This is a genomic window from Clostridium tepidiprofundi DSM 19306, from assembly GCF_001594005.1.
In the GTDB taxonomy this organism is placed as follows: domain Bacteria; phylum Bacillota; class Clostridia; order Clostridiales; family Clostridiaceae; genus Clostridium_AC; species Clostridium_AC tepidiprofundi.
In genome coordinates, this window is sequence record NZ_LTBA01000013.1 from 1 (window position 1) to 57,671 (window position 57,671).

43 protein-coding genes and 2 riboswitches (1 of these 45 running past the window's edge) are annotated in these 57,671 nt (G+C 31.4%); of the genes, 8 read left to right on the forward strand and 35 right to left on the reverse strand.

Features of this window, described 5'->3' with window-relative positions:
* The 3 genes from CLTEP_RS06945 to groES form a co-directional block, all read right to left on the reverse strand.
* On the reverse strand, positions 1-255 hold a 255-nt coding region (locus CLTEP_RS06945; protein ID WP_201786600.1), incomplete at its 3' end, for a transposase.
* 499 nt (positions 256-754) lie between these two features.
* On the reverse strand, positions 755-2,380 hold the full coding sequence (groL, locus tag CLTEP_RS06950; protein ID WP_066824600.1) for a chaperonin GroEL: 1,626 nt from the start codon (positions 2,378-2,380) through the stop codon (positions 755-757).
* A gap of 85 nt (positions 2,381-2,465) precedes the next feature.
* Entirely contained in the window at positions 2,466-2,753 is a 288-nt protein-coding gene (gene groES, locus CLTEP_RS06955; protein ID WP_066824602.1) for a co-chaperone GroES, read from the reverse strand.
* 686 nt (positions 2,754-3,439) lie between these two features.
* Between groES and CLTEP_RS06960 the strand changes: the two genes are divergently transcribed.
* Positions 3,440-4,159, forward strand: coding sequence for a TIGR01906 family membrane protein (locus CLTEP_RS06960; protein WP_066824605.1), 720 nt, complete (start codon positions 3,440-3,442; stop codon positions 4,157-4,159).
* A gap of 238 nt (positions 4,160-4,397) precedes the next feature.
* Here the strand turns inward: CLTEP_RS06960 and CLTEP_RS06965 are convergent, their stop codons facing one another.
* From CLTEP_RS06965 to CLTEP_RS07040, 16 genes are all read right to left on the reverse strand, one after another.
* Entirely contained in the window at positions 4,398-5,120 is a 723-nt protein-coding gene (locus CLTEP_RS06965) for a TVP38/TMEM64 family protein (RefSeq protein WP_066824608.1), read from the reverse strand.
* Positions 5,121-5,162: 42 nt separating this feature from the next.
* Positions 5,163-6,047 carry a DNA-3-methyladenine glycosylase family protein gene (locus CLTEP_RS06970; protein ID WP_066824611.1) on the reverse strand — a complete coding sequence of 295 codons (885 nt, stop codon included), beginning with the start codon at positions 6,045-6,047 and terminating at the stop codon, positions 5,163-5,165.
* 1,533 nt (positions 6,048-7,580) lie between these two features.
* Positions 7,581-8,219, reverse strand: coding sequence for a GntR family transcriptional regulator (locus CLTEP_RS06975; RefSeq protein WP_066824614.1), 639 nt, complete (start codon positions 8,217-8,219; stop codon positions 7,581-7,583).
* A 14-nt stretch (positions 8,220-8,233) separates the two neighbouring features.
* Entirely contained in the window at positions 8,234-9,142 is a 909-nt protein-coding gene (locus CLTEP_RS06980; protein WP_066824617.1) for a thiamine pyrophosphate-dependent enzyme, read from the reverse strand.
* 1 nt (position 9,143) lies between these two features.
* Positions 9,144-10,325: a pyruvate ferredoxin oxidoreductase gene (gene porA / locus CLTEP_RS06985; RefSeq protein ID WP_066824628.1), complete on the reverse strand. Its 1,182-nt coding sequence runs from the start codon at positions 10,323-10,325 to the stop codon at positions 9,144-9,146.
* A gap of 3 nt (positions 10,326-10,328) precedes the next feature.
* Positions 10,329-10,625 carry a 4Fe-4S dicluster domain-containing protein gene (locus CLTEP_RS06990; RefSeq protein WP_066824631.1) on the reverse strand — a complete coding sequence of 99 codons (297 nt, stop codon included), beginning with the start codon at positions 10,623-10,625 and terminating at the stop codon, positions 10,329-10,331.
* Complete coding sequence (locus CLTEP_RS06995) at positions 10,618-11,169, reverse strand: 2-oxoacid:acceptor oxidoreductase family protein (protein ID WP_066824634.1); 552 nt, start codon at positions 11,167-11,169, stop codon at positions 10,618-10,620. The genes CLTEP_RS06990 and CLTEP_RS06995 overlap by 8 nt, the downstream gene beginning before the upstream one ends.
* 1,562 nt (positions 11,170-12,731) lie before the next feature.
* On the reverse strand, positions 12,732-14,117 hold the full coding sequence (gltA, locus tag CLTEP_RS07000) for an NADPH-dependent glutamate synthase (RefSeq protein WP_153016292.1): 1,386 nt from the start codon (positions 14,115-14,117) through the stop codon (positions 12,732-12,734).
* Positions 14,118-14,148: 31 nt separating this feature from the next.
* The gene (locus tag CLTEP_RS07005) at positions 14,149-14,985 is read right to left on the reverse strand and encodes a sulfide/dihydroorotate dehydrogenase-like FAD/NAD-binding protein (RefSeq protein ID WP_066824644.1); all 837 of its coding nucleotides are present in this window, start codon (positions 14,983-14,985) and stop codon (positions 14,149-14,151) included.
* Between the two features lie 1,767 nt (positions 14,986-16,752).
* Positions 16,753-16,857: riboswitch (glycine riboswitch) on the reverse strand.
* 210 nt (positions 16,858-17,067) lie between these two features.
* A complete protein-coding gene (locus CLTEP_RS07010; RefSeq protein WP_066824645.1) occupies positions 17,068-18,234 on the reverse strand; it encodes an iron-containing alcohol dehydrogenase in 1,167 nt (388 codons plus the stop codon).
* A 403-nt stretch (positions 18,235-18,637) separates the two neighbouring features.
* Complete coding sequence (locus CLTEP_RS07015) at positions 18,638-20,821, reverse strand: sigma-54-dependent Fis family transcriptional regulator (protein WP_066824649.1); 2,184 nt, start codon at positions 20,819-20,821, stop codon at positions 18,638-18,640.
* A 610-nt stretch (positions 20,822-21,431) separates the two neighbouring features.
* The gene (locus tag CLTEP_RS07020) at positions 21,432-22,280 is read right to left on the reverse strand and encodes a 3-hydroxybutyryl-CoA dehydrogenase (protein ID WP_066824652.1); all 849 of its coding nucleotides are present in this window, start codon (positions 22,278-22,280) and stop codon (positions 21,432-21,434) included.
* Between the two features lie 296 nt (positions 22,281-22,576).
* Positions 22,577-23,578 (reverse strand): electron transfer flavoprotein subunit alpha/FixB family protein, encoded by a 1,002-nt coding sequence (locus tag CLTEP_RS07025; RefSeq protein ID WP_066824656.1) that lies wholly within the window; start codon positions 23,576-23,578, stop codon positions 22,577-22,579.
* Positions 23,579-23,600: 22 nt separating this feature from the next.
* Positions 23,601-24,380, reverse strand: a complete 780-nt coding sequence (locus tag CLTEP_RS07030; RefSeq protein WP_066824659.1) for an electron transfer flavoprotein subunit beta/FixA family protein — start codon at positions 24,378-24,380, stop codon at positions 23,601-23,603.
* A 12-nt stretch (positions 24,381-24,392) separates the two neighbouring features.
* Positions 24,393-25,532, reverse strand: coding sequence for an acyl-CoA dehydrogenase (locus tag CLTEP_RS07035; protein ID WP_066824661.1), 1,140 nt, complete (start codon positions 25,530-25,532; stop codon positions 24,393-24,395).
* 193 nt (positions 25,533-25,725) lie between these two features.
* Entirely contained in the window at positions 25,726-26,364 is a 639-nt protein-coding gene (locus CLTEP_RS07040) for a redox-sensing transcriptional repressor Rex (RefSeq protein WP_066824662.1), read from the reverse strand.
* Between the two features lie 132 nt (positions 26,365-26,496).
* On the opposite strand from CLTEP_RS07040, the gene CLTEP_RS07045 reads away from it, so the two are divergent.
* Positions 26,497-28,410, forward strand: a complete 1,914-nt coding sequence (locus CLTEP_RS07045; protein WP_066824663.1) for an ABC-F family ATP-binding cassette domain-containing protein — start codon at positions 26,497-26,499, stop codon at positions 28,408-28,410.
* Positions 28,411-28,568: 158 nt separating this feature from the next.
* On the opposite strand, the gene CLTEP_RS07050 is transcribed toward CLTEP_RS07045, so the two are convergent.
* The 9 genes from CLTEP_RS07050 to kal form a co-directional block, all read right to left on the reverse strand.
* Positions 28,569-29,711, reverse strand: coding sequence for a M14 family zinc carboxypeptidase (locus CLTEP_RS07050; RefSeq protein ID WP_066824728.1), 1,143 nt, complete (start codon positions 29,709-29,711; stop codon positions 28,569-28,571).
* 508 nt (positions 29,712-30,219) lie between these two features.
* The gene (gene kamE / locus CLTEP_RS07055) at positions 30,220-31,032 is read right to left on the reverse strand and encodes a lysine 5,6-aminomutase subunit beta (RefSeq protein WP_066824664.1); all 813 of its coding nucleotides are present in this window, start codon (positions 31,030-31,032) and stop codon (positions 30,220-30,222) included.
* Entirely contained in the window at positions 31,032-32,588 is a 1,557-nt protein-coding gene (gene kamD, locus CLTEP_RS07060; RefSeq protein WP_066824667.1) for a lysine 5,6-aminomutase subunit alpha, read from the reverse strand. Before kamD ends, kamE begins: the two co-directional genes overlap by 1 nt.
* The gene (gene kamC / locus CLTEP_RS07065) at positions 32,578-34,059 is read right to left on the reverse strand and encodes a lysine 5,6-aminomutase reactivase ATPase KamC (RefSeq protein ID WP_066824670.1); all 1,482 of its coding nucleotides are present in this window, start codon (positions 34,057-34,059) and stop codon (positions 32,578-32,580) included. The genes kamD and kamC overlap by 11 nt, the downstream gene beginning before the upstream one ends.
* Before the next feature lie 2 nt (positions 34,060-34,061).
* Entirely contained in the window at positions 34,062-35,123 is a 1,062-nt protein-coding gene (kamB, locus tag CLTEP_RS07070; RefSeq protein ID WP_084364736.1) for a lysine 5,6-aminomutase reactivase subunit KamB, read from the reverse strand.
* Positions 35,116-36,366, reverse strand: a complete 1,251-nt coding sequence (gene kamA, locus CLTEP_RS07075; RefSeq protein ID WP_066824672.1) for a lysine 2,3-aminomutase — start codon at positions 36,364-36,366, stop codon at positions 35,116-35,118. Before kamA ends, kamB begins: the two co-directional genes overlap by 8 nt.
* A 984-nt stretch (positions 36,367-37,350) precedes the next feature.
* Positions 37,351-38,388 (reverse strand): L-erythro-3,5-diaminohexanoate dehydrogenase, encoded by a 1,038-nt coding sequence (gene kdd / locus CLTEP_RS07080; RefSeq protein ID WP_066824677.1) that lies wholly within the window; start codon positions 38,386-38,388, stop codon positions 37,351-37,353.
* Between the two features lie 1,123 nt (positions 38,389-39,511).
* Complete coding sequence (kce, locus tag CLTEP_RS07085; RefSeq protein WP_066824680.1) at positions 39,512-40,330, reverse strand: 3-keto-5-aminohexanoate cleavage enzyme; 819 nt, start codon at positions 40,328-40,330, stop codon at positions 39,512-39,514.
* A 42-nt stretch (positions 40,331-40,372) separates the two neighbouring features.
* A complete protein-coding gene (gene kal, locus CLTEP_RS07090) occupies positions 40,373-40,765 on the reverse strand; it encodes a 3-aminobutyryl-CoA ammonia lyase (protein ID WP_066824733.1) in 393 nt (130 codons plus the stop codon).
* A 158-nt stretch (positions 40,766-40,923) separates the two neighbouring features.
* Positions 40,924-41,110: riboswitch (Lysine riboswitch) on the reverse strand.
* A gap of 199 nt (positions 41,111-41,309) precedes the next feature.
* Between kal and CLTEP_RS15585 the strand changes: the two genes are divergently transcribed.
* Positions 41,310-41,489: an aspartyl-phosphate phosphatase Spo0E family protein gene (locus CLTEP_RS15585; RefSeq protein ID WP_084364738.1), complete on the forward strand. Its 180-nt coding sequence runs from the start codon at positions 41,310-41,312 to the stop codon at positions 41,487-41,489.
* Between the two features lie 53 nt (positions 41,490-41,542).
* On the opposite strand, the gene CLTEP_RS07095 is transcribed toward CLTEP_RS15585, so the two are convergent.
* From CLTEP_RS07095 to CLTEP_RS07110, 5 genes are all read right to left on the reverse strand, one after another.
* Positions 41,543-43,621 (reverse strand): methyl-accepting chemotaxis protein, encoded by a 2,079-nt coding sequence (locus tag CLTEP_RS07095; RefSeq protein WP_066824683.1) that lies wholly within the window; start codon positions 43,619-43,621, stop codon positions 41,543-41,545.
* A gap of 173 nt (positions 43,622-43,794) precedes the next feature.
* Complete coding sequence (locus CLTEP_RS07100) at positions 43,795-45,792, reverse strand: urocanate hydratase (protein ID WP_066824686.1); 1,998 nt, start codon at positions 45,790-45,792, stop codon at positions 43,795-43,797.
* A gap of 590 nt (positions 45,793-46,382) precedes the next feature.
* A complete protein-coding gene (locus CLTEP_RS07105) occupies positions 46,383-47,117 on the reverse strand; it encodes an MBL fold metallo-hydrolase (protein WP_242863884.1) in 735 nt (244 codons plus the stop codon).
* Between the two features lie 243 nt (positions 47,118-47,360).
* Positions 47,361-47,519: a hypothetical protein gene (locus CLTEP_RS14860; protein ID WP_161938356.1), complete on the reverse strand. Its 159-nt coding sequence runs from the start codon at positions 47,517-47,519 to the stop codon at positions 47,361-47,363.
* A 214-nt stretch (positions 47,520-47,733) separates the two neighbouring features.
* Positions 47,734-48,354 carry a TetR/AcrR family transcriptional regulator gene (locus CLTEP_RS07110; protein ID WP_066824689.1) on the reverse strand — a complete coding sequence of 207 codons (621 nt, stop codon included), beginning with the start codon at positions 48,352-48,354 and terminating at the stop codon, positions 47,734-47,736.
* Between the two features lie 798 nt (positions 48,355-49,152).
* Between CLTEP_RS07110 and CLTEP_RS07115 the strand changes: the two genes are divergently transcribed.
* Positions 49,153-50,271 carry an AI-2E family transporter gene (locus tag CLTEP_RS07115; RefSeq protein WP_242863885.1) on the forward strand — a complete coding sequence of 373 codons (1,119 nt, stop codon included), beginning with the start codon at positions 49,153-49,155 and terminating at the stop codon, positions 50,269-50,271.
* A 61-nt stretch (positions 50,272-50,332) separates the two neighbouring features.
* Here the strand turns inward: CLTEP_RS07115 and tsaD are convergent, their stop codons facing one another.
* The gene (tsaD, locus tag CLTEP_RS07120) at positions 50,333-51,355 is read right to left on the reverse strand and encodes a tRNA (adenosine(37)-N6)-threonylcarbamoyltransferase complex transferase subunit TsaD (RefSeq protein WP_066824738.1); all 1,023 of its coding nucleotides are present in this window, start codon (positions 51,353-51,355) and stop codon (positions 50,333-50,335) included.
* A 1,404-nt stretch (positions 51,356-52,759) separates the two neighbouring features.
* Between tsaD and CLTEP_RS07125 the strand changes: the two genes are divergently transcribed.
* The 4 genes from CLTEP_RS07125 (at position 52,760) to CLTEP_RS07140 (ending at position 57,172) form a co-directional block, all read left to right on the forward strand.
* Entirely contained in the window at positions 52,760-53,407 is a 648-nt protein-coding gene (locus CLTEP_RS07125) for a RusA family crossover junction endodeoxyribonuclease (protein ID WP_066824693.1), read from the forward strand.
* A 17-nt stretch (positions 53,408-53,424) separates the two neighbouring features.
* On the forward strand, positions 53,425-54,219 hold the full coding sequence (locus CLTEP_RS07130; protein ID WP_066824696.1) for a TIGR00266 family protein: 795 nt from the start codon (positions 53,425-53,427) through the stop codon (positions 54,217-54,219).
* 1,027 nt (positions 54,220-55,246) lie between these two features.
* Entirely contained in the window at positions 55,247-55,831 is a 585-nt protein-coding gene (locus tag CLTEP_RS07135; RefSeq protein WP_084364740.1) for a type II toxin-antitoxin system VapC family toxin, read from the forward strand.
* Positions 55,832-55,939: 108 nt separating this feature from the next.
* Positions 55,940-57,172, forward strand: coding sequence for a S1C family serine protease (locus tag CLTEP_RS07140; protein WP_066824706.1), 1,233 nt, complete (start codon positions 55,940-55,942; stop codon positions 57,170-57,172).
* 74 nt (positions 57,173-57,246) lie between these two features.
* Here CLTEP_RS07140 and pepT read toward each other — a convergent pair whose 3' ends face one another.
* Positions 57,247-57,671 carry the 3' end of a peptidase T gene (gene pepT, locus CLTEP_RS07145; RefSeq protein ID WP_066824709.1) on the reverse strand. The gene runs 805 nt beyond the window's last position, so only the last 425 of its 1,230 coding nucleotides appear in the window; its start codon lies off the right edge, out of view; the stop codon is at positions 57,247-57,249.

A 57,671-nucleotide genomic window follows, 5' to 3' on the forward strand; every position in this document is an offset into this window, starting at 1 on the left:
TTGAGCATATGATTGATTTATGCTATGCATGAATTGACTTATATCTGCTCCATTTGAATCGATCAATAAATGGACATGTGTGGTCATTATACAATAACCATAGAGTTTAAAGCGATATTTAATTTTATATTTTTTCACAATATTTAAGAAAACATTTTTATCTTCATTTTTCTTAAATAGGGGGAAATCGCTTATGCTTCTGAGCATAACATGATAAATTCCATTTTCAATTTTAAATCTAGCTTTTCTAGGCATAATAACATCTCCTCCAATAATAATTAATATTTAACTTTGAATTATTTATATAAATATTGAGGTTTTATCAATATCTATTTTAGATTATTGACAAGAGTAGTAACATTTAATCAATTGTTTAATCAATTGAAATTTGTATAATTTATGAGAAAACTGGTGAGGGGTCTTAATTTTTCTTATTTACATCTATTGGAATGAAAGTTAGTAAAAATGAACCGTCCCTAATACTTTCTTTTGAAATTTGTATAATTTAAGATGAGAAAGATGATAAATAAGAAAAGAGTGAACCGTCCCTATTGGCTCCAGCTATTAAATCTAATAATAAAATCTAATCTAATAAAATCTAAAGAATCTAATAATAATAAAAATGAACCGTCCCCAATACTCCTAAAAAAAAGGACTACCCATCAACAGGTAATCCTTTTTTCAAATACGTTTGTTTATTGTTTATTATTTATTATTTGTTTATTATTTATTATTTGTTTATTATTAGCGTTTATTAGTACATTCCGCCCATATCCATTCCAGGTGCACCTGGCATTGGTTTTTCTTTTTCTGGAATATCAACTACTGCAGCTTCAGTTGTTAAGAATGTAGAAGCAACAGATGCTGCATTTTGAAGAGCTGATCTAGTAACTTTAGTTGGGTCAACTATACCAGTTTCAATCATGTTAACATATTTTTCATTTAAAGCATCGAAGCCTATACCAACTTCGCTATTTTTAACTTTTTCAATTATTACTGAACCTTCAAGACCAGCATTCTTAGCAATTTGTCTAACTGGTTCTTCAAGAGCTCTTCTTATGATATTTATTCCAAGCTGAACATCTGGATTTTCATTAGTTAATTTTTCGATTTCAGGAATACAATTTACATATGCTGTTCCACCACCAGCTACTATACCTTCTTCAACAGCAGCCTTAGTAGCAGCAAGTGCATCTTCAATTCTTAATTTCTTTTCTTTCATTTCAGTTTCAGTTGCAGCACCTACTTTAATAACAGCAACTCCACCTGCAAGTTTTGCAAGTCTTTCTTGAAGTTTTTCTCTATCAAAATCAGATGTAGTTTCTTCTATTTGTGCTCTTATTTGAGCAACTCTCTCATGTAAAGCAGCCTTGTCTCCTCTACCATTTACAATAGTAGTATTTTCTTTAGAAACTTTGATGCTTTCTGCTCTACCAAGCATATCTATTGTTACGTCTTTCAATTCTCTTCCTAATTCTTCAGAAATAACTTCTCCACCAGTTAATATTGCAATATCTTGAAGCATTTCTTTTCTTCTATCACCGAATCCAGGAGCTTTTACAGCAACGCATGTAAATGTTCCTCTTAATTTGTTAACAACTAATGTAGCTAATGCTTCTCCTTCAACATCTTCTGCGATTATGAATAATTTTTTACCTTGTTGAACTATTTGCTCTAATACTGGTAAAATATCTTGAATGTTTGTAATCTTTTTGTCTGTGATTAAGATGTATGGCTCATCAAGTAAAGCTTCCATCTTCTCTGTATCTGTTACCATGTATGGACTTAAGTATCCTCTATCGAACTGCATACCTTCAACAACGTCTAATTCTGTTCCCATTGTCTTTGACTCTTCAACTGTTATAACGCCTTCATTTCCTACTTTATCCATAGCATCTGCGATTAGCTTACCTATTTCTTCATCAGCAGCTGATATTGCAGCAACTCTTGCAATATCTTCTTTACCGTTCACATGTTTAGATGCTTCTTTGATTTTTTCAACTGCTTTATCAACAGCTATTCTAATACCATTTCTGATTAACATTGGATTAGCACCAGCTGTTACATTTTTTAATCCTTCCCTTATGATAGCCTGTGCCAACAATGTAGCTGTTGTAGTACCGTCCCCTGCAACATCATTTGTCTTTGTTGCAACTTCTTTAACTAATTGAGCACCCATATTTTCATATGGATCTTCTAATTCTATTTCTCTTGCAATAGTAACACCATCGTTAGTTATTAATGGTGAACCGAATTTTTTATCAAGAACAACATTTCTTCCTTTTGGTCCAAGCGTAACTTTTACAGTATCTGCAAGTTTATCTACACCTTTTTGCATAGTTCTTCTTGCTTCTTCATCAAATAAAATACTTTTAGCCATCTTTTAACCCTCCTATATCCTAAAGTTTTATTATTATCACGAGTTACATACTATTTATTCTCACACTATTTATTTTATTCTCAATTTACTTTTCAATAACCGCTAATATATCGTTTTGTCTTAGTATAATTAATTCTTCACCTTCAAATTTGATTTCATTTCCTGAATACTTAGAAAATAATACTCTATCTCCTACTTTAACTTCCATTTTAATTTCTTTACCATCTACAACTCCACCAGGTCCAACAGCTATTACTTCTGCTTCCTGTGGTTTTTCTTTTGATGCACCAGGTAATACAATACCGCTCTTAGTAGTTTCTTCAGCTTCTACTCTTTTAATTACAACTCTATCACCAAGTGGTCTGATATTCATAAAAATACCTCCTCTTAAATTTAGTGTTTTGTGTTTTGCAAGAAAAATAATAAACTAAGCAGCTGCTACATTATTATTTTTCAAAAATATATTTTAATTGAATTAATGAACCTAAATATATTAAATTAAATAGATCAAATGTATAAGTATAAGTATAAGCGTATATAAGTGTATAAGTATAAGTATAAGTGTGTAAGTACAAGTACAAGTGTATAAGTATAAGTGTATAAGTATAAGTATAAGTGTATAAGTGTACAAGTACATATTATATTAAATGTATAAGTATATATCTTGTTAGCACTCATTGTTATAGAGTGCTAATACAATTATTATAGTAATTAATACTTCCATAAATATCAAATACCGCTAATCGACATTTAGGTTAATTATACTTAAATAACTATACTTAGATTAATATTGGTCTTATTTTCTTATGTTTACTCAATATATCATTATTTTTCATAATTATCTTTCATAATTATTAACCTTACGCTCAATAATTATTCAGAAAAAAATAATTTTTTTGAAAAAGTATATTTATTATCAATTATGTCGAGAATCTAAACTGGTATTCATCTATCTAAGCCTCTATCTAAACAAGTGAAGAATTGCACACAGTTCGCTTGTATATCATCTAAAGACTAGAGTATTCATCTATCTAAGGAAGTAAGGAAGTGAACAATTAAATGTCTCGTAATATTTTAAATATTATTTTAAATGGTATTTTTAATTTTGTTTTTATAATAGCATTCTGTTTGTTAATAATTATTTTATCAGTAAAATTTACGGTTCATTTTAAGCCATTATATTATCATGACATCAATAAACTAAATATAGAAAGCGTTTCAGATTTAAGTAGAAATGAAATAATAAATAATTATAACTATTTAGTTAACTTTATTTCATCACCTGAAAATAATATAAACTTTAAAATTCCGTCATTTTCTGATTCTACCGAAGGTATAATACATTTTTATGAAGTTAAATCAATATTCAATAAATTAAACTATATATTTTATTCTTGTTTGCTTATATCTGTAATTGGAATTTTGTTAAAAATAAAAAGACACGATTATGTTTTCTTAAAATTGTGTTCAATAATTTTAATATCATCTCAAATCATTATACTGCTGCCAATTATTATTGACTTTAATAAAAGTTTTACTTACTTTCATAAAATATTGTTCAATAATGATTATTGGCTCTTTAACGAAAAAACAGACCCAGTGATTAAAATACTTCCTGAGCCATTTTTCTTCCATTGTGTGCTACTTTTTATAGGTATTATTACTACAATGAGCTGCATATTAGCAATTGTATTTTTAAAACTCAACTCCCCTAAGAATAAGACAAATACTGCATTAAGAAAAAAAATATTAATAAAAAGATTATTGAACACTAAGTAATCTACTAAGTAATTTATAATTTATATTGAACATTAAGTTTATATTGAACATTAAGTAATTTATGCGTTAAGTAATTTATGCGCATTTTGGATATTATTTTTATCTTGGATATTATTTTTAAAATAGATTTCCTTAAAATTAATTATGATTATGTACATTGCTGTGATTATGTGATTATGATTATGTGTGATTATGTACATTGCTGTAACAGATAACAATATACCTAATTAGGGTATATTCAATATTTTCGATTTTTTCTTCTTTTATCAATTTGATTAATTATTTTATCTTTGTTAACTATAGCAATTATAAAAACGACAGATATCGCAACTGCTATAGTTACTAGAGTTTCCTTGTCTCCTATGTTTATTTTGTCTCCAAAATATGCAGAAAGTAGTATAGCAGGAATCCTTCCTAATGTTGAATAAACAATAAAATTCTTAAAGCAAATATTAGTAATTCCACAGATATACGCTAAAGCATCCTTTGGTATGCCCGGAATTAAATACAAAATGAATATCATAACATTAAACCTTGGTGTACTTAGCTTTTTTTCATAGAATTCAACTTTTTCCGATGATATTATCTTTTTGACAAAAAACCGTCCCAACTTTTTTGAAATAAAAAATGCTATGCTACTCCCAATAGTAATACCAATTACTGACAATACCGTTCCCAGTACTGTACCAAATACGTAACCGCCAGCTATCTGTACTATTTCGCCAGGAATCGCAAAAATTACAACTTGAAGTATTTGAATAACTATAAATACTAACCCTGCTTTATCCTTATATTTTAATATGTAATTTTGAATACTTTTAGGACTTTTAAAAATATAATAATAGTTCTTAAATAAAAAATATATTAACAATGCAATTGAAATAGAAAATATTGAAATAATTATATACGTTTTGTATTCTTTTACACTATTTTTTATGAAACTCTTAATTTTACTTAACAACTCGATAACTCCTTTGATATTTTCTTTCAAATGCCTTATTCTCTAGTTTGTTATTTGAATATTGTTTTCTCTAGCATAGTAAAACAAATACTGCTGAGCAAATCCAGATAACTTACCAAATTTTTCCCTAGCAAATTGTCTTATTTTAGGCAATGAAACATCAGGTGCTAAATAAAAATATTGCATTGCCCTTTTAACCCAAATATCAACTGGAAAAGCTGAGTATTTTGCCATAGAAAACAACATTATGCAGTCGGCAACCTTTGGTCCAACACCACTAAATTTCTTTAGTTCATTGTGACAAGCATCATCGTCTAAATTTGCTATATAGCTTAAATCAATTTCACCATTATTCAATTGATGTATGGTTTCAATAATATATTTTGCCCTAAACCCAGCTCCACATTCTTTAATATCATCTAAAGTAGCACACTTTAAATTCTCAAGACTTGGAAAAGCATAATAAACCTGATTTTTATAATGTATTTCTTTTCCCCATCTTTTACTTATATTCTGTATGGTTCTTTTGATCATTGGTATCCTGTTATTTGCTGATATAATAAATGAAATTAGCAACTCAAATGGTTCCTGTTTAAGCAATCTTATACCATGTCCGAATTCTACAGCATTTTTTAATATTGTATCCTTGCTAAGTTCTTTTTTTATTTTAGAGTAATCTCTTTTTAAATCAAAATAATCACTCCATATTTCTTCAAATTGTTTTATATTAGTATTATATAGTATTACATTTTTCCCTTGTTTTTCAACTTCTATTACATTTTCAAAAGCTACTCCAACATAATTTCCTTCTTCATTTTTATGCCATCTAAAACATTGTCCACACTCGAATATATGCTCTAATTCAAAATTTTTTACTCCTTTTAACATTACTCCATTATCAATTTCTTCTACGCTTTTGTAGTCCACTTTTTTACTCTCTCCCCTTTTTTGTTTTAGTATCCAGTCACCAATCTCTAGTCTCCAGTGCAGATTTGTAGCTTGACAGCTAGCAACTATTTAAGAACAAAATTTAAATATTAATATCCATCAAAGCCACAATCTGTTTTGGGGATTGGCGATTGGTGATTAGTGACTTTTGTTTTAGTCTCCACTCTCTAGTCGTAGTCTCCAACTTCCAGCTTCCAACACAAATTTGGCAGCCAGCATATTATTAGGTGCTAGGAATTTAAACAAGGTACTAGGATATAAATCAAGGCTACTAGTTTGCCAGACGGCTAGAGGGCTAGTATCCAGTCACCAATCTCTAGTCTCCAGTGCAGATTTGTAGCTTGACAGCTAGCAACTATTTAAGAACAAAATTTAAATATTAATATCCATCAAAGCCACAATCTGTTTTGGGGATTGGCGATTGGTGATTAGTGACTTTTGTTTTAGTCTCCACTCTCTAGTTGTAGTCTCCAACTTCCAGCTTCCAACACAAATTTGGCAGCCAGCATATTATTAGGTGCTAGGAGTTTAAACAAGGTGCTAAGTACTAGGATAAATCAAGGCTACTAGTTTGCCAGACGGCTAGAGGGCTAGTATCTAGTCTCCAATCTCTAATCTCCAGTGCAGATTTGTAGCTTGACAGCTAGCAACTATTTAAGAACAAAATTTAAATATTAATATCCATCAAAGCCACAATCTATTTTGGGGATTGGCGATTGGTGATTAGTGACTTTTGTTTTAGTCTCCACTCTCTAGTCGTAGTCTCCAACTTCCAGCTTCCAATACAGATTTGGCAGCCAGCATATTATCAGGTACTAGGAGTTTAAACAAGGTGCTAGGATAAATCAAGGCTACTAGTTTGCCAGACGGCTAGAGGGCTAGTATCCAGTCTCCAATCTCTAGTCTCCAGTGCAGATTTGTAGCTTGACAGCTAGCAACTATTTAAGAATAAAATTTAAATATTAATATCCATCAAATTCACTATTTGCTTTAGTAACTGGCGATTGGTGATTAGTGACTTTTGTTTTAGTCTCTAGTACAGATTTGCCATCTGTATACCAGTATCTATTTTAGGTACTAGGCACCGGTTACTAGGAAATAAAATCTAGTATGATAGTCTGCCAGAGTATTAGGCTGCTAGTGCAGATTTACAACTTGATTGCTATATACTTACAACCAGCAAATGTTTTTATATTGCATTTAGGAAGTTACGAAGCAATCTACACCTTTACTAGTAAACTAGCCGACTGACAATCTATCATTAAAGAAATCGTGTAGCGATTTCTTCATCAACTGGTAATTAGCCCACTGGCAACTAGAAATCTTGTTTTAAAAGGTCGTGTAACGATTTCAACATTAACTAGCACCTAGCACACTAGTAACTAACAATCTTTATTAAAGAAATTGAGTAGCAATTTCAACCTTTACTATTCCCTATTCTCCATTCACTATTTTCTATTTAAGGTTCACTATTCTCTATTTAAAGGTTTTCTTCTTCTCATAAGTTTTTGTCTAGCGAAAAAAGTTTCTCGACATTTGCTCTAAGAATTTTTGAGTATGTTTTTCAGCGGCTATTCTAGCCGCTTTTGGATTTCTGTCTTTAATAGCTTCTGCAATCTCTTTTAATGATTCATGGAACCAGTTATAGTCATCTAGTACATACTGAATATATTGAAGAAATCTAGCTGTTTTAGTATTTAATTCCTCAAGAGTTTGAATCAGTATTGGATTCCTAGATGCTTTTCTAGTAATCTGATGAAATTTTTGGTCATCTTTGATACACTTCTTATAGTCCTTAACCAAATCATATTGAGGAAATCTCATTATTATCTCATATAACTCTTCAATATCGTCTTCTCCGGCCCTTTGTGCTGCTAGTTCTGCTGCAAGCCCTTCCAAATTCCTTTTAACTTCATAGGCATATTTTACTTCATTCAAATCAACCTGTGTTACATACGTACCTACTCTTGGAATCATATCAACAAGTCCATTCTGAGATAATTTAAGGAGTGCTTCTCTAACTGGAGTTCTACTAACACCAAATTCCTCAATTAACTGCTTCTCACTTATAAGCTGACCTGGCTTATACTCTATTTCAACTATTCTTCTTTTTAATTCATTATAAATTTCTATATTAGCTGGTTTATCCATGAAATCATTCCTTTTTACCAATTATTCATTCTTTCCCACTTGTAATCTCTGTATTTTACTATAACTTCTATATCTTCATCTTTTAAATGTTTAAATCTTCCTTGTCTCTTTAAATAATGCTCAACAGGTTTAAATTCTTTTGGTCTTCTATTGAGTTTGAATTCTCCATTTTCATATTCTGCTAAATACCATAATCCACAGTCAACTGCTTCTTTTGCAATTTCAACAGTTTTATCTGCCGTATAACCCCATCCAGTTGGACATGGTGCCATTACATGAATGTAAGATGTTCCATCATTTTCTGATGCTTTTTTTATTTTCATTAAGAAATCTTCTGGATACCCAATACTTGCAGTTGCAGCATATGGAATGTCATGAGCTGCTGCAATTTCGAACATATTCTTTTTCATAGTTGTTGCACCTGGAAAATTCTTGCCCGCTGGAGAAGTGGTTGTTTTCGTTCCATAAGGCGTAAGACCACTTTTTTGAATTCCAGTATTCATATACGCTTCATTGTCATAACAAATATATATTACTTTTTCATTTCTGTCAATTGCACCTGACAATGCTTGCATACCTATATCTGCTGTTCCACCATCACCAGCAAATCCAACAACATTACAATCTTTTAACCCCAAAGCTTTTATTCCTGCTCTAATTCCTGAAAGCACAGCTCCAGTTGCTGCAAATGGAGTGATTATAGCGTTATTTCTGAATGCCATCTGTGGATATATAAATCCTACTGCTGACATACATCCTGCTGGAAGTGCTGCAAATGTTCTTTCTCCTAAAACCTTCATTGCTAATCTTACTGCAAGACTTCCTCCACATCCACCGCAAGCTTTATGACCATAGAAAAATTCTTCATTAGTTAACGTTTTTGCATTAAGGGGTTTTACACTATTATTAGCTACATTAGTCATATTATTCACACCTCACATTCACGAATTGGATTCTATCATGTTCTTTACCATCAACTATTTCCATAAGTTTTATGAACATATTTTCAACATTTTCCTTTGTGATATCTCTTCCACCAAGTCCGGCTATAAAGTTCATTGTTTTAGGAAGTTCTTTCAATTCAACCAATGCTGAATTCACATTTGTAAATATGGTTCCCTCATATCCATAAGATATATCTTTATCTATAACACCAATTGCTTTTACTTCTGAACCTACTTCAGCAACAACTTCTCTTGGGAAAGGTCTTAGGTATCTTAATTTCAATACCCCTACTTTATGCCCCATATCTCTCATCTTATCAACAACTATCCTAGCAGTTCCAGTAACACTACCAACAGTTACCAAAACATATTCTGCATCATCACATCTATATTTATCAACCATTCCTCCGTAATATCTTCCAAACATGTCTCCGTACTCTTTATCTACTCTTTCAATTACTTCAACAGATTTTCTCATATCCAATTCTTGTTTTATTTTGAATTCCAAATTCCAATTATTTCCCGCTGTTATGCATAAACTTTTGGGATTATCTAAATCCATTTTATTATCTGTTTTGAAAGGAGGTAAGAATTCATCAACTTTTTCCTGTTCAGGTATTTCAACTAATTCATATGTATGTGTTAAAACAAATCCGTCCAAATTAACCATCATAGGCATTAACACATTTTCATCTTCAGCTATTTTGTATGCTTGTATTATCATATCAAGTGCTTCTTGAGCATCTTCAACATAAACTTGAATCCATCCGCTGTTTAACAACATTAATGAGTCAGTTTGATCTCCATAAATGTTCCAAGGTGTTGCTAAAGCTCTGTTTGCATTCATCATTACTACTGGCAATCTTGCACCACTTGTATAAGGTAAAACCTCTGCCATATAAAGAAGTCCTTGAGAAGATGTTGCTGTAAATGCTCTTGCACCTACTGAACTAGCTCCCATTGCTGCTGATAATGCACTATGTTCTGATTCAACATGAATATATTCTGCATCTAATGAACCATCTTCAACAAATTCAGATAATCTCTCAACCACCACTGTCTGAGGTGTAATAGGATATGCTGAAATAACATGTGGTCTTGCCAATCTAGCACCTTCTGCAACAGCGTCATCTCCACTTATAAACAACTTTTTATTTGCCATAACTTACGCCTCCTTCTCCATTGTAATAGCACCAAGTTTGCATTCATTTGCACATACTCCACAGCCCTTACAGAAATCATAATCTATCACTGGTTTTCCTTCTGATTTATCTATAACTCCATCTGGACAAAGTAAAAAGCATCTAAAACAGTTCACACACTTTTCGTAATTAATAACAGGTTTAAATGTTCTCCAACCAGCATTTTTATCTACAAGATGTCCAGCTTTGCATGTAGAACCAATTGGATATTCATCAATAGTTTTAGGTTGTTGAAATTTTACCACTCCAGGTCTATTCATTTTCAAGCACTCCCTTCGTAATTTCATATGCTTTTTCTATAAGAATTTTATTTTTTTCGGCTATAGAAGGTCTCATATTGCTTTCAATAGCTTTTTTAGCAGCTTCAATGTCCACAACACCTGATACTGCAATTAAAGCTCCCATCATGGCTGTATTAGTTATTGGTCTTCCCAATATTTCAAGAGCAAGTGATGTAGCATCAATAGCTATTATTCTATTATTTGTCATTTGTTTATATTTCTCTGCATTTTGGGTATTGATAAGAATTACAGAATCTTTCTTTAAACCATTAGTCACAGCTTGTCCCATTAATGTTTCATCGAGCACAATTGCATAATCACAATTATAAACTTCACTTCTGTCAGTAATCTTTTTGTCATCTATTCTAGTGAATCCTAATACTGGTGCTCCTCTTCTTTCTGGTCCAAACGATGGAAATGCCTGGGCGTATTTGCCATTATATACTGCTGCAGCTGTGCCTAATATTCTTGCGGCGGTAAATCCACCTTGTCCTCCCCTTCCATGCCATCTTATTTCTACCATTTTAATTCCCCTTTCTATTAAATTTATTTTAATTTTATAATCATTAATCTTTTTTCGCTAGCTCCAAACAGGTAATATGAATCAGGGACTAGGCTTTAATCTCCAGTCTCCAGCTTATCTAATCCCAAATCCCTAGTCTCCAATCTCTAGTCAATTATACAGATTTGTAACTTGAAAACTAGCATCTATTTAAGAATAAGATTCTAGACACTAATATCTATCAAAGTCACAATTTGCTTTGGCGACTGGTGATTGGCGATTAGTGACTTTTGTTTAGTCTCCAATCTCCAATCCCTAATCTCCAGCACAGATTTACCATTTGTATACCAGTATCTGTTTTAGGTGCTAGAAATGAAGTAAGTTTGCTAGTCTGCTAGAGGGCTAGTCTGCTAGTGCAGATTCACAACTTGATTGCTATATACCTGCAATCAGCAAATGTTTTTTATATTGAATTTAATAAATTGCGTAGCAATTTTATCATTAGCTGGTAACTAGCCCACTGATAACTAGAAATCTTGTTTTAAAAGGGTGCTAGGTTAAAGCAAGTTTGCTAGTCGACCAGTCTGCTAGTGCAGATTCACAATTTGATTGCTATATACCTGCAATCAGCAAATGTTTTTTATATTGAATTTAATAAATTGTGTAGCAATTTTATCATTAACTGGTAACTAGCCCACTGATAACTAGAAATCTTGTTTTAAAAGGGTGCTAGGTTAAAGCAAGTTTGCTAGTCTGCTAGTGCAGATTTGGTATTTATACATCAGTATCTTATTAGGCACTAGGTACCATGAGATAAAACACGGTACTAGGTTTTAATCTCTAAACTAAGCCACAATTTGCTTTGGTGACTGGTGATTGGCGATTAGCAACTTTTGTTTAGTCTCTAATCTCCAATCCCTAATCTCCAGCACAGATTTACCATTTGTATACCAGTATCTGTTTTAGGTGCTAGAAATGAAGTAAGTTTGCCAGTCGGCTAGAGTACTAGGCTACTAGTGCAGATTCACAACTTGATTACACATACTTACAACCTGCAAATGCTTTATATTACATCTAAGAAATTGTGAAACAATTTATACCTTTACTAGCAAATTAGCCGACTTACAATCTATCATTTAAGAAATCGTGTAACGATTTCAACATTAACTGGTAACTAGCCCACTGATAACTAGAAATCTTGTTTTAAAAAATTGCGTAGCAATTTCAACCTTAACTTGCCGCTAGCAACTAGTCAACTAACACTCTAGTCTTGAAGAAATTACACAGTAATTTCGAAACTAAAACCAGTAACTAGCCCACTAGAAAACTGACAATCTTGTTTAAAGAAATTGCATAGCAATTTCAACCTTTACTATTCTCCATTCACCATTCTCTATTTACAAGTTTTCTATTCAGATCTTTTCTGATATATCAGTTGTATATCAATACAATATTAATTATATATCTATCCATATATTATTGTCAATCAATTCTGAAAATAATGCGTAACATAAAAGTAAATTTTAAAGAGCATGAATCTTTGCATTGCAAAAATTCATGCTCTTATTTTGTCACTCATTCTATTATTTATTTTTTAACATTTCATCTATTGCTTTTGCAGCTTTTTTACCTGCTCCCATAGCAAGAATAACTGTTGCAGCTCCTGTTACAGCATCTCCTCCAGCATAAACTCTTTCTTTTGAAGTTACTGCTGTTTCTTCATCAGCCAAAATACATTTTCTGTTATTTATTTTAAGTCCTTCTGTTGTTGTATAAATCAATGGATTTGGTGAAGTACCAAGTGACATTATAACAGTATCCACATCAAGTATGAATTCAGAACCTTCTATTGCAACTGGTCTTCTTCTACCAGATTCATCTGCTTCACCAAGTTCCATTTTTACACATTTCATACCTTTTACCCAACCATTTTCATCTCCAATGATTTCAACAGGGTTTGTTAATAAGTCAAATATTACTCCTTCTTCTTTAGCATGATGAACTTCTTCCACTCTTGCAGGTAGTTCTGCTTCTGATCTTCTGTATACTATGTGAACTTCTGCCCCAAGTCTTAAAGCAGTTCTTGCAGCATCCATAGCAACATTTCCACCACCAACAACAGCAACTTTTTTACCAACTTTTATTGGAGTAGCATATTCTTCTTTGAAAGCCTTCATTAGATTATTTCTTGTTAAAAATTCGTTTGCTGAGAATACTCCATTTAGATTTTCACCAGGTATTCCCATGAATTTTGGTAATCCAGCACCAGAACCAATAAATACCGCATCGAAATTTTCTTCTTGAAGCAACTGATCAACTGTAATTGTTCTTCCTATGATTACATTTGTCTCAATTTTTACTCCTAATTTTTTTACATTTTCAATTTCATGCTTTACAACTGTGTCTTTTGGTAATCTAAATTCAGGAATTCCGTAAACCAATACTCCACCAGCTTTATGCAAAGCTTCGAATATAGTTACGTCATATCCTTCTTTAGCTAAATCTCCAGCACAAGTAAGTCCAGCTGGGCCACTTCCTATTACAGCTACTCTTTTACCGTTCTTTGGCTTAGTCTCAGAAAGATTAACATTATGCTCTCTTGACCAATCCGCTACAAATCTTTCAAGCTTACCAATTGCAACTGGTTCACCTTTTATGCCAAGTACACATTTACTTTCACATTGAACTTCTTGTGGACAAACCCTTCCACATACTGCTGGTAATGAACTATATTTTGCTATTACCTTTGCAGCTTCTTCGAATTCTCTATTTTTAACATGTTGAATGAATCCTGGAATATCTATTGATACTGGGCATTTTGTAACACATTGAGGATTTTTACAATTTAAGCATCTTGAAGCTTCCTTAACTGCTTCTTCTTCTGTATATCCTAAACATACTTCTTCAAAATTCTTAGCTCTAACTTCTGGAGCTTGCTCTTTAATTGGAATTCTCTTCATTCTATCCACTGCCATTACTATTCCTCCTTCACTAAATATCTTATTTATTCATGCATTCCTGTTCTTCTTTTTTATACATTGCACTTCTTCTCATTGCTTCATCAAAATCAACTTTATGTCCATCAAATTCAGGACCGTCAACACAAGCAAAATATGTTTTTCCGCCTACAGTAACTCTGCATGCACCACACATACCAGTACCATCAACCATTATAGGATTTAAACTTACTATTGTTTTTATTCCTAATTCCTCTGTAACCTTGCAAACAAATTTCATCATTATCATAGGTCCAATCGCTACAACTAGGTCATATTTTTTGCCTTGCTTGTTAACCAAATCTAAAATCAAATCAGTAACTCTACCATTAAATCCATATGTTCCATCATCTGTTGCTGGATATACATTACCTGCTACTTCTTTCATTTCTTCTTCTAATATCAATAATTCTTTTGTTCTTGCACCAATTATTACGTCTGCTTTAACACCATGTTTGTTTAACCATTTTACCTGTGGATATACTGGTGCTGTACCTACCCCACCTGCAACAAATAGTATATTTTTCTTCTTCAATTCTTCTATTTCTTCATGAATAAATTCTGAAGCTTGTCCTAATGGGCCTACGAAATCATATATGAAATCTCCCTTTTCATAATCCATTAATTTTCTAGTTGAACATCCAATAGCTTGAATAACAATTGTAACAGTTCCTTTTTCAATGTCATAATCACAAATTGTTAATGGTATTCTTTCACCCTCTTCATCTAATCTTATAATTACAAATTGTCCTGGTTTTGCAGATTTAGCTACTCTTGGTGCTTCAATATCCATTAAGAATATCTGAGGAGCTAATTGTCTTTTTTCTACAATCTTAAACATATCTGTTCCTCCTTATATATTATTTTCTTTCAAAATATGTATTTTATTTATATTATAATCACAGTACAAATTTGTTATTTGTATGTCAGTATCTGTTTACAAGTTCTAGCTTTTAATATCTAGCTAAGTCACAATCAGCTTTAGCAACTAGCGATTGGTGATTAGTAACTTTTGTTTAGTCTCCAGTCTCCAATCCCTAATCTCCAATAGAAATTTGTGACTTGACAACCAGCATCTTATTAGGTACTAGGTGCTAGGAATCAGGTTCTAGGTTCTAGGTCAAATCAAGTTTGCTAGGGTGCTAGAGGGCTAGTCGGCTAGTACAGATTCAGCATCTACTCATCAGTATCTGCTTAAAAACAAGGTGCTAGGTTTTAATCTCTAAACTAAGTCACAATTTGCTCTAGCGACTGGTGATTGGTGATTAGTAACTTTTGTTTAGTCTTCAATCCCTAATCTCCAATAGAAATTTGTGACTTGACAACCAGCATCTTATTAGGTACTAGGAGCTAAAACAAGGTACTAGGTGCTAGGTGCTAGGAATCAAGTTCTAGGTTATAGGTCAAATCAAGTTTGCTAGGGTGCTAGAGGGCTAGTCGGCTAATACAGATTCAGCATCTACTCATCAGTATCTGCTTAAAAACAAGGTGCTAGGTTTTAATCTCTAATTAAGTCACAATCAGCTTTAGCAACTAGCGATTGGTGATTAGTAACTTTTGTTTAGTCTCCAGTCTCCAATCCCTAATCTCCAATAGAAATTTGTGACTTGACAACCAGCATCTTATTAGGTACTAGGTGCTAGGAATCAGGTTCTAGGTTCTAGGTTCTAGGTCAAATCAAGTTTGCTAGGGTGCTAGAGGGCTAGTCGGCTAGTACAGATTCAGCATCTACTCATCAGTATCTGCTTAAAAACAAGGTGCTAGGTTTTAATCTCTAAACTAAGTCACAATTTGCTCTAGCGACTGGTGATTGGTGATTAGTAACTTTTGTTTAGTCTTCAATCCCTAATCTCCAATAGAAATTTGTGACTTGACAGCTAGCAACTATTTAAGAACAAAATTTAAATATTAATATCCATCAAAGTCACAATCTGTTTGGGTTACTGGTGACTCGTGATTAGTGACTTTTGTTTAGTCCCCAGTCTCTAATATAAATTTGCAATTTAAAAACTAGTATCTTATTAGGTCAAGTTTGCCAGTTTGCCAGAGTACTAGGCTGCTAGTGCAGATTCACAACTTGATTGCACATACTTACAACCTGCAAATGCTTTATATTACATCTAAGAAATTGTGAAACAATTTATACCTTTACTAGCAAATTAGCCGACTTACAATCTATCATTTAAGAAATCGTGTAACAATTTCATCATTAACTAAAACTAACCCACTGGTAACTAAAAGTTTAATTCTAGCCTCGAAAAAATTACACAGTAATTTCGAAATTAACTCGCCAACTAGTAACTAACAACCTAGCTCGTTTCATTCAAGAAATCGTGTAACGATTTCAAACATTAGCTAGCAACTGGCCCACTAGAAAACTAACAGCCTTGTTTAAAGAAATTGCGCAGCAATTTCAACCTTTACTATTCCTTATTCTCTATTCTCTATATATTGTTTCCAATACCACGTAAACCATTCTTTTTTTCAACAGTATGGTATATCAAAACAGTTATTCTTTTGTTTGTGTTTCTATTTTTTTCATATTTATCAAATCTAATCAATATTCAGCCAAAAAATTACAGGGAGCAAACAGCAATCACAAGTATGCTATTTGCTCCCTGTCCTTTTATCTGAAAGTTTCCTCAGAGGATTATATCCCTACTGAGTTTCTTCTTCGATGCTCAATTTAATGAGTCTCTCCAGGGGTGTGTCAGATTATTGTTTAAAACCTGAAAGCTTCTGAATAAATATATAGCAAATTTATTCTTTTCTTCTTCGGTAATCCTAAAAGGATATCTCCAATAACCCTCATCCACCATTATTAAATTTTATACCATGTTAAAATAATTTTATACTTATATTGCTGTATAGTCAATATCAATTTTGAAAATTCTATAATTTTATTGTTAACAACATTTACTATTTAGAAATCTACTTTTTCACCAGTAAATGTGCAAGTAAATATTTTTTTCATTTCATCTACAGTTACTTTTCTTGGGTTTGAACCTGTACAAGCATCTTTAACTGCATTTTCTGCAATGAAATCAAGTTTTTCATTAAATTGTTCTTCTGTAATACCGTATTCTTTTAAAGTGAAAGGAATATTCATCTTTTTGTTCATTTCTCTTATCATGTCAGTTAAAGAATCTATTAATTCTTCATCATTGTTGCCTTTAAGTCCAAGATTTCTAGCAATTTCTGCATATCTTTCGCCACATGCTTTTTTATTGAAATCGATTACATATGGTAGGAATATAGCATTTGCACATCCATGAGGAATATGGAATACTGCTCCTGTCTTGTGAGCCATACTATGAGTTATTCCAAGCAATGCATTTGAAAATGCCATACCAGCAAGACATTGTGCAATATGCATTTCTGATTTAGCTTCTTTATCGCCTTCAAAAGATTTAATTAAATTTTCTTTTACCATAACTATAGCTTTCATTGCTAGAGGATCTGAGAATGCAGATCTTAATCCTGCTACATAAGCTTCAATGGCATGTGTTAATGCATCCATTCCTGTATGAGCAACTAGTTTAGGTGGCATTGTTGAAGCGATTTCTGGATCAACAATTGCAATATCTGGTGTTAAATTAAAATCAGCTAAAGGATATTTTATTCCTTTTTCATAATCTGTTATTACAGAGAAAGCTGTAACCTCAGTAGCTGTACCACTTGTTGATGGAATAGCTACAAATTTTGCTTTTTGTCTTAATTCAGGAAGTCCAAATGGAACTATCGCCTTTTCAAATGTAAAATCAGGATATTCATAGAAAATCCACATAGCTTTAGCAGCATCAATCGGAGAACCTCCACCTATTGCTATTATCCAATCAGGTTCAAATTCTCTCATCAAAGAAGCACCCTTCATAACTGTTTCAACAGATGGATCTGGTTCAACTCCATCTATTAATTTAGTCTCCATGCCAGCTTCTTTTAAGTAATCCATAACTTTATCTAAAAATCCAAATCTTCTCATAGAGCTTCCACCAGTTACAACTACTGCCTTCTTACCTTTTAATTCCTTTAAAACCTCTAAAGAATTTTCTCCAAAATAAATGTCTCTTGGTAATGTAAATCTGTTCATTTTGTTACCCTCCATAATAAAATATTTTTAACAATTTTCTGTTATTATGATAGCCATAATAATAAGTGAACCCATTTTATTATTCTCCACTAAAATAAGTGTTTAATTTAATATCACTTATTAATACAAGCAATCCTCATGCCAATTTTGATATTAATTTAACAAATTCTATGTTCAACATATGAAATATATATAATATTTGTTCTTACACAAAGTATTTGAAAGGAAATAAGAATTTAAAGATGCTACGTATATTTTGTATTAAACAAAAGAGACAGGTTTAAGACAGGTTTCAAAGATAATAAACTATATAGTTTTGTCCTATTTTATGACACTTGTACAATAGACACTTGTCACAAAATAGGACAGTGTTAAATTTTATGACAGTATAATTGATATATTTTTAACCAGTATTTTCTATGCAATATCTTTTCATTTTTAGATATAATGTATTTCTACTTATTCCTAAGATTTTTGCCGATTTTGATATATTCCATTTATATTTTTTAAGAACAGCATAAATCGCTCTTTTTTCTAGTTCTTCAAGATTACACAAGTATATATCATCTGTATTTACATTTTTAATATAATAACATTTTCCAATATTATTTATATCTTTATTATTTATATCTTTATTATTTATATCTTCATTATTCATATTTTCACTATTTATATTTTCACTATTTATATTTTCACTATTTATATTTTCACTATTTATATTTTCACTATTTATATTCTCATCATAATTTATATTTCCATTACTATTTATGTTTTTACTATTTATACTTCCATTATTATTTATATTTCCATTACTATTTATGTTTTCATGATTGTTTACGCCTTTATAATAACTTCTATTTCGAATATTATTCATATACTTAATGTCAAATTTATTTTCAATATTAAATGTAGTATTTCCTCCAAGATTTACGACATTTTCAATAAAATTTTCTAGTTCTCTTATATTTCCTGGCCAATCATAGTTCATTATTTTATTCATAAGATTTTCAGAAATATTTGGTATGGGCTTGTTTAGCTTTTTTGCTTTTGTTTTTAGAAAATGTTCAATAATCACTTTGATATCTTCTCTTCTTTCTCTTAAAGGAGGTATAGTTATTGGTATTACAATTAATCTATAATATAAATCTTCTCTAAATGTCCCCTTATTTATTTCTTCTTTTAAATCTTTATTTGTAGCAGCAATTATTCTAACATTAACAGGTATTATTTTGCTTCCACCTACTCTTGTTATATATCCTTCCTGAAGCACTCTTAACAAATTTACCTGCATATCTAATGGCATTTCTCCAATTTCGTCTAAAAATAAAGTACCTCCATTTGCTAGTTCGAATTTTCCTGGTCTTCCACCTTTTTTAGCACCAGTAAATGCACCATACTCATATCCAAACAATTCACTTTCTATTAAATTCTTAGGAATAGCACCACAGTTTACAGCAACAAATGGTTTTTCAGCCCTTAAACTGTGATTGTGAATTGATTGTGCTAAAATCTCTTTTCCTGTTCCACTTTCTCCTTGTATTAATACCGTTGAAGGACTATCTGCTATATCTTTTGCAAAGCTTATTATTCTTTTCATACTGTCACATTTATAAATATAATCATCAAAAGTGTATCTTGCTCTCATAGCAGTATATTTATTTACTAGATTTAATATTCTTTGTATTTCATTCATTACTAATACCAATCCAACCAAATTTCCCTCTTCATCTTTTATTGGATTAACACTCAAACTGAATTTACCAATATCCTTGAATATAACTTCTTCATTCTCATATTTTTTGCCAAGTTTAATATGCTTTATTATATTATTCCAATTTGAAATCATATTTTTAACTGGTTTATATAAAATTCCATTTTCATTACGCTTAAGCATTCTACACGCTGTTGTGTTGCAATTTTGTATTATTCCTTCAATATCAACAGCCAAAACACCATATGATATTGAATTCATTATGGTATTAGTAAATAAATATGATTTTAATAACTCCTTTTGAACACTTTCGATTTTGAGCTGATTTTCAATGGACATTACTGCTGCAACTGCAAGTCCAAGTGTGTGTGGATGAACCTCATGACTGTGTCCTGTTAAATTTAATGTACCTATTATATTACCATTATTATCATGTATAGGTGCTGCTGAACATGTCCATCTATGATATGCATTTATAAAGTGCTCTTTAGCTGATATTTGTATGGGTAAATCTTCCTTTATAGCTGTACCCATAGCATTAGTCCCAATACTTTTTTCATCCATGTATGCTCCCACTATCATGTTTAACTCTTCTGCCGCATACATAACATTTTTATCACCAATTATATACAATATGCACCCGTCTTTATCGGTCAATATTATTAAAAAACCAGAGCCTTTTAGTATATCATATAGATTCTTTATGAATGGTGTTGCTATTCTTATCAATTCTTGATTTTTTTTGATATTAAGAGATATCTCACTACCTTTTAATATCTTTTTTGATTCCACTCTTTCTTTTTCTATTCCATATTTTAAAGACCTCTCATGAGATTTTCTTATTATTTCATCATGAAGTTCTTTTGTGTAAGGCATAATTTCACATCCTTATATTAGGCATTTTCAAAAATAACTTTTCTTTCAAATTACTTAAAAATATTCTACGAAAAATCCTGCCGTATTTGAAACCGCAGGATTTTTTTATCTATTTATTAAATTTATATATTGATACCTTGATTTAACCTAGCACCCTTTTAAAACAAGATTTCTAGTTACCAGTGGGCTAGTTACCAGTTAATGTTGAAATCGCTACACGATTTCTTAAATACAATATAAAAACATTTGCTGATTGTAAGTATGTAGCAATCAAGTTGTGAATCTGCACTAGCAGACTGGAGATTAAAACAAAGTCACCAATCGCCAATCACCAGTCACCAAAGCAAATTGTGACTTTGATAGATATTAGTGCCTAGAATCTTATTCTTAAATAGATGCTAGTTTTCAAGTTACAAATCTGTATAATTGACTAGAAACTAGGGATTGGAGACTGGAGACTAAAGTCTAGCCCTCTAGTCAACTAGCAAACTTGCTTTAACTCTGTACTAGCGATTGGAGACTAAAGTCTAGCCCTCTAGTCGACTAGCAAACTTGATTTCTAGTACTTTGTTTAGACTCCTAGCCCCTAATTCTCTAGTCCGTTTCACTACTATTTTGTATAATCATAGAAACCTTTCTTAGTTTTTCTTCCAAGCCATCCAGCTCTAGCATATTTTCTTAATAATGAATGAGCCCTATATTTTGTATCTCCCGTTTCTTTGTAAAGTACATCCATTATTGCAAGGCAAACATCCAAACCAATTAAATCGCCAAGTGCTAAAGGTCCCATTGGGTGGTTTGCACCAAATTTCATTGCTCTATCTATATCTTCAACTGAAGCTATTCCTTCTGCATATATACCTACAGCTTCATTAATCATAGGTATCAATATCCTATTTACAACAAATCCAGGTGCCTCTGCTACCTCAACAGGCTCTTTACCTAATGCTATTGATAATTCTTTTATAGTATTGAATGTTTCATCAGAAGTTGCCATACCTTTAATTATTTCAATAAGCTTCATAACTGGAGCAGGATTAAAGAAGTGCATTCCTATCACTTTATCTGGTCTTGTTGTAGATGCTGCTATCTCTGTAATAGACAATGAAGAAGTATTAGATGCTAATATTGCTTCTGGTTTGCATATTCTATCTAGTTCAGAAAATATTTCTTTTTTTATGTTCATATTTTCAACTGCAGCTTCTATAACTAAGTCACAATCAGATGCCATATTCAAGTCAGTTGTTCCACTTATTCTTGAAAGTATTTCTTCCATAACTTCATCTGTTATCTTTTCTTTTTTAACTAATCTTTCTAAGTTTTTCTTTATTCCTGCAAGTCCTCTATCAACAAATTCATCCTTAATATCTCTAAGTACTACTTCATACCCCTTAGTTGCAAATGTTTGTGCAATACCTGATCCCATAGTACCAGCACCTAAAACACATATTTTTTCCATAAAAAACCCCTCCCCTTATATTAAAAAATTAAATTTTTTCTTTATCACACAATATCATTTTAGCATAATTTTTATTAACGATACATATTTTTTTAATTTTATAAGACTCCCGCCTTTATAAGCGGGAGTTTAATATTTCACTTTAGCAACTGCTATATCTACATAAGGCATAGTGAACTCGTTTTGCTAAAGCAAAACATTGTGACTTCAGGTGGAGAATCTACTTCACCTGAAGCAAAAACTTCAATCTCCCACTTAGGCATTTGAAAGAAAATAACATATGCCTAAGCTTTGTTCTACTGCTTTTCTTTTATTTGTGCAACTAACTCTGGAATGATTTTGTTCATATCTCCAACAATACCCAAATCAGCAACTTTCATTATTGGAGCATCTTCATCCTTATTTATAGCTATTATATAATCAGACTCCTGCATACCAGCTAAATGTTGAATAGCACCTGAAATACCACAAGCAACATAAAGCTTAGGTCTTACAGTTTTACCTGTCTGTCCAACCTGTAAGTCTTTATCAGCCCATCCATTATCAACTGCTGCTCTTGAAGCTGCTATTGTTCCACCTAATTCAGAAGCCAAACTTTCTAGAAGTTTAAAGTTTTCTTTGCTTCCTACTCCTCTACCTCCAGCAACTAATACATCAGCTTCTCCAATATCAACACATTGTTTACACATCTTAACAATGTCTTCTATTTTAGTTCTTATATCATCTTCATTTAATTCAACTGATATATTTTCAATTTCTCCTTTTCTGTTTTCATCATTCTGTAATTTTTCAAACACTCCTGGTCTTACAGTTGACATTTGAGGTCTATGTTCTCCACACACTATTGTAGCCATCAAATTTCCACCAAAAGCTGGTCTTGTCATCAATAGATTTTTAGTTTCATCATCTATATCCAATCCTGTACAATCTGCAGTTAAACCTGTCTTAAGTCTTGCAGCAACTCTAGGTCCTAAATCTCTTCCTATGAATGAAGCACCTATAAATATAATTTCAGGTTTTCTATCATTAACCAATTCACATATTACCTTTGTATACGCATCAGTCGTATAATTTTTAAGAAGTGGATTATCAACCACTAGTACTCTATCTGCTCCATGTGACACCAATTCTTTTGCTAAGTTTTCAATACCATCACCAAGTAAAAGAGCAGTCAATTCAACACCTAATTTATCGGCAATTTCTCTTCCTTTACCCAAAAGCTCTAATGCAACTTTCTGAAGTTTTCCATCTCTCTGCTCTGCAAAAACCCAAACACCTTTGTAATCAGCTATATTCATCTTTATCCCCCCAACATTCAAATTAGATAAAATGTTTTTCTTTCAATCTTGAAACCGCTATCTCTGCTGCTTCTTTTACAGTTGTATTTATTACTTCTCCCTGTCCTTTTGCTTCCTTTGTCATCGATTTCTTAACCTTTGTTGGTGAACCATTAAGACCTATCTTGTCCCTATCAACATCAATATCATCAGCACTCCATACTTTGATTTCCTTACTGAAAATTTCAAATATATTCTTTATGTTCATATATCTTGGTTCATTTAGCTCTTTTATAGCTGTTAACAACACAGGTGCTTTAACTTTTATTATTTCATATCCATCCTCTAAGGCTCTTCTTACTTTTAAATCTTTTCCATTTATTTCAACATTTTCAACATACGTAACCTGTGGTATTCCCAAATGTTCAGCAATTTCAGGTCCTACCTGTGCAGTGTCACCATCTATTGCTTGTCTACCTGCAAAAATAATATCATAATTTAATTTCTTAATAGTCGATGCTAAAGCATATGATGTTGCCAATGTATCAGCACCTGCAAAAGCTCTATCTGAAACCAATATTGCTTCATCAGCACCCATTGCTAAAGCTTCTCTTAATGCTTTTTCTGCTTGTGGTGGTCCCATGCTTATTACTGTAACATGAGCACCATACTTTTCCTTTAAAACTAATGCTTCCTCAAGAGCATTTTTATCATCTGGATTTATAATTGATGGAACTCCTTCTCTAATAAGTGTTCCTGTTTTTGGATCTATTCTAACTTCTGTAGTATCTGGAACCTGTTTTAAGCACACAACTATATTCATGACCGACTCCTCCTATCTTAATGCACTACCTGCAATTACCATCTTTTGAACTTGAGATGTTCCTTCATAAATCTCTGTTATCTTTGCATCTCTCATCATTCTTTCAACTGGATAATCTTTAGTATATCCATATCCACCGAATATTTGAACTGCTTTAGTCGTAACTTCCATAGCTGTTTCAGCAGCAAACAATTTTGCTCTTGCAGCCTCTACTGAATATGGAAGTCCATTATCTTTGTTAAATGCAGCCTTATAAACCAAGTATCTTGCAGCTTCAATTTTTGTATCCATATCTGCAATCATCCATTGAAGTCCTTGGAATCTTGTTAGGCTTTTACCGAATTGTTTTCTTTCTTTCATATACTCTACAGCTTCATTAAATGCTCCTTCTGCAATACCAAGTGCCTGAGCAGCAATTCCTATTCTTCCTCCATCAAGAGTTTTCATTGCAATCTTAAATCCTTGTCCTTCTTTTCCAACTAAATTTTCCTTTGGAACTATGCAATCTTCGAAAATCAATTCAGTTGTCGATGAAGCTCTAATCCCCATCTTATCTTCAACTTTACCTATTGAAAAACCTTTAAATCCCTTTTCAACTATAAAGCATGATATTCCTTTCAATCCTTTACTTTTATCGGTCATAGCAAAAACACAGAAAACATCAGCAGCTCCACCATTTGTAATGAATATCTTCTGACCATTCAATACATAATGATCTCCTTCAAGCACTGCTGTTGTTTGCTGTGCTGCAGCATCTGTTCCGGCATTAGGCTCAGTCAATCCAAACGCACCAAGTTTTTCACCTTTCGCCAAAGGAACTAAATATTTTCTTTTTTGTTCTTCAGTACCAAATTGAGCTATAACACCTGCACCCAATGAAGTATGTGCAGATAAAATTACACCTGTTGTACCACAAACCTTTGATAATTCTTCAACAGCAATAATGTATGACAAATTATCTCCACCAGCGCCACCATATTCTACTGGAAATGGTATGCCCATCATATTGTATTTAGCCATCTTCTTTACTGTTTCTATAGGAAACCTTTCTGTCTCATCAATCTCTGCTGCTATTGGCTTTACTTCATTTTCGGCAAATTCTCTTACCATCTGTCTCACATATTCCTGCTCTCTTGTCAATTGAAAATCCATAGTTCCTACCCCCTTATGAATTGTATAAATCATTCAGTTTGTTAATTTTATAACACTTTTTATGTAAAAAATAATTGAAGCATCAGCTCCAATTATCATTATATAACTTATTAAATTGTATTTCAATTGATTAAAATAAATAATTTAAAAATATTTTGTGTTTTCTGTCAATACTGACATTTACGTCAGTATTTTAACTTTCACAACCATTCATTAAACAGCTAAGCGTAAGCAAACTTTCGCTTAAATGAACATTTTCAACAACAATATCTTCATCTACTTTTAAATCAACAGGTGCAAAATTCCATATACCTTTTACACCATTTGATACTAATTTATCACAAACATCTTGAGCATATGACTTAGGTACACATATTATGCCTATATCTATATTGTTTTCTTTTACAAACGTTTCTAAATTATCAATATCTTGGATTTCTATATCCCTTATCTTTAATCCTATTAATTTGGGATTTTTATCAAATAAAGCATATATTTTAAATCCTAACTTCTCAAAATTAATGTAATTTGCAACCGCTTGACCTATATTACCAGCACCTACTATAACCATTTTATATTCTTGATTTAATCCTAGTATCTTGCCAATTTCCTCATACAAATCAGCTACATTATATCCATATCCCTGTTGCCCAAAATCTCCGAAACAATTCAAATCCTGTCTTATTTGAGATGCTGTAAATCCTATTCTCTTACTTAAATCTTTCGATGAAATTTTATCTACATCCTTTAAAAGAAGTTCTCTTAGATATCTATGATATTTAGGTAATCTTTTAACTACTGCCATAGAAATATTTGATTTTTTCCTGCTCATAATCTACACCTCTTTTCAACATATATTACGCTATTTTATATCATTTTACTATTTAACTTCAAAAAAGTAAACATATTTTGTATAATAAACATAGCGCACTGATTTTATTTAACTTATAAGAAGGTGATATTAATGATAGTTTTAAGTTGCAAAAATGTAAAAAAATCTTATGGAATCAATGTCGTTTTGAATAATATAACATTTAATGTAAATGAAGGAGATAAATTAGGCTTTGTAGGTGCAAATGGTGCTGGTAAATCTACTTTGTTTAAAATATTGAAAGGTGAACTAGATTACGATAGTGGAGATATTTATATAGATAAAAGCAAAAAATTAGGATACCTATCTCAACACCTTAATCTTCAATCTGATAATACAATATATGATGAAATGTTATTGGTTTTTAGAAACTTACTGGAATTAGAAAAAAAAATGAAGCTTCTAGAAGCTAAAATGAATGAACCTTATGATGAATCCAATAAAGATTACCACAATAAAATAATAAGTGATTACACAAAAGTGTGCGATACTTATGAGATGAATGGAGGATATACTTATAAAGCTGAAATATCTAGAGTACTTAAAGGATTAGGATTTACAGAAAATGATTTTGATAAGCCTATAAATATTTTGAGCGGCGGTTTAAAGACAAGAGCTGCACTCTGTAAGCTACTTCTCGTTAAACCTAGTATACTTTTATTAGACGAGCCAACAAATCATCTTGATATTAATGCTATTGAATGGTTAGAAGAATACTTAAAAGCTTACAAAGGAACAATAATAGCAATATCACATGATAGATATTTTTTGGATGCTGTAACTAATAAAACATTGGAACTCATAAATGGTAGGATAGAAATATACAATGGAAACTATACAAAGTACATTGACCTCAAAAAGAAAAACTTTGATATTCAATTAAAAGCATATACTCTACAACAAAAAGAAATAAAAAGACAGGAAGAAATAATTAAAAGATTTAAATCCTTTAATAGAGAAAAAAGCATAAGAGCCGCTGAAAGCAGACAAAAAAGTCTGGATAAAGTAGAGAGAATTGATGCACCTGATAAAGAGTATAAAATTAAAAGTTTTTCATTTGAAACACAAATTCAATCTGGAAATGATGTACTTCATATAGAAAATCTCTCAAAGAGTTTTGGTAGCAATACATTATTTACCGATGTTAATATAGATGTTAAAAGAGGAGACAGAATAGCATTAATTGGTGAAAATGGTATAGGTAAAACAACATTATTTAACATCATAATGGACAAAATACCATCAGACAATGGAATCAAAATACTAGGTAAAAATGTGTTTATTGGCTACTATGATCAAGAACAATCTAATTTAAATCCTGATAAGACTATTTTAGATGAAGTATGGGATGACTTTCCTAAAATGAATGAATCATCGGTAAGAAGTGCATTAGCGTCATTTTTATTCTTAGGTGATGACATATTCAAAAAAATAAATTCTCTTAGCGGTGGGGAAAAATGTAGAATTAATCTTTTGAAATTAATGCTTTCAAAATCGAATTTTTTGTTGCTCGATGAGCCTACTAATCATCTCGATATTATGTCACGTGAAGCATTAGAAGAAGCTTTATTAAATTATGATGGGACTGTACTCGTTATTTCTCATGATAGATATTTTTTAAATAAGATTATTGGTAAAATATTCGAATTAACTAGATATGGTATGAAAGAATATTTGGGTAATTATTCGTATTATATCGATAAAAAGAAACGACCACATAGGTATGAAGCAGAAGAAGTACTGGAAGGTAAGACTAAAACTCAAATAAAATTGGAGAAGAAAAAGAAAAGAGAGTTAGAAAAACTCGAAAAAAACAAAAAACTTCAAGTTAAAAATCTCGAGAATGACATAGCCGAATTAGAGGCATATATAGAAGAACTTCATAATAAATTGTGCTTAGAAGAAATTTATTCAAATCCAGAAAAAAGCATTTCAGTAAATAACAAGATAAGTGAATGTGAAACCAAACTTCAAAAACTTTACAATGAATGGGAAGAGCTAGTATAGCCTTCCCTATTGTTCTGTTATTGCCTGCATGAACCATGTTTATAAGCAATTGAGGAAACAGTATAGCCTTCCCTATTGTTCTGTTATTGCTATTAATTTAATACTGCCCTAGACTGTTAGCACTACAAGTAGAAGTATCGGAGTTACTATTATTGGCACTAATTTAATACTGCCCCCTCAAGCAAAATCCTTATATTATCATTATAAATTTTAGTAAATTTTGTTGTTGGTAGAGGATTTATACCCTTACCTATTTCAATTGTATACCCTGGTCTTTTGAATTTTTCTATAAACCAATCCTTGTATCCTGAATAAGAAGTCATTCCATGTGCTTCTTCCAATTCATATCCACTAAGCCTTGAAAATAATTCTCCTATTTCTTTTGCTCTTTTTGATGCCATATTCATATAATCCCAATATATTACCTCTCCTTGACTGTGATATGCAATAACAATTTTAAAATCATTTTTTCTAGTAAAATCAGCTACTGCTTTGGTCTCTGGTTCTGATTCTGGATAAATTCCTGAATACCTTGTAGGACCTGGACCATATATTCCGTATTCTTTTTCTGCCATCTTTCCTTTCGCCCATGAAGCATCATAATTATGATTCAAATCAACACCTCTTATGTTAGCACTCCACTTTTTTGAAAAATCAGTATTTCCTTTATTCCATTTTATTAAATCATAATAATATAAATTATTTTCTTTGAGTCCATCTATAACTAAATCTACGCCATCTGGATTTACCATTGGCACAATATATATTGAACTCTTACTCCAAATTTCATTAACATCATAATTTAATATTTTTTCTCCTTTTATATATGCTTTCAAATAATTTTCTACAAATTTCATCAATAGAAGTGATGTAATCCATTCAATTGCATGGTGTGCTCCATTATAAAATACTTTATTTTCTCCATTACCTAACTTTATATAGTACAATTCTTTTCCTAAAATGCTCTTGCCTATGCTCCCTACTTCTATAAATGGATATCTTATCTTTAATCCTTTTATGTTCTTTTTCATTATTTCATAGGTATAGTCTATATTTGTATTTACAATATCCATTGAAGTATCATGTCCTAAAATGAATTTTTCGAGTACTTCACTAGTATAATAATCAACTACTCCGGTAGGAAGCACTTTAGAGAGTTTCTGCAGTTTTTTTATGCCATCTTCAGTTTTTACACCAAATATTCCATCAATGTCACCTTCATATAATCCTAATTTGTTTAATGTTGCTTGTATTTCTTTTACATTTGCTCCTTTTGAGCCAATCTTATATATTTTGAACACTTTATTGACTGTATTACCATTTATGCTTTCTTTTTCCTTTGAATCAATATTGTATATTTTCAACACATCAACTCCTCTATAATATTTAATTTTTTTAAACAAGTTAACAATTCCATTTTTAATACTAAATTTTATTATTTTCATGTACTGTAAGTCATTTGAAAGAAAATAACAAGTCAAAGATGCGACGTATATTTTGTGAAATACAAAGAGTTGGGTTCCGCTGATAGTAGGTTCTATCAACGGGTTCCAACGATGAAGTAGCTCGCAAAATAGGCTAGCATACTGACTAGTTATTTTTTTGAAAATGCCTAATGCTTAAAAACAGCACCAAACTTTAAATGAGCAAGATAATAGAGCTATCAACGAGTTCTGACGACACAGTATGGCACAAAATAGACTAGCATACTTACTAGTTATTTTTTGAAAATGCCTTAATAAAAAATATGCAGCATAATCACAAATTATGATTTGCAATCATGCTGCATTAAAGTTGCTTTTATTTTAATTAATTTTCACTTAAAGGTTTTCTATCTATCAATCCTCTTTGAACTATTTCAGTTACTGCAAATGTAGCAACATCATCTGAATATTTACCTGGTCCAAAACCTGCATCATATCCAAGTTCTTTTGCAAGTTCATGTGATATTCTTGGTCCTCCACATATTAAAACAACCTTATCTCTTATACCTTCTGCTTCTAATATTTCAACTAAATTGGTAAGGTTTTTAATGTGTATATCCTTTTGAGTAACTGTTTGTGATACTAGTAATACATCAGCATTCAATTCAATAGCTTTTTTAACAAATTCCTCATTTTCAACCTGACTTCCTAAGTTATATGCTCTTATATGTTTAAATCTTTCAAGTCCATAATGACCAGCATATCCTTTCATGTTCATTATAGCATCTATACCAACTGTATGAGCATCTGTTCCTGTACTTGCTCCTATTATTACAATATCTCTTTTTATGTTTTCTTCAATATATTTTCCAACTTCATCCATATTCATTGTTTCAACATCTACTGTTTCAACATGAATTTCTTCATAATTAACTGTGTGTGTAACTGAACCATATACAACATAAAAAGTAAATTCTTTATCTAATGCACCATGATACGCTACATTTGGTGCTTCTAATCCCATTTTCTTTGCAAGTTGCTTTGCAGCCTCCTCCCCTCTTTCATCATCTAGTACTGGAAGAGTAAAGCTTAACTGCATCTTACCATCATTCATTGTGTCACCATAAGGTTTAATCTTAGTAAGGTCAAGTGTTCTATCAAAATCCTTTTTTTCTGTAGAATATAATCCGCCGCTCACTATCTGTCACCTCCAAGCATTAATTCAATAAATGGATTAAAGTAGCCATTTTCTTTTTCTACAACTCCGTCTAAACCTTTTCCTCCATCTATAGGTCGTCTTATTCCTGCAAATTTACCCTGTTCAAGTGTTTTAAATAATCCTTCTTTTTCAATTTCACAAAGCAAGTCTGCAGCCTTATTAAGTACTTCATCTGCTCTCTTTTGTATTATTCCACCTTCTTTGAATGAAATCTCGTCTCCTAAATCCTTCATATTATTAAAGATATATCTAGCATTTTCTATTGATAATGCTCTATCAGACATAAATGGTGTATGAATAGCTTCAGTCAACATACCGAGCAAACATATTCTTTGATTTGTCAAAACTGTTACCATATTAAATAAAGCATCTTGAACATGTCCCCTAAAAATATTCCCTGTCATAAATTTAGTTGGAGGCATGTATTTTAATGGTGCCTTAGGGAATATTTCTCTAGCCATCTGTGCCTGTGCTAATTCAAGTAAAAATCCATTTTCTGTTTCTGGATTCATTTCAAATGCATGGCCTAATCCTTGTTGTTCTTCTGGAAGTCCTGCAAATAATGCAAATTGCTCATTTATAAATTGTGACGCCAACACTGTATGTGCTTCTTCAATAGCATCTGATGTTGTTAAGTAATTGTCTTCCCCTGTGTTTATTATTACGCCAGCAAATCCATTTATTACTCTTGAAAAATACTGATCGACTAGTGTTCTCTGCATATTTATATCTCTAAATAATATTCCATATAATGCATCATTAAGCATTACATCTAGTCTTTCAATAGCTCCCATTGCTGCTATTTCAGGCATACATAATCCAGAACAGTAATTACACAATCTTATATATCTTCCTAGCTCTTCTCCTACTTCATCTAATGCCTTTCTCATAAGTCTGAAGTTTTCTTGTGTAGCCATTGTTCCCCCGAATCCTTCTGTTGTTGCACCATATGGAACATAATCAAGCAAACTTTGCCCTGTAGTCCTTATAACAGCAATTACATCAGCGCCTTGTTTTGCCGCTGCTACAGCCTGCGTTATATCCTCATATATATTTCCTGTTGCAACAATCAAGTAAAGATAAGGACCTTTTTTATCACCAAATTCAGCAAGATAATCTTCTCTCACCTTTCTGTTAGCCTTTATTTTATTTACCATTTCAGTTGCTATTTTATTTATAGCCATCTTGATTTCAAATTCATCATGCATTGGAAGTTTTGTTAAATCAATTTCTCCTTTTGAAACTTTTTCAGCTATTTCTTGTGGATTAAGCCCAGTTTCAATCATTGCATTCCCTATGAATTTTGCTGCACCTATTCCTAAACCATTTCCCTTTTTTATATTATCAACAACTACATTAGGAAGAGGTACTCCAAATTCATCTACATCATCAATTCCCAATAGCCTACAAACAGTTCTTTCGACAGTCACTGTTGTATGCCTATCAATAAATACTTGAGTATCTTCAGCTATTTTCCTAGCACTTTCTCTTGCTCTATCAACAACTTCCCAGTTAAGATTTAATTTACTCTTCATGTTTTTCCTCCTTGTAGTAGTATTTCTTTGCTATATCAACGATTTCGCTTTCCAGTCCCAATAATATAGATATATTAAGCGCATCCTTAGGCACTTCATATTTATCATAAACCTTTTCGAGTTTATAATTCATATGCTCTTGAATTATCTCAACTGAATGCCTTTTATTTAGATCTATTTTGTGCTTTAAAGCTTCAAAATCTAAATTTTTTAGTCCTATAACCTGATAATGATCCATACCTTTTTTTGCTATTCCATCATAATGTGTAGAAATCAAACTAATAGAATCAAATTTATTCAAATATTCTGCAAGAGACTTTACAATATAGTATCCTTCTTTTGGATTAGTTCCTCTTGCAAATTCGTCAAGTGCAATGAATCCATTTCCTCTTTTTATACATTCGACAACCTGCTTTAAATTTATTATTTCTGCTCCAAAAGTACTTAGTCCTTTTGAAATGCTCTGCATATCATCAGAAATGAAATATATAAAATCTAACATTGGAAAAACCGCTTCTTCTGCGAATACAAAGAATCCACATTGTGACAACAATAAATTTAATACAATTGTTTTAAGAGTTACAGTTTTTCCTCCCATATTAGCCCCTGTAATAATAGTTGTACCATTTCTTAGTTCAATTCCTACGGGAGTAAATTTTTTCTTCTTCTTGTTTAATATTTCTACCACTTCTGGATTGAACGCATCAACTAATTTTATATACATATTATCCACAATTTTAGGCTTTTTAGCATTATACTTTATAGCCAAATTAGCTTTTGCATTTAATATATCAATTCTTCCGATAATTTTTGTATCATTTTCTATTTTATCTATGCTTTCCAATATGCTAATAGATAATTGTTTTTTGATTTCAATTTCTTCTTGTTCCTCTAATGTAACGTAGTTTAATCTTTCCTCTTTCAATCTTTCAATGGTATGTTCATCTGTCTCTTTGAATATTTTATTTTCAATTTCCTTTTTTTGCTGTCTGATGTTTTTTAATCTATCTGAATAATTATCATATATGTAAAATATAGAAATTCGCTTACCTTCCGGATCCAGTAGAGAAACAATTTCATTCAAATCATACAGTTTTATTTCTTCAATATCCAAATCAATATCATTCATTACATTTAACAGTTCTTCAACTCTAAGAGCAAAGTTTTTTATTTCAAATAATTCTACTTCATCTAATATTTCATGCTTTTTACATCTTTTTATAGAATTTGATATATCCTTAAATTTCATAAGAATTCTTTCAAGTTCTTTATGCAAAAGCTTGTTCTTATTTATGCTTTCAACCATTTTTTGAATGCTTTCAAATTCCAAAAGCAGTTTTTCCTTCTCTGTTATCTTGAAGGGTTTAATATCTTTTTTTTCCTTCATTCCATATGCAGTAATTACATCTGTTTTCTCCATTACGAAGGAAAATCCAATTTGTTCTCTCTGTTCATTTTCTAAAAATTTCATTATTATTCCCCTCCAACAACGTCAAAAACAGGTATGTCCAATCTGTTTCTCAGTTCTCCTAAAAATTTGTTCACATTAAATTCATATCCATAAGGAGACATTGGATTACATGTAACACAAGCAATATTTATCGGATTTATTACCTTTAATATTCCGCCCTGTTTTTTAAATCTAAACAATGTATCACTATTTACAAAGAGTTTTGTTCCGTCTTCAGCTAAAAAGGTAACATTTTTATACTTATCAGAAGATTTCATTATATCAAGTAAAAGTTTATCAGAAATAACACCCTTTATTACAACATACTCTGATTGCTCATCTAAATTCTCAGTAATCTCCGAAGCTGCTTCTAATGCAGTAAGCACATTTAATTTTTTTATGCTTCTATCTTTGCCTATTACTGAAATTCTACTTTCTTTAATTAACTTATTGCTCAGTTTTACTATTTCTGTGTCATTTTCACTTTCAGTAGTCAGTAAATTCACTGTATGAACCGTACTATTTATTACATCATTCATGCTTTTAGAGTATGCAGCTCCTGTCGAAAGTATTGTTGCCTCTGTTACTGCTGGTGATGCAAAGCTCTTTCTGCTCAAGGCACCATCTACTATAACTAGCTCACACCCTATTTTTTTTAAGTATTCACATATACCTATTATTTGGGTGCTAACTGAAGGTCCCCCTATGTCAACAAAACCATCACTTAAAGCTCGTGCTATAATAATTTCACCCATAGGAGTATTTATACCCGTTGTTTGAATTATTTCTTTTGTAATATCTGAATTAAATAAGCATTGCTTAGCCGTTGCTATAAATGTTCCTTTTTCAACATATATTTTTGGTTTTTCAGTAGCTGTGACCCTGTCTAGTTCTTCACCATCTCTTCCGATGGAAGTGAGGCCAAGAGCCAATTTTCCCCTAGCCTCTTTTATTACATGATTTAATGTTGTTGTTTTACCTGCATTCTTAGCCATTCCTATTATTGATACGCTTTTATAACCTGCAAGTAAATCCAAAATTCTATTGTTAATTTTAATTTTGTTATTATTTTTGTTATTATTCATGATGCCTTTTATTTCTCTCAAGTCCAACAGGTTCTAATGCCATATGTTGTCCATTAAGTAGTCCAGCTACCCCAACTTTTTTAACTTCTTTTTCCCCTCTACAAACTTCACAGTGACAATCTGGTGTGTAGTTTTCTGGTTCAGTGTAAGTAGTTATAACACCTTCAAAGTTTCTCAATATAACTTTATTGTGGCTTTGTGATATAACATAATTTGGCATAACAGGAGTTTTTCCTCCACCACCAGGTGCATCAACAACAAATGTTGGTACGCAGAATCCAGAAGTATGTCCCCTCAATCCTTCAATTATTTCAATTCCTTTTGCAACTGGAGTTCTGAAATGTTCAAGTCCCATTGAAAGGTCACATTGATAAATATAGTATGGTCTTACTCTTATTTTAACCAATTCATTTACCAATTTCTTCATAACATGTACACAATCATTTACTCCCCTTAGAAGAACTGATTGGTTCCCGAGTGGAATTCCTGCATCTGCGAGTCTCGCACAAGCAGCTGCTGATTCTTCTGTTATTTCATTTGGATGATTGAAGTGTGTGTTCAACCAAATAGGATGATATTTCTTTAGCATATTGCATAATTCAGGAGTAATTCTCTGTGGAAGTACAACTGGTGCTCTTGAGCCTATTCTTATTATTTCAACGTGTGGAATTTCTCTTAGCTTTTTGATGATATATTCAAGTCTATCATCTGAAACCAGTAGAGCATCTCCCCCTGATAGCAATACATCTCTGACTTGTGGGGTATTTCTTATGTATTCAATGCATTTTTCAATTCTGTCCATTGGCATACCTGAATCATTTTGTCCTGCAAATCTTCTCCTTGTACAATGTCTGCAATACATTGAACATTGATCTGTAATCAAGAATAAAACTCTATCTGGGTATCTGTGAGTTAATCCTGGTACTGGTGAATCAGTATCTTCATGAAGTGGATCCAAAAGATCTGCACTTGACTTATGTAATTCTAGTGCTGTTGGTACAGCTTGTTTTCTTATTGGATCGTGTGGATCGTTTGCATCAATTAATGATAAATAATATGGAGTAATAGCCATTCTTAGTGTCTGAAGGCATTTTATTGCTCCTTCTTCTTCTTCTTGAGTTAATGGCAAATATTTTTTCAATTCCTCAACTGTAGTTATTCTGTTTTTTACTTGCCATCTCCAATCGTTCCACTGCTCATCAGTTACATCTTTAAATATTTCATGTCTTCTATTAACTTTCACAATAATAACCCCTTTCGAATGTTGTTTTAAGCATTTGAAACAAAATATACTTATCAAGTTATAAAATTCGTATTTTTGTTTAGAGAATTATGCGATTTTAAAAACTTTGCAAGTATAACAAGTCAAAATAGACTAGCATACTGACTAGTTATTTTTTTGAAAATGCCTTAATGCCTTAACACAGTAATATGGAGTAAACCCCCATATTACTGCCTAATATTTAGTCTATAATTAAATAAATTTATAATAGTGCATGTAATTCTTCCTCAGGTACAATACCAGCAGTAATGAAGTTTTTAGTTGAATTCTTCTTCAATACATGTAATTCTTCTTCAAGTCGTAATATATATTCAATATTTATATTTAATTGCACTTATATTTTGTATTAATATTCGCTATGAAGCTCTCTACATACTCCATAAAAAACTCTTTCTGTCGCAATGTCGCATTCTGTCGCAGTAACTTCTTGTACTTGATTTAGATAAAAAACTCTACATGCTCTATAAAAACCTCTACATGATGTACATGATGCATTTTTTCGTGAGAACTCATCAGCATTTATATTCTGAAAATAAGAATTATTTTTTATACTTATGCTTGCATGTACTCACATATACTTTCATATACTTTCATGTACTTTCATATACTTGCATATACTTTAATGTACTTGCATGTACTTTGATGTACTTTCTTGTACTTTCTTGTACTTGAATATAGTTTCATATATTTACATACATTTTAATACACTTAAATACACTTAAATACACTTTAATATACTTTAATATACTTTAATATACTTGCATGTACTTTGATGTACTTTCTTGTACTTTCTTGTACTTGAATATAGTTTCATATATTTACATACATTTTAATACACTTAAATACACTTTAATATACTTTAATATACTTTAATGTACTTGCATGTACTTTCATATACTTAAATACACTTAATTATACTTACATGTACTTGCATATACTCAAAACTTATACGTATAATTCTTCAAAAATATCTCTTAATTCTTTGCTTTCCCTTAATTCTTCTAATGTTATTTTTGCATGTCCCTTAGTGTATCCGTTACCTATTATCATAGTAACATCTTTTCCTATTCCTTCTGCTCCTAAAGCTGCTTTAGTAAAGCTTGTAGCCATTGAGAAGAAGTACACTACTCCATCATCTCTAACAGGAAGTATAGAAGACATCTCTGTATTTGGTATATTTACACAGTTAATAGCTATATCGACTTCCTTTCCTGATGTAGCCTTAAGTGTTTCATTTAAAACATCCATAGGTTTAGTAGCGTCTGCTCTAACTATTTCAACTGGTAAGTTTAATCTTCTAACCCTTGACTCTGCCCTATCGCTTCTTACATTTGCCAATACTTTTCCTGTTGGCCCTACTCTTTTAACAGCTTCATATACACAAAGCAATCCTGATTTTCCACCTGCACCGAGTATCAATACTGTATCACCAGGCTTAACCAATTTTGCAACCTGAGCTGGTGCACCAGCAACATCCAATGCAGCTAATGCAAGTGGTTCTGACATATCCTCTGGCAATTTAGCATATATACCACTTTCAAATAATATAGCTTTTCCTTTTATATCAACCCTATCAATATCCATTTTTACATCTATAAATTCGTCAATTCTTAATGGAGTCAATGACAATGAAACCAATGTAGCTATTTTATCCCCTACTTTTAAGTCAATTTTTCCTTCTAAATCTTTTCCTATCTTCTCCACTGTACCTATTAACATACCACCTGAACCTGTTACAGGATTTTGTTGTTTGCCTCTTTCACTAACTATAGATGCAATTTTAGCTTTTATTTTTTCAACATCATGTCCTGCTTCTTCTTCTATTTGTGTAAAGCTCGCTGAATCAATGTTTAAAGACTGTACATCAATTAATATTTCATTGTCGTATATGTTCATGTCATTGTCGATTTTTAATGCCGGCTGTGGTAAAACCCCCTTTGGTTCTATAACCCTATGTGTACCATATTTACATCCTTTTGACATTTTTGATTACCCCCTAATTAATTTTTATATATTTAAATTTATAATTATAATCCCCAAAATCTAATCTTCAGTCTCCAATCTCTAGTCGCCATCAAAATCACAATCTTTCCTATTGAGTAGCAACTTCTGTTTAATCTCCAGTCACTAGTCGCTAGTCCCAAATTAAAGGTACTAGGTACAAGGAGTTTAAACAAGGTGCTAGGTTGCTAGTCGGCTAGTCTGCTAATACAAATTTGACATCTGTATACCAGTATCTGCTCAGGTACTAGGTACTAGAAATCAGGTGCTCGGTGCTAATCTCTAGCTAAGTCACAATCTGCTTTGGTGACTGGTGATTGGCGATTATTAACTTTTGTTTAGTCTCTAGTCTCCAGTCTCTAGTCTCTAGTCTCCAGTCAACTATACAGATTTGTAACTTGAAAACTAGCATCTTATCAGGTACTAGAAATCAGGTGCTCGGTGCTAATCTCTAGCTAAGTCACAATTTGCTTTGGTGACTGGTGATTGGCGATTATTAACTTTTGTTTAGTCTCCAGTCTCCACTCTCTAGTCTCTAGTCTCTAGTCTCTAGTCTCTAGTCTCTAGTCAATTATACAGATTTGTAACTTGCAAACTAGCATCTATTTAAGAATAAGATTCTAGGCACTAATATCTATCAAAGTCACAATCTGCTTTGGCGACTGGTGATTGGCGATTAGTAACTTTTGTTTAGTCTCCAGTCTCCAGCTTATCTAATCCCAAATCCCTAGTCCCTAGTCCCCAGTACAGATTTACCATTTGTATACCAGTACCTGTTTTAGGTGCTAGAAATGAAGCAAGTTTGCCGGTCGGCTAGACGGCTAGTACAGATTTACAACTTGAAAAGTATATATTTATAATCACCAAATGTTTTTATATTGCATTTAAGAAATCATATAACTATTTCAACATCAACTAGCCACTAGCAAACTGGTCAACTAGCACTCTTTATTAAGGAAATCGTGTAACAATTTCAACATTATCTGGACACTAGCCCACTAGCAAACTGACCAACTAGTAATTTTATTTGAAGAAATTGCGTAGCAATTTCCACCTATACTATTCACTATTCCTTATTCACTATTCTCTAATTAAAGGTTTTCCATTATCTGATTGATAGTATTTCTCTTGCTTCTTTTGGTGTTGCTATTTCTCTCCCCAATTCTTTAGCTATTCTTACTACTTTTTCGACAAGTTCCGCATTTGATTTTGCCAAAACTCCTTTTGAAATATATACGTTATCTTCAAATCCAACTCTTACATGTCCCCCAAGCAAAATTGCCATAGTAGCCATTGGAAATTGATGCCTTCCTATTCCTGATACTGTAAATGTACTTCCTTGTGGAATACTACCTGCCATAAATACTAAATCACGTGGAGAAGCTGATATTCCTCCGTTTACACCCATAACAAAATTAAAATGCATAGGTGATTTTATGAATCCTTTTTTATTCATTCTAATTGCCATATCAACCATACCTTTGTCGAATACTTCAATTTCTGGTTTGATATTCAATTCAATCATTCTTGTTCCAAATTCTTTTATAGTATTTTCAGTATTTACAAATATATCGTCCCCACCAAAATTACATGTACCACAATCTAAAGTAGCCATTTCTGGTCTTAGTTCTGTTGGTTGAAGCCTTTCCTCGTTGCTCATTCCAACTGCTCCACCAGTAGAAGGTTGTATTATTACATCTGGACACCTTTTTTTAATTTCTTCCATACATGCCTTGAATCTTTCCTTGCTTTGTGTTGGAGTACCATCATCCTCTCTTACATGAAGATGTATTATGCTTGCTCCAGCTTTGTATGCAAGTTCTGCCTCTCTACCAATTTCCTCAACAGTATAAGGTACAGCAGCATTGTGCTCCTTAGTTACCTCAGCTCCACAAATAGCAGCAGTTATAATTAATTTTTCCATTTTATTCACCCCCAAATTAAATGCATAAATATCAAACTTATGTTATATGTTATTATTTTTACGTTGCTTGTCCTTAGGTACAACACAAACTCCGTTAGCTCTACAAACCACAATTGGTTCTGGCAAAACATCTGCTGCAGAATCATTGATTTCTGGTCTAGGAACTATTACCTTTCTAGCTTCAAATACCATTTTTCGTGAAGTATTACCTACTTCGACTATTTCCCCAACAGCTTCAATAAAATCCCCAGCATAAACTGGTGCTAAAAACTCAACATTTTCATAAGCTCTGAATAAACCCTCATCACCATCATGCATAATCAATAGTTCAGTAGCTACATCTCCAAATAATTGAAGCATTTTAGCTCCATCCACTAAATTTCCTCCATAGTGTGCATCATGTAAGCTCATTCTCACTCTTATCATTGATTTCATAGGTTTCATAATAATTCTCCTCCGTATTTTATTTTTAAATAATAAACTTTTCTTTAATATTTTTATAATTTGAACGTAAAAAAGCACTGAAAGAAAACTTTCAGTGCATATAATCCTTAATCATTCATGGAACTATTATGCAATGAAAATCTTCTCATCACATAAATAGCGCTCCATAAAATTAAATATTTCACGGCAGTGATTGAGCCAGTCTACTCAACCCCCAAGAACATACCAAAAGAGCTGATACATTCTTTCGGCAGATAAACCCTTCACTTTTAAAATCGAAAGCTCTTTTTCTTAACATTTAAAAGCTACCCACTTACCTGCTCCTCTATTTATGTATACAACACTATATTTCGTTAATTATTTAACAGAAGTACTTCCCTAAACAAGGACATCCTTCATCAATAATTATAATATTTAAAAATTTCAAATGCAACACTTTTTTCTGAAAATTTACAATTTGTGTTGAATTTTGATAATAATTATTATATAATAATTATATGAATTACTTAAAAATTCTATTAATTGAATTTATTAGATGGGGGTGATTCAAAAAAATACTTTGAATATCAATTTAGTAAGTACCCAAATAAATGATTTAAAGAAAATATTGGACAAGCTAATTGAAGATCATGATTCTAACCTAACTTGTAATGAAATTCTTGAAATAAGTACTCAATTAGACGAGCTTATTAATATTTATATGAAAGGAAAATAATGGCTGCACCTCAGAGGAAGAACCAAAAATTGGTTCTTCCTCTGAGGTGAAACCTAAATTTTAAAATAATTTACTTTTTCTTGAAGGTTTTCTGATAGCTTATTTAAATTCTCTGAATATGATGATACTTGTTCTATTACCCTCTTTTGTTCAGATGCAGATGCTGAAACTTCCTCGGCAGATGCTGCCGTTTCTTCTGAAATGGCTGATATATTTTCAATTACTTCTACAAGTTTCTCTTTCTTTTCTTCCATTTCATCATAACTACCCTTAACTTCCTCTATCTTCAATTTTAACATGTTTATATGAGTAGTAATATCTTCAAATATGTTTTCAGTATCATTAACAACTCTATCTTGATCAGCAATTATAATATTAGTATTTTGAACAGTTGATACTATGTCACTTACCTGAATTTGCATTGATTCAATTAATTTCTTTATATCCTTAGCTGCATTTGAAGATTCCTCAGCTAATTTTTTAACCTCATTTGCTACAACAGCAAATCCTTTACCCTGTTCACCTGCTCTAGCTGCTTCTATTGCAGCATTCAATGATAATAAATTCGTTTGCTCGGCTATTTCCCAAATTGTTTCTGTTATCGTTCCTATTTTATTGGACATATTACTCATATCCGTTACCATTTCATTTATTTTATTCGAATAATCTTTTACTTCATTAGATTTTGATATTAAACTGCTTAATACACTCAATCCTTTTTCGCTAAGTTCACTATTGCTATTTGATATCTTTTCAATTTCATTTGTTGATTCTTTCACCATAATAATTTGATCAGCTAATTCATTTGTTTTTATCACTCCAACTTCTAAACTATTTGCCTGATCTGTTGCGCTTAATGCAATTTGTTCTATTGCTTGAGATATATCTCTAGTCATGATTTCTGTATCATTTGCCATTTTCATCAAGAAATCTGAAGTCTCTTTGACCGTGCCTGTTGTATCTTTAACACCTTTTATGAGACTTGCAATATTTGTTTTCATACTATCCACTGAACCTACCAATTTACCTATTTCATCTTTTCTTTTCAAAATAATTTCTGGGATATTATGTGTAAAATCCCCTGACTCAATAATTTGTAGGTAATTCGCAGTATTTTCTAGTGGTTTTGATATCCTATTAGAAAAAATATAGGCAACTAAAATAGATATGACAATACTTATTAAAGATAAAACTATAATAATATTCCTAATATTATTAGCAGTTCTCATCACTTCTGAATAAGGTATAAGTGCTATATACTTCCAATTTGTTTGTGGTGAAGTAACTATATTTGCAATATATTTCTTATTATCTAAACTTATTTCAAAATTATCATTCTTTATATTCTTTAGGTTATTAAAACTATTAACTTTTAATTCGGATATATCCTTAAAATTCAAATTAGAATCTTTAGCATCCGCTATAATCTTTCCTTTACTATCTGTCAAAATAAGATATCCTGAATCTCCTATTTTAATATTTTTTATCATTTCCGTTATCCCTTTTAAATTTGCATCAATTCCTAAAACACCGATTATATTGCCCGATTCATCCTTTACAGTTGTAACGGTACTTATAACCGCTGATTGAATTGGTTCCCAATAATATGGTTCGGTTATTGTAACATTACCTTTATTTTTCATACCAGCAATATAATAAGGTCTTTTTCTAGGATCATAATTTTTAAGTATAGTTTCCTCAGGCCACTGAATATATCCTCCATTTTCTAATCCAAGATACACGTACGCAGTTCTAGGATGAGTTTTAGCATATAGTAAAAATCTCTCATAAATTCCTTGTTCAATGCCCCCATTTAAAGATGGTGTCATTTTTAAGTCTTCTTCTCTAGTTTTGTTTACATATTTGGTTATGGTATAATCAGCTTTTTTTATCATCAAATCATTAGCCATAAATTTTACATTTTCTTTTATCGATTCAAAATAAGCATTAATCGATTTATCAGCCAATATAATTTGTTTTTCGCTAGATTTAACAAAATCGTCTCTAAGTTTTTCTCTTATGTAAACATTGCTTATAATTCCTATTATCAAAATTGGAAACATAAGTACACATATGAATATTAATATTAATTTTTTTCTCATATTCATTGAATTGCTTCTTTTAATTTTCATTCATTATCATCTCCTTTTCTTTTTTGTCTTTAATCATTAACACTCAGAAATACCCTATTCTTATTATATTAATATTCTCCATACTTTGATATTTTCCTTTAAATTTTGACAAAAATAGCACCTCAGGGGAAGAACCAATTTTTGGTTCTTCCCCTGAGGTGCAGCCTAAATTTTTACAGCAATTTTTCATCTACAATATATGGTATTGTAATATGGTCAGTTCCATTATATTTCTTATTGAATTCAATACTTGTTTCAATTGAATGTTCACATCTTGCCCAAGCACGTCTTGCAACACCACTCATAACATCCCATGATATTGCCGATTTTATTATTTCGTCAACTCTATGACTTCCATCTAAAACTAATCCAAATCCACCATTTATAGCTTTACCTATGCCTACGCCGCCTCCATTATGAAGTGCAATAAGGCTCATTCCTCTTGCTGCATTACCTGCAAAGCAGTGAGTAGCCATATCAGCCATTATATTACTTCCATCTTTAATGTTAGATGTTTCTCTAAATGGCGAATCAGTACCACTTACATCATGATGATCCCTGCCAAGCATTACAGGACCTATTTCTCCTTTTCTAACCATTTCATTAAATTTAAGTGCTATTTTCATTCTTCCCTCAGCATCTTGATATAATATCCTAGCCTGTGTACCAACGACCATTTGATTCTTCTCTGCATCTCTTATCCAAATATAGTTATCTCTGTCTTGTCCTCTTCTATTTGGATTTATACATTCCATTGCCGCATGGTCTGTCTTTATTAAATCTTCATGTTTTCCACTCAAACATACCCATCTGAATGGACCATATCCATAGTCAAAAAGCATCGGTCCCATTATATCCTCAACATATGATGGGAATATAAATCCATCTTTTTCATCTATACCATTTTTAGCTATCTCTTTGACACCTGCATCATACACAGCTTTCATGAAAGAATTTCCATAATCAAAGAAATAAGTTCCTCTTTCTGTTAACGTTTTAATAAGTTCATAATGCTTTCTAAGTGATTTATCTACTAATTCTTTAAATTGCTCTCTGTTTTCATTTAACATTTTTGTTCTTTCATCAAATGTTAATCCTTGAGGACAATATCCTCCATCATATTGTGCATGACAGGATGTTTGATCTGATAATAAATCAACATGTATGTTATTTTCAACTATATATTGAAGCAAATCTACTATATTGCCATGATAAGCAATTGATAGAGCTCTCTTATTTTCTATTGCATCATTTGCCCAATCAAATATCTCTTTAAAATCAGATGAAACCTTATTTACCCATCCCTGCTCTAATCTTGTCTGGATTCTTGAGTAATCAACTTCTGCAATTATTCCTACACCATTTGCTATTTCAACAGCTTTAGGCTGTGCTCCGCTCATTCCTCCTAATCCTGAAGTTACAAACAATTTTCCTCTCAAGTCACCATCCTTTGCAACTCCTAGTCTCAATCTTCCTGCATTGAGTAGTGTATTGAATGTACCATGAACAATTCCCTGTGGTCCTATATACATCCAACCACCGGCAGTCATCTGTCCATAGTTTGATACTCCAAGTTGCATTGCCCTATGCCATTCTTTTTGATTATCAAATAATCCAACCATCAAACCATTTGTTATGATAACTCTTGGTGCATTAGGATTTGATCTAAATAACCCTAGTGGATGACCAGATTGTATTACAAGAGTCTGATCTCTTGTTAATACTTCCAAATATTTTTTTATTAATCTATACTGCATCCAATTTTGGCAAACTTGACCTGTTTCACCATACGTAACAAGTTCATATGGGTAAAGTGCAATGTCAAAATCAAGATTATTGTCTATCATAACTTGAAATGCTTTTCCTTCAATACAATTACCCTTGTATTCATCAATTGGTTTACCATATATTCTTCCTTCAGGTCTGAATCTATATCCATATATCCTTCCTCTAGTCTTTAGCTCTTCCATAAATTCAGGTATTAGTTGTTTATGATACCTTTCCGGAATGTATCTAAGAGCATTTTTTAATGCAAGTTTTGCCTCCTCTTCACTTAATGTAAATCCCCTGTCAGGTGCTCTTCTTATACCTTCAACAAATTTAGGCATCTTAGGAAGCTCATCATCCAACCTTATTGTCATAGACTGTTCAATATCAGAATTACTGAACATTAAAACCCCTCCTCTTTTTATCAAATAAACACTACTATTTAATATTTTTAAATTTCATTATTTTATACATTTTTTAAATTTTCAATCTATTTTATATATTCTTCATACTCCTTTTATATTCCTTCTGAAAAATAATTATTTTCAGAAGGAACCTTTACTATTGAGTAATCCTTATTGACTAATCTTTATTTACTAATTTTTATTCCTCATTCACTATTCACTAATTTAATTTCACTACTTTAAATAATCAAAATCATTACAATAAGTTACAAATGACTTGATAACTCAATTTGTAATACTGAATTTTACTGTTTTACTGTACTATATAATGCTTGAAAATCGCACTAAAATGTTATTTTACATTTAGGCATTTTCAAAGAAATAACTAGTCAGTATGCTAGTCTATTTTGCGAACTACTTCATCGTCGGAACCCGTTGATAGAACCCACTATCAGCGGAACCCAACTCTTTGTATTTCACAAAATATACGTCGCATCTTTGACTTGTTATTTTCTTTCAAATGCCTTAATAGATTGAAATTTACTCATTTATACTTCACTATTTAATTGTTTTTTCTAAAATTCTTTTTTCTAAATTGAAATTATTTTGCCTGATGATGCTAATTCTACTATTCCATCAAATTCAGCTTTTGCCTCATTTATTAGTTGATTATGGTTCCCATAATGAGGTAAATGAGTTAGAATTAATTTTTTCACACCAGATTGAGCTGCAATTTTACCAGCCTCACCTGCAGTAAGATGTCCTGGCACTTTTCCAAGTTGATTATTATAAAGATTGCTTTCGCATATTATAAATTCACATCCCCTTGAAAGTTCTATAAGATTATCCGTCCATTCAGTATCACCAGAATAAACAAATGATTTATCCTTATATGTAATTTTCATTGATAAACAAGGCATTGAATGTACATTACCTGAAAACGAGATGCTCAAATCTCCTACTTTAACTATACTATTATTATTTATTTGGTATGCCTTGCAATATTCGCCATAGCTCAATTTATTAAAATATGGTTGTTGATTTATCCCAAATATATTAAGAATCTTTTCCCTATTACCTGTTCTTGACAATATTTCTACTGCATACTGAAGACTCTGTACATCAGCTGTGTGATCACCATGGTAGTGTGAAAGTATAACCGCATCTAACTCTTCAATCGAAATATAATTTTGCAGTAAAGAAAGTACTCCTGAACCACAATCTAATAATAGCTTAGTATTATCTGTCTCTACTAAATAGCCTGATGTAGCTTTATTAGCATCTGGATATGCTCCACAACATCCAATTATAGTAACTTTCATCATTTAATTATCTCCTTTCAAAGTAAACTTGTTTTGCCAAATCAAAATATCGAAACGTCAGGTAGAAATTCTATTCCACCTGATTCAAAAATTCAATCTCCAGCTTATAGAAGTAGGAATCTTATAAAATTGATGAAAAATTCCCCTTGTTATATTATTTATATCATATATATTATTATATCATATTAACACTTCTCTCGAAATGTTCAAAAAAACAAGCTGTCCTTTTAAGACAGCTTGTAAAATTTAGCTAAATAAACTCTTTATCCATTTGAAAAATCCTTTTTTCTTTGTATCTTCACCATTTTTAGTATTTTTATGTTCCTCATTTTGACTTACTGTATTTTTATCATTATCATTGCTTATTTCATTAGTTTTTATAACAAACTTTACCTTACCCGTCATTTAATAACTAACGGTCATTTAACACAAAACCATTATATTCATTTAATAACCATTGGTCAATATTTATTTTGTTAATTTATATTTACAGTTTGTAAACAAAGTAAACTTCACTTGAATCAAAGGCTTCAATTTTACACTCGCAAATGTAGTAATATTATGAAATTGATAATATTTTCTAAGAAACCACAAAAACCGCAAACACGGTTTTTTAAGTTTAATTTCTTAATATTTTTCTAATTGTTTTAAAAAGCAATGGCTTCATATTTTCGATTGTATCAGGCTCTTCCAAAATAATAGAACTATAAAGAACTGAACTAGTTAATTCTACTATCATAAACAATATTTTTTCAGCCTCATCATTTGGAATACCTTTAGTGTATAATTCATCAATAAAAAATGTGATTATTCTTCTTGCATTTTCATAATTCTTCATATTTTTGAATGCATTATAAAACAATCCCCATGAGAGATTCTTATATATTAATTTCAAAAGTTTTTTATCCTTTTGCAATATTTCTATAATATGATTTACAAAAAGTATAACATTTTCTTCAAAATCAGATACATTGCTTTTAATAACAATCTCCATAGCTTCATTTAAAATTACATTGCTTTTTCTGATAATTATTAAATCAACAATATCATACTTATCCTTAAAATATAAATAAAATGTACCTTTTGCAACACCAGCTCTTTTTACAATTTCACTTATTGCTGTATTATTTATACCTTTTAATGTAAATAATTCATATGCTGCTTCAAATAATTTTTTCTCTTTTTGTAACTTTTTTTTCTCACTTTTGCTCATTTCTTTATAACCATTAATTTTTTTCATTGAATCACCCTGCTCGTGAACTACTCGCCACTTACTTCATTGAAGTAGGAGCTTCTTGGTCAATAGCACCAACGTGCCAAGTTTACCCAAGCTAAAAAGGTTGCACCGACCTCGATATAATACCAGTTTTATTTCTTGGCAAGAAACCACCGTATTAGACGATTGTAATCGTTCGGACTGCACCAACGTCAAGGCTTGGTTTTCGCTCTTTTGGTGCAGGACGTGTACTTGAATATTTTACGTGGTAAAGCTTTTTCTTACCACAACCTTATATATTCAGTTTTATAAGAACTTTTATGTTTTCATTATATCAAGTGGAGTGCATTTTTTCAAGGGCATTGACCCCTTTCAAAAATGGTGTTATCCATCTCCCACTTATAGAAATTGGGAGACTTCCACTCAAAATATTAAAATATATAAAACTTACATAATTATTATAAGCTATTAACACCATTTAAACCAAAAACATATTTTTAATTTCATGATTATTCTTATTATTTGCTGTCAATAATATTAGTAATGTTAGTTTTATAAAAAATTTATTTTTATAATCTATTTTCCACTATTCACTGAATTTACAATATGATATACTTATTACGTATCAGTTTATGTACATATGTGTCGTTTCTTGTACAAGCATTGGTAAACTTGTTTTGCTAAAGCAAAACATTGAAACTTAAAATTGAAACTCTAGTACACCTGAAACAAAACCTTCACTCTCCTACTTATAATAGGAGTAACACTCTTGTATAATTAATAAAATAGTATATGTATTTTAAAAGAAAGGATGAAATTAATTTGTTTAATAAATTCAAAATACCTTATGGCAATTTTCTTCCAATAATAATTATTTCAATAATTTTTTACAAAGTCATAAACAATATTGAAGTGGTAACTCATGGTTTTGGTGTTTTACTTTCTTATATTAGTGCAGTATTTTGGGGTCTTGCGATAGCTTATTTGTTAAATCCTCTTATGATGTTTATAGAAAAAAAATTAAAAACAAAGAGAGCTATTAGCGTTTTGATAGTCTACATAATCGTATCAGGAGCAATAATACTATTAATTACTATTATTTCTCCTAAAATAGTAGATAGTGTAAGAGATCTTACTGATTCTATGCCAACTTATGCTACTCAGCTTGAACATTGGTTCAATGATATTTTAACTAAAAGCAAAGCACCTAACACAGAAGGAATTACTCAATATTTACAAAACTCACTTAACTCCTTTGTTCAATCGTCAACTAACTTTATTAAAAATAATTTGAATACAGGATTAAATGCTGCATTTTCAAAAGCTATTGATTTTACTTCTTCTTTTATAAAGGTAATATTTGGTTTCATAATTGCAGTATACTTGCTAAAAGATAAAGAAAAATTTGTTACAAGTTTAAAAAAACTCATATATGCACTATTGAAACAAGACACTGCAGACAATTTTATTAATTTCGGGAGAGAAGTAAATGTAATATTTTCAAAGTATGTAATTGGTAAATCCATTGATTCACTCATAATAGGTTTGTTATGTTTCGTTATATTGAGCATTTTTAGAGTTCCATTTGCTTCATTAATAAGTGTAATAATAGGTGTTACCAACATGATACCTTACTTTGGTCCTATTATTGGTGCAGTACCTTCTGTGCTCATTATACTATTTGCAAGTCCACTAAAAGCTTTGACAGTTTTAATAATAATAATAGTATTGCAACAATTTGATGGTTGGTTCTTAGGTCCTAAGATACTCGGAAGCCAGGTCGGATTAAGCCCATTTTGGATAATACTAGCCATATTAATTGGTGGAGGTATATTTGGAGTTGTTGGAATGTTTTTAGGAGTCCCTATAATGGCTGTACTAAAATCATTTGGAGAAAGGTTTGTAAATAGAAGAATAGCTAATAAAAATATTGATATTTAAAACAATATGGAGATTTCGAATTAACAGATTTTAAAATCACTTAATTCGGAATCTCCATTTTCTATCTTTCACCTAACTTTAAGTTTGGTACCGCATTTAAATCCAGCGATGCAGTTCTTCCTTTTATAAACTCGTAATAAGCTGCACTCCCTATCATAGCAGCATTATCAGTACATAATATAGGTGCAGGAAATAAAACTTCAATACCTTCTTTTTTACACTCATATATCAAAGTTTTTCTTAAACATGAATTAGATGCAACACCACCTGCAATGGCAATTTTTTTAACTTTTTTCATCTTACATGCTTTTATTGCATTGTAAACCAAAACATCTACTACTGCTTTCTGAAATGATGCTGCTACATCAGCTGTATTGATTTCAATATTTTTCATTTTCATTTTGTTTAAATAATTGAGTACAGCAGACTTAACTCCACTAAATGAAAAATCTAAAGTATCACCATCAAACTTTGCCTTTGGAAATTTTATAGCATTTTCATTTCCTTCCTTTGAAATTTTATCTATTTTAGGTCCACCTGGATATCCAAGCCCAATTGCTCTTGCAACCTTATCAAATGCTTCTCCTGCTGCATCATCTCTTGTTTGACCTAATACTTCAAATTCACCATAATCCTTCATATAAACAATAAATGTATGTCCACCTGATACAACAAGACACACAAAAGGTGGCTTTAAATATTTATGCTCAATAAAATTAGCACAAATATGCCCTTCTATATGATTAACACCAATAAGAGGTTTTTTTAATGCATATGACAAACCTTTAGCATATTGAAGACCTACCAAAAGTGCTCCAACCAATCCCGGGCCATATGTTACTCCAATTGCATCTATATCTTCTAATTTTATTTCAGCCTCATCTAATGCCGTTTTAACAACAGCACTTATCACCTCAATATGTTTTCGAGAAGCTACTTCAGGTACAACCCCTCCAAATTTCTCATGTATATTTATTTGAGATGAAATTATATTTGACAGTACATTTCGTCCATTGACAACTACCGCAGCTGAAGTTTCATCACAACTGCTTTCAATAGCAAGTATTTTCATTTCTTTATCCATATCATCACCATCTTTCATGCCAATTAATCATCAAAGACATTATACTTCAATAACAGTGAGTAAGCAAATTTTTATGATATAATAAAATAGGAAACCTTTATTTAGAGAATAGTGAACATTAAATAGAGAATAGTGAATAGAGAATAGTAAAGGTTGAAATCGTTACACGATTTCTTTAATGATAGATTGTAAGTCGGCTAGTTTGCTAGTAAAGGTATAAATTGTTTCACAATTTCTTAAATTCAATATAAAAACATTTGATGATTGCAGGTATATAACAATCAAATTGTGAATCTGCACTAGCAACCTAGTACTCTGGTGCACTAGCAAACTTAATTTAGCCTAGAACCCTTTTAAAACAAGATTTCTAGTTATCAGTGGGCTAGTTACCAGCTAATGATAAAATTGCTACGCAATTTATTAAATTCAATATAAAAAACATTTGCTGATTGAAGGTATATAGCAATCAAGTTGTGAATCTGCACTAGTAGCCTAGTACTCTAGCAAACTAGCAAACTCAATTTACCCTAGAACCCTTTTAAAACAAGATTTCTAGTTATCAGTGGGCTAGTTACCAGCTAATGATAAAATTGCTACGCAATTTATTAAATTCAATATAAAAAACATTTGCTGATTGAAGGTATATAGCAATCAAGTTGTGAATCTGCACTAGTAGCCTAGTACTCTAGCAAACTAGCAAACTTGATTAATCCTAGTACCTAATAAGATGCTAGCTATCAAATTACAAATCTGTACTGGAGATTTGGGACTAGCGACTGGAAATTAAACAAAAGTTACTAATCACCAATCGCCAGTCACCAAAGAAAATTGTGATTTAGTCAGAGATTAAAACCTAGAACTTTGTTTTTGAGTAGATACTGATGTACAAATACCAAATCTGTACTAGCAATCTAGCCCTCTAGTCGACTGGCAAACTTGCTTTATTCCTAGCACTTTGTTTTTGAGCAGATACTGGTGGGCAGATGCCAAATCTATATTGGAAGCTGGAAACTGGAGACTAAACAAAAGTTACTAATCGCCAATCGCCAGTCACCAAAACAAATAGTGACTTGGCTAGATATTAAAAGCTAGAATCTTGTTTTAACTTCTAGTACCTAGTGAGATGCTGGTTGTCAAGCTACAAATCTGTACTGGAGATTAGAGATTGGAGACTGGGGACTAAACAAAAGTTACTAATCACCAATCGCCAGTCACCAAAGAAAATTGTGATTTAGTCAGAGATTAAAACCTAGAACTTTGTTTTTGAGTAGATACTGATGTACAAATACCAAATCTGTACTAGCAATCTAGCCCTCTAGTCGACTGGCAAACTCAATTTAACTCTGTACTGGAGACTGGAAACTAGCGACTGGGGACTATTAATAAATTGGGGGAGAATTTAACATGAAAAAGTCATATGCAAAAATAATAGTACAAGGATCTCCTATTTCAAAATCAAATTTTAAACTTTTTAATATGCAGGGTAGAGCTATTTTACCCTATAATTCAGGTAAATATCATGATAGATATGCATTATACGAAGAAGAAATTGCTTTTTGTGCTAAATCCCAAAATCCAGACACATTAATTGATGAATCCATAATTGCAGTACTTAAAGTATATTATAAAAGCATGAAAAGACATCCTGATACAAACAACATTACAAAAAGTATATTTGATGGTATTGAAAAAAGCGGAATAATAGTAAATGATGCTCAAATAAGAAAACTTATAATAGAGGAATTTTATGATAAAGAAAATCCAAGATTCGAACTTGAATTATTTGGCGAGAGCATATATTATATTGACTATAACGTAAAAAAAAGGGAGACAGAAGAGTCACCAATAGTATATTCACCACCTCCAAACAAAAAAAATTTGTCATATAATAGTCATAAAAAAAATATTAATATTCCAACTAATGATTTTGCTTCATCAAAAAATACATTATGCTCAATATGTGGTAAAAAAATAAGAAAAGAAGATTGCATCTCTGCAAACAAAGGTAAAACCGTTATTTGCAAGAATTGCTTTCAAAAATTATATAAATGAAAGGTAGATGAATAATTATGAATTCACATGAAATTGACTACAAAATCCATGGAGATGATATGCAGTTTGTTGAAATTGGACTAGATCCAAATGAAAGCGTAGTTGCTGAAGCCGGAGCAATGATGATGATGACTCAAGGAGTATCAATGGAAACCATTTTTGGAGATGGTTCTGTAAATTCACAAGGTGGTTTTATGAATAAACTTTTTGGTGCAGGCAGGAGAATTCTTACAGGTGAAAGCTTATTTATGACTCTATTTACCAATACAGGATATGGAAAACAATATGTTTCTTTTGCATCGCCATATCCTGGCAAAATAATCCCATTGGATTTAGGTATGCTTGGTGGTAGAGTTATATGTCAAAAAGATGCATTTTTATGTGCTGCAAAAGGTGTTTCAATAGGAATTGACTTTAAAAGAAAATTAGGAGTCGGTTTCTTCGGTGGTGAAGGATTTATACTCCAGAAATTAGAAGGAGATGGTTTAGTATTTGTACATGCTGGTGGAACAATATATGAGAAAGAACTTTCAGCAGGAGAAATGCTAAGAATTGATACAGGTTGTCTCGTAGCTATGACAAGAGATGTTCATTATGATATTGAATATGTAGGAAATGTCAAGACTGCTTTCTTTGGTGGTGAAGGTGTATTCTTTGCTACTGTTACAGGTCCTGGTAAAGTTTGGGTTCAATCTCTTCCTTTCTCTAGATTAGCTGATAAAGTAATTTCATCTGCTCCTCGCACTGGAGGAAGTCATAGGGGAGAAGGAAGTTCATTGAATGTATTTGGTGACCTATTTGACGGAGACTAATTCATCATTTATTGTTGTATATATTCCCTTAATTGATAATATAATATAACAAAGCGATTATTAATCACTAATCACCAGTCACCAGTCGCCAAAGCAGATTGTGACTTTGATGAAAACTAATATAAGAGTGCTAGTTTTCCAGGTGGCTAGTTACCAGTTAATGTTGAAATCGTTATGCGATTTCCTAAATGTATATAAAAACATTTGGTGATTATAAGTATATAGTAATCAAGTTACGAATCTGCACTAGCCCTCTAGTACCCTAGCAAACTTGCTTTATTCCTAGCACTTTGTTTTTGAGCAGCTACTGGTGGGCAGATGCCAAATCTATATTGGAAGCTGGAGACTGGAGACTAGAGATTAGAGACTAAAACAAAGTCACTAGTCGCCAATCGCCAGTCACCAAAACAAATAGTGACTTAGCTAGATATTAAAAGCTAGAACCTTGTTTTAACTTCTAGTACCTAGTGAGATGCTGGTTGTCAAGCTACAAATCTGTACTGGAGATTAGAGATTGGAGACTGGGGACTAAACAAAAGTTGCCAATCGCCAATCGCTAATCGCCAAAGCAGATTGTGACTTTGATGGATATTAATATTTAAATTTTGTTCTTAAATAGTTGCTAGCTGTCAAATTACAAATCTGTACTGGAGATTAGGGACTAGCGACTGGAGATTAAACAAAAGTTACTAATCGCCAATCACCAGTCGCCAAAGCAGATTGTGACTTAGTTAGAGATTAAAACCTAGCACCTAATTCCTGGTTTCTTCTTTTGTATCCTTGTTTTTTGTTCCTTGTTTAAGTAGTAATTTGGGAGGAGGTAGACTGTTGCAGAACTATTATAAAAATCTATAAAACTATCTAAAGTAGCTTCGGTAAAATGGGATAGGTTGAACAGGGAATTAAACAAGCTTTATAGAGTTTTATAAGGTTTTGGCAACGGGTATACAAAATTAATATTATAGATTACCCATTTAACGGTATAATATTCAATAATAACACAAAAATTTTATTAGATGCTTGCTATATGTTAACACTGTTGTACAATAAAGACCCTAAAAATAAGGAATGCATTTTAACACTAAAAGTCCTTATGAATTCGGGTTGCAATTTGTATATAAATGACATTATATCAGCTGAAGTGTTAAATAATATTACTAAAAAATTATTTATTAATGACATTAAATATTCCGCTCTAAAAACAGAACCACTAAATTCAAAATCAAATATAAATCTGATAATATCGTGTTTTAATAAACACGATAGAAAAATTATAAAAGAAAGAAAACTCGAAAAATATAATCGTATTCCTTTCAATAAATATTTTTATAATATTTCTAAATCTGATTGGAAAAAGGATTTACTCAAAATATATTATGTAAAAGCTGTAGAACTTCATTCTCTTTTGGTTAATTCTTTAAATCTAAAATATTTGTCAATTGATAGAAAAACAGTTGACTTAGCTAAACAATACATGAAAGAGTATATGATGTCCGTTAATGACTCGTACCATATTGCATGTGCGGAATATAACAATATAAATTACTTTATTACATTAGATTCTGATTTCAAAGCACTAAAAAAATCAAAAGTTATAATACTAAAAATTTGAAAATTTTTTAGTATTATTTTTTTTGAATTTGTAACATAATTGTCACAAAACAATTTTATCATATAATCAGAAGTTATAAATAATAAATTTTTAGAAAGGGTGGTTATTATGGATCAAAATCATGAAATCATCAACAATAGTATTACGAGTCAAGAAATATCACAAGAAATTTCTCATGATTTTAAAGAAGTTAAATCTAATAGTAAAAAATCTAAAAGAAAAAAGATTTTATCATATGTACTTGTAGCTATATTCTGCTCAACATTTAGTGGTATAGGAGCTTCTATTGCTACTATGAAATTAGCTAAAAATTCAAACACAATAAATCCAAAAACAGTCATTGCCAATAGTACAGGAAATAAGTCATTATTAAATAGCAATGTAAAACCTAAAAACACATTGTTATCATCTAACATTGATGAAAATTTAAGAAAACTTACAATTCCAGAAATCGCAAAAAAAGTTGGACCAGCAGTAGTTGGAGTTTCGACTAAAGGATTTCCAAGAGCAGATGTATGGGGTTTTCAGATTCCAGCATCTGAAGGCATGGGTTCTGGTATAATATTTAGTGAGGATGGTTATATATTAACTAACTATCATGTTGTTGATAACACTCAAAAAATTAAAGTTATTTTTAATAATGGAAAAGAAGCTAATGCAAAGCTAATAAATTACGATGAAAATTATGATATAGCAGTAATTAAGGTTACCGATAATGTTAAAATGCCTGCTGTTGCAGAATTTGGTGATTCTGATAAACTTCAAGTTGGCGAAACTGCTGTTGCAATAGGAAATCCACTTGGAAAAGAACTTTTAGGTTCTGTTACTGCTGGAGTAATTAGTGCATTAAATAGATCCATTGACAACAAAAAGAATATTAAATTTATACAAACAGATGCAGCTATAAACCCTGGTAATAGTGGTGGACCTCTTGTTAATTCACATGGTCAAGTAATTGGAATCAATACTGAAAAAAGTGTTGGAAATGGTATAGAAGGTTTAGGATTTGCAATTCCAATAAATCAAATAAAACCTAAAATAGAAAATCTTATCAAACCAAGATTGATGATTGGAATCCGTGGAAGAGAAGTAACAAAAGAACTTTCTGAAACTTATAATATACCTGTTGGTATTTATGTACAAGAAGTTGAAGAGTTTTCACCTGCTGAAAGGGCTGGTTTGCAACCTGGCGACATTATAGTAAATTTTGATGGCAAAAACGTTAAAACATTTGATGACTTAAATAAATTAAAACAAAAACACAAAGCTGGTGATGTAATAAATGTAACAATAGTACGCTATGAAAAAACTATGAGTTTAAAATTAAGATTAACCCCTTAAAAGATAATAAAATAAAAAAAGATTACCCCTGGGGTTGAAACACCACCCCAGGGGTAATCTTTTTTCTTATTTTTTTATTCAGCATATAATTCTACTATTTTAATTATTACTTCAACTGCTTTTTCCATAGCAAATGTTGGTACATATTCAAATTTACCATGGAAATTATGACCACCAGCAAAAAGATTAGGTGTTGGTAATCCCTTAAATGAAAGCTGAGCACCATCTGTACCACCTCTTATTGGTAATATTTTTGGTTCAACCCCAACTTCTTTCATAGCTTTTAAAGCATTATCAACAACATGCTTAACTGGTTCAATTTTTTCTTTCATATTGAAATATTGATCATTAATTTCAATTTCTACAGTATTTTCACCGTATTTTTTGTTTAATTCTTCAACAATATTAGTCATGAAATTCTTTCTATTTTCTAAATCATCTCTATCAAAAGTTCTTATTATATAATGAAGACCAGTTTCTTCAACATTACCATCTATGT

Coding starts and splice junctions, on each gene's coding strand:
- CLTEP_RS15585 (WP_084364738.1), top strand. CDS start 41,310: ATGGGGGTGATTCAAAAAAATACTTTGAATATCAATTTAGTAAGTACC.
- groL (WP_066824600.1), bottom strand. CDS start 2,380: ATGGCTAAAAGTATTTTATTTGATGAAGAAGCAAGAAGAACTATGCAA.
- CLTEP_RS07020 (WP_066824652.1), bottom strand. CDS start 22,280: ATGGAAAAAATATGTGTTTTAGGTGCTGGTACTATGGGATCAGGTATT.
- porA (WP_066824628.1), bottom strand. CDS start 10,325: ATGGCAAATAAAAAGTTGTTTATAAGTGGAGATGACGCTGTTGCAGAA.
- CLTEP_RS06990 (WP_066824631.1), bottom strand. CDS start 10,625: ATGAATAGACCTGGAGTGGTAAAATTTCAACAACCTAAAACTATTGAT.
- CLTEP_RS06995 (WP_066824634.1), bottom strand. CDS start 11,169: ATGGTAGAAATAAGATGGCATGGAAGGGGAGGACAAGGTGGATTTACC.
- CLTEP_RS06975 (WP_066824614.1), bottom strand. CDS start 8,219: ATGGATAAACCAGCTAATATAGAAATTTATAATGAATTAAAAAGAAGA.
- kamD (WP_066824667.1), bottom strand. CDS start 32,588: ATGAAGAGTAAATTAAATCTTAACTGGGAAGTTGTTGATAGAGCAAGA.
- kal (WP_066824733.1), bottom strand. CDS start 40,765: ATGAAATCAATGATAAGAGTGAGAATGAGCTTACATGATGCACACTAT.
- CLTEP_RS07110 (WP_066824689.1), bottom strand. CDS start 48,354: ATGAAAAAAATTAATGGTTATAAAGAAATGAGCAAAAGTGAGAAAAAA.
- CLTEP_RS07030 (WP_066824659.1), bottom strand. CDS start 24,380: ATGAATATAGTTGTGTGCTTAAAACAGGTTCCAGATACTACAGAAGTT.
- CLTEP_RS07100 (WP_066824686.1), bottom strand. CDS start 45,792: ATGTTCAGTAATTCTGATATTGAACAGTCTATGACAATAAGGTTGGAT.
- CLTEP_RS06960 (WP_066824605.1), top strand. CDS start 3,440: ATGTCTCGTAATATTTTAAATATTATTTTAAATGGTATTTTTAATTTT.
- CLTEP_RS07025 (WP_066824656.1), bottom strand. CDS start 23,578: ATGAATATAGCTGATTACAAAGGTGTTTGGGTTTTTGCAGAGCAGAGA.
- CLTEP_RS07135 (WP_084364740.1), top strand. CDS start 55,247: ATGTTAACACTGTTGTACAATAAAGACCCTAAAAATAAGGAATGCATT.
- CLTEP_RS07040 (WP_066824662.1), bottom strand. CDS start 26,364: ATGAGCAGGAAAAAATCAAATATTTCTATGGCAGTAGTTAAAAGATTA.
- kamC (WP_066824670.1), bottom strand. CDS start 34,059: ATGAAATTTTTAGAAAATGAACAGAGAGAACAAATTGGATTTTCCTTC.
- CLTEP_RS07035 (WP_066824661.1), bottom strand. CDS start 25,532: ATGGATTTTCAATTGACAAGAGAGCAGGAATATGTGAGACAGATGGTA.
- CLTEP_RS07010 (WP_066824645.1), bottom strand. CDS start 18,234: ATGAACAGATTTACATTACCAAGAGACATTTATTTTGGAGAAAATTCT.
- kdd (WP_066824677.1), bottom strand. CDS start 38,388: ATGTCAAAAGGATGTAAATATGGTACACATAGGGTTATAGAACCAAAG.
- CLTEP_RS07125 (WP_066824693.1), top strand. CDS start 52,760: ATGAAAAAGTCATATGCAAAAATAATAGTACAAGGATCTCCTATTTCA.
- kamB (WP_084364736.1), bottom strand. CDS start 35,123: ATGAATAATAACAAAAATAATAACAAAATTAAAATTAACAATAGAATT.
- CLTEP_RS07140 (WP_066824706.1), top strand. CDS start 55,940: ATGGATCAAAATCATGAAATCATCAACAATAGTATTACGAGTCAAGAA.
- tsaD (WP_066824738.1), bottom strand. CDS start 51,355: ATGGATAAAGAAATGAAAATACTTGCTATTGAAAGCAGTTGTGATGAA.
- CLTEP_RS07015 (WP_066824649.1), bottom strand. CDS start 20,821: ATGCCTTACACAAAAGAACTTCATGATGAAATAATAAGAAAATCTCAT.
- CLTEP_RS07005 (WP_066824644.1), bottom strand. CDS start 14,985: ATGTTTAAGATTGTAGAAAAAAGACAATTAGCTCCTCAGATATTCTTA.
- CLTEP_RS07045 (WP_066824663.1), top strand. CDS start 26,497: ATGATAGTTTTAAGTTGCAAAAATGTAAAAAAATCTTATGGAATCAAT.
- CLTEP_RS14860 (WP_161938356.1), bottom strand. CDS start 47,519: ATGACGGGTAAGGTAAAGTTTGTTATAAAAACTAATGAAATAAGCAAT.
- kce (WP_066824680.1), bottom strand. CDS start 40,330: ATGGAAAAATTAATTATAACTGCTGCTATTTGTGGAGCTGAGGTAACT.
- CLTEP_RS07095 (WP_066824683.1), bottom strand. CDS start 43,621: ATGAAAATTAAAAGAAGCAATTCAATGAATATGAGAAAAAAATTAATA.
- CLTEP_RS06980 (WP_066824617.1), bottom strand. CDS start 9,142: ATGACTAATGTAGCTAATAATAGTGTAAAACCCCTTAATGCAAAAACG.
- CLTEP_RS07105 (WP_242863884.1), bottom strand. CDS start 47,117: ATGATGAAAGTTACTATAATTGGATGTTGTGGAGCATATCCAGATGCT.
- groES (WP_066824602.1), bottom strand. CDS start 2,753: ATGAATATCAGACCACTTGGTGATAGAGTTGTAATTAAAAGAGTAGAA.
- CLTEP_RS07130 (WP_066824696.1), top strand. CDS start 53,425: ATGAATTCACATGAAATTGACTACAAAATCCATGGAGATGATATGCAG.